We start from the raw sequence: 51,949 nt of genomic DNA on the forward strand, positions 1-51,949 counted from the left end.
TACAGTGTGTTATTTAGATTTTATTCAGTTATAACGCATCGCAATGATCATGTCAATAGTAGTGAACTTTGGAAACGAATGACGGATTCACCATTGAATTAATGAGAAAGCCTCATTTAGATGTTCAAGAATGTACTAGAAAATTGGTTACAATCCTCGATATATCAACTAATAAGTGATGTGTCGCTTAAGGAGGGGTTAAAAATATTTGACTTTGAGGTACTCTGTTTTAGTTGTAAAAAAACATTCAGAGCATGCGAAGGTTCACTAAAATATAAACAAGCTAAGGAAAGAAAGGTTAAGTTTTTTTGTTGCGAAGAATGCGCTGATAAAATACGCATTGAAGCTATATTGAATTTTATGAGCAAGATAAATCGTATCTAGTTTTTGATTTTCTCAACGATTATCGTCAAATATGCACAAAACGCCTGAAGTTATCTTTTACGTGCTATTTCAGATATGGTATTAAACATCTATCCTAAAGTATAAAACTTTTCCGAAATACACCAATCCAGTTTCATGGACGACCTGAATTAGTTGAGCTAATGACAGAAAAGTTAAGACAGTAACCTCATTTTCTCGGACGGGTACTGGAGGCGAGGGCGTATCGAAATCCCCCATAGCCATGATGCATAAAATAACTCCTTTGAGAGCAAAACCAAGAATACAATCGGGCCATCATTTAGATACTTCGATCGCGTATCCCTTACACATAGTGATTCATATACTGTTTTGAGGAATGACTCATAACAGAGGTGATGCTATTGAAATGGGGCGAAGCCAAAGGGAAATATAAGGCCTTCATTAGTCTGGGGTCCACCTGCCAAACCGCTCATCAGCTACAAAGACTGGGGCTACGCCAATTCGCCGGCCCGCTCGACTGGTTTATCTCTCCGTCCGTTCCGGACTTGGCCAAACTTTTGCAATCCCGTTTCAAGTCCTTTATGGAATGGTCTAATCTCCAGCTTATCAGTGTTATCGATAATCATTATGTCGTTAAAGATACGGTTTATCAAACAGAATCGTATCATGATCTTCCGCTTACGGCACCGTGGGGAGCGCCTTATCCCCAGTTTAAGGAAAAGTTATCCCGCAGGGTGAACCGTTTTTTGAAGGTAATCAACTACGGCCCCATTTGCTTTGTTCGTATTCAAACCTCAAAGGCTGAAGCGCGGCATCTAGAAGCTGCCTTACGCTCAGTGACAAACAAGCCGTTTAGATTATTGATCGTAAATCACCATAATCAGCCAACTAATGATGTGATCCATGAGGACTGGGGACTAAAGAATGTCTGCTCGGTCAAGGTGCCCGCAGGTATGGATTGGAGAGGCTCAGATCGAGCTTGGGATACTATTATGACTGGCTTTTCACTCTAAAATTAATAAGGGCATGTTTTAAGCCGCCGCCTAGGCGCTTCTTTATCGACCAATGGACTTGGTCGCCCAAAAAGCCCCCTTGTAGCTGTGTTTCAACCTCCGCGTAAAATCTTTAAATGAAAAAGAGCACCTCAACAGGTGCTCTCTCACATACCATATAGAGACGAGGGGAGTATCGAAATCCCTATTGAACTTGCTCAGATGTCTACTCGACGATAACAACCCTAGCGGTAGATTTCGATGCCGTGCTCCCTATGCTACGCTCCAGTCCGCGCGGACTGAACTCCTGTCCGAAGATAACGCCACATAGGCTTCTACGGGTGTAGTCACAGTTTTGATGTCACTCGAGCAACGCCCCGTATCCTGCTTTGCGTTCGGTCAGCCTGATTGTTTTCTTTCGTTCGACCCCAGGCGGAGACCGAAGCAGCGTTATCCCACTAAGGTTGACCCCCTATCCCAGCACTGGGAAATGCAATGTAGATCTTGAATCATCTTTCTTCAGAATGTTCATTCAGAATATAAGCGATAGTCTCCAACGAATGCAAACCTTTTGCAATATCTACTATAAACTCCACTGCATATTCCCGTTCCATTCGTAGATGATATCCGTTCAGTATCATGAAAGATTTCGTAACCAGATAGGCTGTCCGCTTATTACCATTATGAAAGCAATGATTTTTCACTAGAGATTCCAGCAAGGCTGCAGCCTTATCAAATAAAGTTGGATAAGCGTCTTCTCCAAAAACACTTTGCTGGGGCCTATGTACCGCAGATTCCAGCAGACCATGATCTTTCACGCCTGCTTGCTCTGCGTCATTCATTTTTTTCATCATAAAATAGTGTGCTGAAATAACCTCTTCTTTGGTCAGAAAGTTTATCATTTCTTTCATCTATCCCTTAAGTCCTCAAGAATACCTTTATCTTCTTCAAATACATCAAAGAAGGCTTCAAGAACTTCAGACCGAACATTATCAGGCAATTGGACTTGTCGGGCTTTTTTCATCACCACTTCACCACGATCATTTTCAATAAATTCGATTTCATCCCCTTGCGCAACATTCAACTTTGCAGCTAAGCTTTTAGGCAAGCTAACTCCCAAGCTATTGCCCATTCTTCCTATTTTGCGGGAATAACGAGTCACATTCTCTTTATCATTTATCACTTTTGACCACACACCATTCATGTTCATTCTCCCTTTCTATTGTATGACAGCACTCAATAAGTTATACCTTATAACAGTAATAACTTTTATAACATATGTACATTTTATCAAATTTCCCTGCAAATATAAAATAAAACATCATCCTCATGCGGATAGTACTCATAATGGCGGAAGCCGAGAGAGAATCGGGTCCCTGTCCGAAGGTAACGCCAATTAGAATTCTACGGGTGTAGTTACGGTTTTAGTTTTGATGCACACCTAGAAAAAGAAAAAGACACCGACATTAAGGGCAGTGCCTCTTTACATTTATGGAGACGAGGGGAGTATCGATATCCCTATTAAACTTACTTTGACGCCCACTCGACAATGACAACCTTAGCGGTAGATTTCGATGCCGTGCTCCCTCCGCTTCGCTCCCGTCCGCGTGGATTGTCAACAGTAAATCAGACAACTTTTTTAAGGGCTTCTTGTCGATACTGAACAGGCGTCATATAGTCTAGAGTTCCATGGATGCGATGCTTGTTGAACCAGTTGACGTAATCATATAATTCCAATTCCAGATGACGCAGACTCTGGAAGGTCATCTGGTTCACAAACTCTGTTTTCATGATCTTGTACGTGGCTTCAGCCACAGCGTTGTCGTAAGGACAGCCCTTCATACTTAGCGATCGACCGATTTCAAACGTCTCCAAGAGCTCGTTCATCTTTTGATTTTTGAACTCGCTGCCACGGTCGGTATGAAACCATTGAATCTGGCGTAGGTCACTCTTAACGGTCGCGAAAGCACGGGTAATCAGAGCAGCATCCTTGTTCGGACCTGCACTATGACCAATGATTTCTCGATTAAACAGATCGACCAGCACACAAATGTAATGCCATCGGTTCTTGACTTTCACATAAGTCAAATCACTGACGACGAAGCGTTTAGCTTCCGTTTGCGCAAACTCCCTCTTCAGCACATTTGTCGTTGTCGCTTCGTTACAGGACGATTTATGGGGCTTATATTGTGCCACCGTGTAAGTAGAAACGAGCCCTTGCTCCTTCATGATGCGGCCAATACGGCGTCTGGAGACAATAAACCCGCGCTCTTGGAGCTTCACTTTGATCTTGCGTGTGCCGTAGGCCCTTCGGTTTTTGAGAAAGATATCGACAATATCTTCAGTGACATCATCTTCAGTGGCTCGTTCTTGGGCGTTGTAATAAAATGTACTTCTTGCGATTTGCAGGACGTCGCACATTGCTGATACCGAGTATTTATCACGGTTGTTCTGGATGATAGCTACTTTCGTCCCATGATCAGCGCGGCTTGCTTTAAAATATCCACTTCCATTTTCAGACGCTGGTTCTCTTTTCGCAAAGCAATCAATTCCTCTTCTTCTGACGAGCGGTTGTCCTTCTCCTTGAAGGAGCCCGTTGTCTGAGCCTGGTTGATCCAGCGGTCTAAAGCAGAAGCTGTAAGGTCATATTCCTCTACAATCGCTGCTCTGGTTTTCCCATTTTCATGGAGCTGCACCATTTGCTTTTTGAATTCGGTTGTAAACGTACGTCGTTGTTTTTTAGGCATTGTAGAGAGCCGCTCCTTAGCATGATAGGTTTATTCTACAAGCCCTTATTTTTTCTGTCCAACTTAGTGTAGCCGATCCAGCGCGGGACTGAACCCCTTAGCGGGGATCTCCTCCCCTCAAGGTCTCCATAAAGCAAAAAGCACCGACCTCGGAAGGTCGATGATGTCACCCAAGCAACGGGCCATAATTCAGCCTACACTTGCCGCGGCAGCCTCTTCCATACCATGCAAACTTATCTTCATTCCAAGAGCAATTGCTAGTCGAAACACAGTATCCAAGCGAGGGATAGATCCACCATTCTCAATACGTGCAATAGACTCTTGATGAAGTCCTACTTTGTCCGCTAACTCCTTTTGGGTCCATCCTAGTTCAATACGCCTTTGATGAATGGCATTTACTAATTGAGCAACAGCTTCAAGCTCATTCATTCGCATTGGGTCTATGGATTTGAGCTCCTTCTTCTTTTCATCCCAGCTTTTCATATTCAACATCACTCCTTCCTCATTCTAGAGAGCCAGTTGCCCATGCGTCGTTCAGCAATTGCAATCTCCCGCGGCGGTGTTTTCTGCGTTGTTTTGGTAAAATGGTGCAATAAAATAGAGTGGTTACCGTTCCAACCAAAGAAAAGGATTCGATTATTGCCTGGCCGTAGTTCTCATATGTCATCAGAGATCCGTTGGATGAATTTCTCGCCTGCCCTTGTTCCCTTATCTTCTAACCGACTCAAGCAATAAATAATTTGCTCTAGTTAGACCCTTGCATTCTAAATGGTGTTGGCTGCAGCATCAAGGTCATCAATGAACTTCTCGACTGGCTTATTCCCATCTTCGTCTTCATAGAAAAATATATTGTACAAGGCTGCCTCCAACTGTTACAAGTATACTCCACCCTTATCCCAAATATAACATATAGGTCATAAAGCGGCATAAATACTTTTCGGCAACGCAGAAAGAGCACCGTTTCCGGTGCTCTCACTGGTACTAATGATGGAGACGAGGGGAGTATCGATATCCCTATTAAACTTACTTTGACGCCCACTCAATGATGACCACCCTAGCGGTAGATTTCGATGCCGTGCTCCCTTTGCTCCGCTCCGGTCCGCGCGGACTGAACCCCTGTCCGAAGATAACGCCACATAGGCTTCTACGGGTGTAGTCACAGTTTTGATGTCACCCTAGTACTCCGTAACCGCAAAAATTCATGGTAATCAACCAACCAGCCGATATATCCAATAAAAAGGATAAGAGGGACTGGCGATGGAAAAAAGATGGGTAGTCGAATTAAGCCAAGCAGAACGCGAACAATTGGAACAACTGATCAATAAAGGAAAAGTAGCTGGGTATAAAATCAAACACGCTCACATGTTACTGAAAGCCGATGAAGGAGAACACGGACCGTCATGGCCGGATACCCGGATTGCAGAAGCCTACAATGCCAATGAAAGTACGGTTCGAAATTTGCGAAAACGACTGGTCGAAAAAGGCTTCGATGCTGCATTAGAGCGTGAAAAGCAAACCAATCGCAGAACAAAACTGGATGGCGTGACTGAAGCGAAACTAATCGCCATCGCATGCAGCCAGCCGCCGGAAGGCTACAGCAAATGGTCGGTTCGGTTGCTCGCCAATCGCTTGGTCGAACTGGAAATCGTTGATGCTATTTCGAACATGACCGTGCAACGGGTGATGAAAAAAACAAACTCAAACCATGGTTGAAGAAACAATGGTGTATCCCGGAAGCATCCGGCGAGTTTGTTGCACGCATGGAAGACGTGTTAGATGTTTATCAGCGTCCGCACGATCCTAAACGCCCCCTCATTTGTCTGGACGAAACCAATCGGCAACTGACCCTGGAAACGCGGCCCTCTATCGCCGCCAAGCCGAATCAGCCGAAACGGATCGACTACGAGTACAAGCGCAATGGTGTCGTCAATCTGTTCATGATGTTTACGCCGCTGGAAGCCAAACGTCACGTACATGTCTCGGATCAGCGAGCACGGGTCGATTTCGCGGCCTGCGTCAAGGAACTGGTGGACGTTCACTATCCCAAGGCCGACCGGATTGTTCTGGTTATGGACAATTTGAATACGCACAGTGTCGGTTCGCTTTATGAAGCCTTTAAACCCACTGAAGCCAAACGATTGGCGGACAAACTGGAAATTCATCATACACCGAAGCACGGAAGCTGGCTCAACATGGCTGAAATCGAGATCGGTGTTCTCAGTCGCCAAGCCCTCTCCAGTTACGTCGCTACAAAAGAAGAAATGATCGCGCGTGTTGCGGCTTGGCAAGCCGATCGCAATGCCGAAGGCTCCACTGTCAATTGGCAATTTACGACACAAGACGCTCGAGTCAAGCTCAAAAGACTATACCCTGTAATTTAAGCGTTACGGAGTACTAGAGGCCCCCCCGTAAGTCCAAACAAGGGAGTTACAAACATACCAATAAGTGGTATAATGGTAATAGATTCGTTGAAAGGAACCCCTATGATAGAGTTGACCCTATATCACGGCAATACGGAAAGTGTAATTGATCAAATCGTCTTAGCCCAAACGCTGTTGCCTCATCTTAAGTCCACAGGCGATGAACACTATCTTGGTGATGGATATTACTTCTATCATGATGATAGTCAAGCAAAAGTTTGGTCGATTATGAAGGTTACTCGGAAAGAAAAATATAAAGAAGAGAATTGGGCCGTTCTTAGATGTACTGCCCGTATAAATGAAGATCAATATATGGATCTTGACCTTAGGGAGCATCAAGACTTCTTTTTCCAAGAAATGCTTCGATTAAATAATGAAATTAATGAAAAGAAGCTCGATGTCGATGAATACCACGATTCTTTTATGTGTAATCATTTGGCTAATATCTTAGATTTACATCTAATATCCAAAACCTTTCCCTACAAAGATAAGCAAGAAGCTTTTCCTCCATTATTTTCAAATCAAAGAAGTAAACCTTATGGCATTACTAGACACTTTAGAACTGAGAAACAATATTGCGTTATGAATACGGATATAATCCTGAGCTTTGAAAAGGTAATGCGGGGTAATAACCCTAAGAAAAGAGGTGTTATATCATGAAAGCCGCACAAAAATGGGCTCAGAAAATGAGTTCTTACTACAATAATATAGATGCAAAATCTCTTAAAGCAGATCTGCAGCTGGCTGGTTTCAGTGTCATCGACTCTGAAAATGCTGTGGACCACGATGTCGTCAAAAATCAGTTACTAATTTCTTTTAGAGAGGCTGCGGCAAGTAGCGAACTGGATGAAGACTTGCACACAACAAAGGTATTAGTTGATAAAAACGGCCAGCTTCTTGATATTGTATAGTAGTTAGTATAAAACCTTCAATGGAGTCAATACTAGAATTATAGTATTGGAGTCATGGAGGTTTTCTTATGAATAAAGGTAGAAATTCAATTGCAGTCTGGAAAGCAAAATCAGATGAATATTATAAGTCCTCATCTAAGGAAAAACTAAAATCGGATTTATTAAAAGCAGGCTTTACAGTTAAGGATGCGAAAAAAAGTCCCATAAAAGGTAAAGGCACCGACCACTAGGTCAGTGCCTCTTGTCTTTATGGAGACGAGGGGAGTAGCGATATCCCTATTAAACTTACTTTGACGCCCACTCGACGATGACAACCTTAGCGGTAGATTTCGATGCCGTGCTCCCTCCGCTTCGCTCCAGTCCGCGCGGGACTGAACCCCTTAGCGGGGATCTTCTCCCCTCAAGGTCTCCATAAAGTAAAAAGCACCGACCTCGGAAGGTCGATGCTTTTTGTACTTTTATGGAAACGAGGGGAGTATCGATATCCCTATTAAACTTACTTTGACGCCCACTCGACGATGACAACCTTAGCGGTAGATTTCGATGCCGTGCTCCCTCCACTTCGCTCCAGTCCGCGCGGACTGAACCCCTTAGCGGGGATCTTCTCCCCTCAAGGTCTCCATAAAGTAAAAAGCACCGACCTCGGAAGGTCGATGCTTTTTGTACTTTATGGAGACGAGGGGAGTCGAACCCCTGTCCGAAGATAACGCCACATAGGCTTCTACGGGTGTAGCCACGGTTTTGATGTCACCCGAGCAACGCCCCGTAACCGGCTTTGCGTTGGGTCAGCCTGATTGTCTTCTTCCGTTCGACCCCAGGCGGAGACCGAACGGCGTATCCCACTAAAGTTGAGCCCCTATCCTAGCACATGGGCGATGCTAAGCAGGAGCACGCTCACAGGTTATTAAGCTGCGAAAGCGTAGTTTTGTTGTTGTTTGCCATTTAATAGGCTTTAGCGTTGATGAAGTGGACGCGTCCCCACTACCCGCTACCCATGCTCGAACTATCCCCGTCGAATCCAAGAACGTCCCCGCATAGGTGGGCTTTCTGCCAGGAAAGCCGCAATAGATAAAACATGCATCCACTTGTGATGCTTACTTAGTATAACATATTTTCGGGCAAAATGAAGCATATCTTGCTGGAAGCCGATCCAGCCGGTTCCCGCCAGCGCGGATCGTTACCGCGCCACCTTCTGCTTCTCGCGCAGAGCGCGTTGAATGTCGCGCTGAGCGTCGCGTTTGGCCGCAGACTCGCGCTTGTCGTACTGCTTCTTGCCACGGCCGAGGCCGATCAATAGCTTCGCGTAGCCGTTGCGCACATAGATTTTGAGCGGCACCAGCGTGTAGCCCTCCTGCTTGGCTTGGCCCAGCAGCTTGCGAATCTCCGCTTTCTTCAGCAGCAGCTTGCGGGTCCGCGTCGGATCGGTCGGGTTATGGCGGTTGCCCTGCTCGAACGGACTGATGTGAACGTTATGGATGAAAGCCTCGCCGTTGCGGATCGTCGCGAAAGCATCCCCGATATTGGCTCGTCCAAGGCGCAGAGATTTGATCTCCGTGCCGGTCAGCACCATGCCGCATTCGTACGTATCTTCAATAAAGTAATCATGGGAAGCTTTCTTGTTCTGCGCAAGAAGCTTGCCGTCAGCTTTCTTCGTAGCCATGGAACCTCACTTCTCCTTCCCCACAGCGCTTCAAAAAAAGGGATTGGAGTTCATTTTACCAAACTCCAATCCCCGGAAGCAAGCGAAAAAGCTACTTTTTCGCCAGCTTTTTCTTGCGCTTGCGCGGCCCGGGGCGCCCGCCTTCGCCAGCAGGCCCCTTGCCTGCGCCCTGCGACTCCAGCGCGCGCGCCTTGGCGGCCTCGACGCCGGTGCCGCGCGAGAGCGAGCCCGCCGCCGCAGCTCCGGCGCTGGCGCTGCCCTTGCGCGCGCGGGCGCTCTTGCTGCCGCCGGAGGCGCCGGACTTGCCGCGCTTGCCGCTGCGTGCGGCTTCCGCTGCGCCGCGCTCGCGATCGCCGCCGCGGCCCTTCGCTCCGCGGCCGGCTCCGACAGCTTCGCCGCGGCGTCCGCCGCGCTGCTTGTCGCGCCGCACGTTCTTCAGCGCATCGACGAGGCTGACCTTCTGCTTACGCGGCTTCATATCCACCATCTCGAAGTCGATGGTATGCTCATCCATGTTGACGCGGGCGACGCGCACCTTCACTTCATCGCCGAGGCGATAAATCTTGGAGGTGCGCTCGCCGATCAGCGCATGCTGCGCCTCATGGTAATGATAATAGTCGTCATGCATGTCGCTGAGACGAATCAGGCCTTCGACCGTATTGTCCAGCTCGACGAAAATCCCGAAGCTCGTCACGCTGCTGATCAGCCCTTCGAACTCTTCGCCGACTTTATCCAGCATAAATTCGGCTTTCTTCAGCGCTTCGGTCTCCCGCTCGGCATCGACCGCCACGCGCTCGCGCTCGGAGGATTGCTTCGCGATATCTTCCATGCGCCCGGCCAAATACTCATGCCGTTTGTCGGACAACGTTCCGCTCTCCAGCACCTCGCGAATGACGCGGTGAATGATCAGGTCAGGATACCGCCGAATCGGCGAGGTGAAGTGCGAATAGAACTCGGCAGCCAACCCGAAGTGGCCCAGACTTTGCGCATCGTAACGCGCCTGCTTCATGGAGCGGAGCATGACGGTGCTGATAACCGTCTCCTCCTTCGTTCCCTTGATCTCCTCCAGCAGTGTCTGCAGTGCGCGAGGATGGACCGTATTGCCTTTGCCGCGGACGACATAACCGAAATTCGTGATGAATTCCATGAAATGCATCAGCTTCTCGGCATCCGGATCTTCGTGAATCCGATACAAGAACGGTACCTTCATCCAGTAGAAATGCTCCGCCACCGTCTCATTGGCCGCAAGCATAAATTCTTCGATGATCTGCTCGGCGATCGTCCGGTCCCTTTTCACAATATCCGTCGGTTTGCCGTTCTGGTCGACCAGTATCTTCGATTCCTGGAAGTCGAAGTCGATGGCTCCGCGATTCATCCGGCGCTGCCGCAGCTTCATGGCCAGCTCTTCCATCAGGCGGAAATCGTCCATCAGGTATGCATAACGCTCAACCAGCGCCTCATCGGCTTCCCCGGTCAGCAGCTTGCGGACATTGGTATAAGTCATACGTTCGCTTGTTTTAATCACGCTCGTAAAAATATCGTGACGAACGACGTTCAAGCTAGCGTCGAACTCCATCTCACAGGACATCGTCAGCCGATCCACCTGCGGATTAAGCGAGCAAATCCCGTTAGATAGCCGGTGCGGCAGCATCGGAATGACACGGTCTACCAAATACACGCTGCAGCCGCGGTTATATGCCTCTCTGTCGAGCGGAGAGCCTTCCCGGACATAGTAGCTTACGTCGGCGATATGAACGCCCAGAACGTAGTTTCCGTTCGGCAGACGCTCTACGTTAACGGCATCATCGAGGTCCTTGGCGTCTTCACCGTCGATCGTGACGATTCGCTTCTGCCTCAGATCGCGCCTTCCGGTCAAATCGCTCTCCGAAATCGTCTCGGGAACCGACTGAGCCTCTTCCATCACTTCATCGGGAAATGCCTCCGGCAGCATATGCTTGCGGATGATGGAGATTATATCGACTCCGGGATCGTTCTTATGACCCAGAATCTCGATGACTTCCCCTTCGGCGGCCGCCCTTCCTTCCGGATAGGACACAATGCGTACGACCACCTTATGGCCGTCCATCGCTCCGTTAAAGGCATGCTTGGGGATGAAAATATCTCGAATAACCCGCTTGTCATCCGGTACCACGAAGGCGTATCCCCCGTCGTTTGCCTGGAATAATCCTACCATTTGCGTGTTGGCGCGGGAAACGACACGTACAACTTCACCCTCAAGCTTCCCTCCATGGGCGCTTTTGGACGTAATCCGCACTAAAATAATATCCCCGTTCATCGCACCCGCCATATCGTTGGCATGTATGTACACATCCGGGTGGTCACGGTCATCAGGAATGAGAAAGCCGAAGCCTTTGGCATGGGCCTGCAGCTTGCCTCTAAGCAAATTCATTCGTTCCGGCACGCCGTAGCGTTCGGTTCTGGTCCGTAGAATAAGCCCTTCGTTCTCCAATTCGTTAAGCAGCTTCAAAAACTCTTTGAAATCATGTGCGCTCTCGATTTGAAAATGCCTCTCAAGCTCCTGATATGTCATCGGTTTATAAGCCGTTTCTTTCATAAAATCCAATACTTGTTCTTTTGTGATCAATATGTCACCTTCCTTCTTCTTTCATTAGTCTTACCCATTTTACCGTTATGATAACATCGCAGCCCTTTCCAAACGATCTTTAACCCACAATTTCGATGATCTTGGTATGGAAAGAACCGATTTGACGCTTCTTCCTTAGCTTACGCAGCTTCTCCGCACAAGGCTTGGGCGTTTGGGAGTAAGCCTTTTAATATATATGAAAAGCTTAGCTTGCAGTTCACTACAGCTGCCGGATCATCGAGTCGAGCGGCATATCGCTCGAATACAGAAAAAAAGCAGCGGGAGCATCTTCTCCCTGCTGCTTCGGTTTTATAGTTACCCTAATTTAACGAAGTAAGCAACGATGAGCGACATAGCGAAGAATACGACTGCCAACCCGATCGTCAAACGCGATAAAAACAGCTCCAAGCCGCGCGCCTTTTGCTTTCCAAAAAGATGCTCCGCACCTCCAGAGATGGCACCGGACAACCCTGAGCTCTTTCCTGGCTGAAGCAATACAACCGCGATCAGGCCAAGAGAGGCAATGACCAGTACGATTTTTAATGCAAGTTCCATATTTCCACCTCCTGCGAGCGTTCTTTCGTGGATAATTAAAGGCAACGGTACAGCCATCAATATGACCTAAAATAGACAGCATTTGTATTATATCACAAACTTGTCCTACTGGCAAATAACTTCCTCTCGTTTTGAAGCCGCCGGTTTCCGGGACAACTTCATAAACGAGGCTGCCACGATTGCCTAGCGCAAGGCCTCCTCTAACAAAACTATGGATAGTACGGCCCCTCTTGCTGCTGCCGGTTCGGTCTTGGCCGCGGCTTTTTCCGTTCGAGAAAAGCGACGATGGCGTTTTTGGCGCACCACAGCGCGAACAGGCTGAACCACAATGCCCAGCCGATAGCCGGTATCGGCGTTACCCGGCTTAAGTTGGCCGCGTCGCCGGCCGAAGCCGGATTATCCAGCGCATAGACGATGAGCGAGATCGGCCCGAGCACCGACTCCTCCAGCGTCAGAAACGCCAGCAGCAGGTAATAGAAGTCATGCAGCCAGCGCGGCGCAAGGGCAAGCATAATAATATTGAGCGCGATAAAGCCGATCAGCCACATGACGCCGAACTCGTTGCGGACAAGCAGGATGAGGGCCAGAATGGCAATGACGGTCATGATCTGAAGACCAAGCCGCTGCTTGCCTCCGGCGCGCAGCTTGAACAGCAGCACGGCGAACAAGGACGCCGTCATATAGCCGGCCAGCGATACCGGAATGGAGCTCCAATTGCTCGCAATTTGCGAGTACGTCACACCGCTGTGATTGGCGTACAGCTCGATGTACATGACCTTACCCGACAGAGCGAGCGTCACGACGGCATGCCCGAATTCGTGAATCATCGTATCCAGATTGCGAAAAAAAGAAGAAAAGGGGATCAACCGCGTGAGAAAGGCTGACCCTATCAAAAATAATACAGTCTTTAACCCGTTACCCATTCGGCTGAGATCCCCCCGGTGTTGTATGAATAACGAGGAAACCCATTGAAGACTGTGCTTTCGTCTGCGGATGCGCATCTGCCTACGGCGGCTGTTGAAACCGGGTTATCTGTTAACTTACCTTACGGTTACAACCCGCTTTCAAAGGCCGCACGTGAACTCTCCGGCAGATGCATCATCCTCCGCCTGCAATGTCTTATAGGGGAGTACGCTATTCATACAACATTTCTATAAAGCAAGCAAAAGGCGGATTTAACAACCCGCCTCCGCCTTTATGATGCATAAGATACTATTTATCTTATTTGAAGTTTTTCAAGTTGTAGAACGCTTTTTTACCGGCGTATTGAGCCGTGCCGCCCAATTGGTCTTCAATGCGAAGCAATTGGTTGTATTTAGCTACGCGGTCCGTACGGGAAGGAGCGCCCGTTTTGATTTGTCCTGCGTTCGTAGCTGCTGCGATGTCAGCGATCGTGCTGTCTTCGCTCTCGCCGGAACGGTGGGAGATAACCGCAGTGTAGCCTGCGCGTTTAGCCATTTCGATCGCGTCGAATGTTTCAGTCAGCGTACCGATTTGGTTAACTTTTACCAGGATGGAGTTAGCGATGTCTTGCTCGATGCCTTGGGACAGACGAGCTGTGTTCGTTACGAACAGGTCGTCGCCGACCAATTGCACTTTGCCGCCCAATTTTTGAGTCAGCAGCTTCCAGCCTTCCCAGTCGTCTTCAGAGCAGCCGTCTTCGATCGTGATGATCGGGTACTTCTCTACCCAGTTAGCGAGGAAGTCTACGAACTCAGCGGAAGTGAACGATTTACCTTCGCCCTCCAGATGATATTTGCCGTCTTTGTAGAACTCGGTGGAAGCAACGTCCATACCGAGGAATACGTCAACGCCCGGTTTGTAGCCAGCGCGCTCGATAGCGGTCAGGATGGAAGTGATAGCTTCTTCGTTAGATGCGAAGTTAGGAGCAAAGCCGCCTTCGTCGCCGACAGCGGTGTTCAGGCCTTTTTCCTTCAATACGGATTTCAGGCTGTGGAAAATTTCCGCGCCTGTGCGAAGCGCTTCTTTGAATGTAGGCGCGCCTACAGGAAGCACCATGAATTCTTGCACGTCAACGTTGTTGTCGGCATGCGCGCCGCCGTTAATGATGTTCATCATAGGAACAGGAAGCTGTTTCGCGTTGAATCCGCCCAAGTATACGTACAGAGGGATGTCCAATGCTTCCGCAGCTGCGCGAGCTACCGCCATGGAAACCGCCAGGATCGCGTTAGCGCCCAGTTTCGCTTTGTTAGGCGTGCCGTCCAGCTCGATCATTTTGTTGTCGATAGCGACTTGGTCCAGAGCGTCCCAACCGATCAATTCAGGAGCGATAATATCGTTTACGTTCTCAACGGCTTTCAGAACGCCTTTGCCGAGGTAACGGGATTTGTCGCCGTCGCGAAGCTCAACCGCTTCATATGCGCCTGTGGATGCGCCGGATGGCACGATAGCGCGGCCTTTTGCGCCGGATTCCAGATATACTTCTACTTCTACAGTCGGATTGCCGCGGGAATCCAATACTTCGCGAGCATAAACATTAGTGATCATTGTCATGACTTCGATACACTCCTTCATCTTAAGTAAAATTTTTATTGAATCAAAGCTTTGCCGGTCATTTCCTCAGGCTGCTGAACGTCTAACAGCTTCAGCATCGTCGGGGCGATATCCGCCAAAATGCCATCGTTTCTTAGTGTAACATGTTTGCTGGTCACAATAAAAGGGACCGGATTCGTCGTATGCGCCGTATTGCGGCTGCCGTCCGGATTCGTCACGACATCGGCGTTCCCGTGGTCCGCCGTGATCAAAGCAACGCCGCCTTGAGCCAGGATCGCTTCGACGACTTTGCCGAGGCATTCGTCGGTCGCTTCGATCGCCTTAATCGTCGGCTCGAGCAAGCCGGAATGGCCGACCATATCCGGGTTCGCGAAGTTCAGGATGATCACATCCTGGCGTCCGGACTCGATCTCCTTCACCGTCGACTCCGCCAGCTCATAAGCGCTCATCTCCGGCTGCAGATCGTAGGTTGCCACCTTCGGCGAATTGACCAAAATGCGGGTTTCACCCGGCAGCTCTACATCGCGTCCGCCGCTGAAGAAGAACGTCACATGCGGGTACTTCTCCGTCTCCGCCGTACGAAGCTGCTTCAGGTTGTTCTGCGCCAGCACTTCGCCGAGCGTGTTATCGAGATTTTTCGGCTTGTACGCTACGTAGCCGTCCACGCTCTCGCTGAACAGTGTCAGGCAGACATAGTACAGGTTCGAAGGGCATTTCGGCCCGCGGTCGAAGCCGCGGAAATCGCTGTTGGTGAACACTTGCGACAGCTGAATCGCCCGGTCCGGACGGAAGTTGAAGAAGATCACGGAATCGCCGGACTCGACGAGTCCTACCGGCGTTTCGTCCGCATTCACGATAACCGTCGGCATAACGAATTCATCGAACACCGATTTCTCGTACGATTCGATGATCGCTTGCATCGGGTCGGTATATTTCGGACCTTCCCCGTATACCATGGCGCGGTACGATTTCTCCGTACGCTCCCAGCGCTTGTCGCGGTCCATTGCATAGTAGCGGCCTTGCACGGTTGCGATTTTGCCTACGCCGACTTCGCCGATTTTGTTCAGCAGACGCTCCATATACCCTTTCGCGCTGTCCGGAGCCACGTCGCGGCCGTCCAGGAACGCGTGAATGTATACTTCCGTGAATTGTTCCTTTTTGCATACTTCAAGCAAAGCGAACAAATGATCGATATGACTGTGAACGCCGCCATCCGACAGCAAGCCGTACAGATGCAGCTTTTTGCCGTTCTGCTTAGCGTTACGGATCGCGCCCAGAATCGTTTCGTTATCGAAAAACTCCCCGTCGCGAATCGACTTGGAAATGCGCGTCAAATCCTGATACACGATACGGCCTGCGCCGATGTTCAAATGGCCGACTTCGGAGTTGCCCATTTGCCCCTCCGGCAAGCCTACCGCTTCCCCGCAAGCCGTCAATGTCGTATGCGGGTATTCCGCCCAATAACGGTCATAGTTCGGCTTTTTCGCTTGAGCGACCGCGTTGCCCGTCACTTCGCCGCGAAGGCCGAAGCCGTCGAGAATGATCAGTGCTACCGGTTTTGGTCTGGACATGTTACTTGGCCCCCTGAACGAGCGCAATGTAGGAAGCCGGCTCCAAGCTTGCTCCGCCTACGAGAGCGCCGTCGATGTCGGACTCCTGCATATATTCGCCGATATTGTTAGGCTTCACGCTGCCGCCGTATTGAATGCGCACCGCATCCGCCGTCGCTTGACCGTACAAGCCTGCAACCAGCTCGCGAATGTAGCCGATGACTTCGTTGGCGTCCGCCGCCGTGGAGGATTTGCCCGTTCCGATCGCCCAGATCGGCTCGTAAGCGATAACGACTTGCGCCGCTTGCGCCGCGCTAAGACCGGCGAAAGCCGCTTCCGTTTGCACTTTGCAAACGTCCTTCGTTTGTCCCGCTTCGCGCTCTTCCAGCTTCTCGCCCACGCAGACGATCGGCGTCAAGCCGTGCTTGAATGCGGCATGAACCTTTTTATTCACCGTCTCGTCCGTTTCCGCAAAATAAGCGCGGCGCTCGGAATGGCCGATGATGACATAATCAACGCCGAGATCCTTCAGCATCACGCCGCTGATTTCACCGGTGAATGCGCCGTTGTCTTCGAAGTGAAGATTTTGCGCTCCGACTTTCAGCGTCGTGCCTTTCACAGCCTCAACAAGCGCCGGAAGATTGGTAAAAGGCGCGCAGATGACGCTGTCCACGCCGTCTACTTCCGCTTGGCCTTTCACTTCGTTAACGAAAGCAACCGCTTCGCTAACGGTTTTGAACATTTTCCAGTTGCCCGCAATAATTGGTTTGCGCACCGCAAGTCACTCCTTTATTAATGTGAATGTATGTGCCGAAACAGCATCGTCTCTGCCGGCGTCCCGGGCAGCTGCGCCTCAGAGAACGCCAGAGAGATTAAAGAATGCCGATCTTATTTATCGTTAAGAGCCACAACGCCCGGCAAAGCTTTGCCTTCCATGAACTCCAGGGAAGCGCCGCCGCCTGTAGAGATGTGATCCATTTTGTCGCCGAGGTGGAATTTCTCTACCGCTGCAGCCGAGTCGCCGCCGCCGATTACGGTGTAGCCGGATGCGTTAGCGCAAGCTTCGGCAACGGCGCGGGTGCCGTGGGAGAACGGTTCGATTTCGAATACGCCCATCGGTCCGTTCCATACGATCAGTTTGGATTCGGCGATCGTTTTCGCGTATTTCTCGCGCGATTTCGGTCCGATGTCGATGCCTTCCCAGTCGGCAGGAATTTCGTTAACCGCTACGATGCGGGTATTGGCCGTCGGGCTGAAATCGTCCGTTACGACGATATCTTCAGGAAGCAGGAAGTTGACGCCTTTTTCTTTCGCTTTGTTGATGAAGCTAAGAGCCAATTCCAATTTCTCGTTGTCAACGAGCGATTTGCCGATTTCCATGCCTTGCGCCTTCAGGAACGTGTAGGACAAGCCGCCGCCGATGATGATGTTGTCTGCGATGTTCAGCAGGTTGTTGATCACGTCGATTTTGTCTTTTACCTTCGCGCCGCCTACGATCGCCGTGAACGGACGCTCCGGATTGTTGAGCGCTTTGCCCAGCACGTCCAGCTCCTTCTCCATCAACAGGCCGGATACGGCCGGCAAATGATGCGCGATGCCTTCCGTCGAAGCGTGAGCGCGGTGAGCGGCGCCGAACGCATCGTTTACGTACAAATCAGCCAATTCGGCAAAAGCTTTGGCCAGCTCAGCGTCGTTCTTCTCTTCTCCCGCATAGAAACGCACGTTTTCCAGCAGCAGTACGTCGCCTTCGTTCAAAGCGTTCACTTGCGCTTTCACCGCTTCGCCGATCGCTTCGTCGGCTTTCGCTACCGGTTTGCCGAGCAGCTCGGACAAACGCGCAGCAGCCGGAGTCAAGCGCAGCTCTTCGACGACTTGTCCCTTCGGACGGCCCAGATGGCTCGCCAGAATGACTTTGGCGCCTCTTTCCGTTAAGTACTGAATCGTCGGAACCGTTTCGCGAATCCGCGTATCGTCTGTGATTTGCCCGTTTTCCAACGGAACGTTGAAATCTACCCGTACGAATACTCTTTTGCCTTTTACTTCTACGTCACGAACGCTTTTTTTATTCATGGTTCTCCCCGCGCCTCCTCTTTGGTTAAAAAGCCGTGCTATATAGTCTTGCTTGCCTCGTACACCCGCACATAAAAAATGTGGTGATGTCTGATCATCGTTTCGCAACAACTTCGCGGGTGAAAAGCAAGAAGGGATGTACCGTAGAGCGTCAGTGAGGTTCCTTTGAGATTGTATTCATACCGGTATGAAATCTAATTCCCAAGAAGACAGACTCAAGCAGAACCCGAAAGTACATCCCTTTTGCATCAAGCGAAAAGCCATTTATGAAACTTTGTCAGTGCATAACCACAATTGTTCTAACTTACAGACCTTTTTTCGCGATGAAGGCAACCAAGTCTACAACGCGGTTGGAGTAGCCCCACTCGTTGTCGTACCAGGAAACGACTTTCACCAGGTTGTCGCCAACGACCATCGTCGACAAAGCGTCGATTGTGGAGGAAGCAGGATCGCCGTTGTAGTCGCTCGATACAAGCGGCTCGTCGGAGTAGTTCAATACGCCTTTCAAAGCGCCGTTAGCGGCTTCTTTCAACGCTGCGTTTACTTCGTCAACCGTTACGTTCACTTTCAGTTCGGCAACCAGGTCGGTTACGGATACGTTCGGAGTAGGAACGCGGAACGACATGCCGTTCAATTTGCCTTTCAATTCAGGCAGTACCAAGGATACGGCTTTAGCTGCACCCGTAGTGGACGGAATGATGTTCTCGGCTGCTGCGCGAGCACGGCGAAGGTCTTTGTGCGGCAGATCCAGCACGGATTGATCGTTCGTATAGGAGTGGATCGTTGTCATCATGCCTTTAACGATACCGAATTTTTCGTTCAATACTTTAGCGAATGGCGCCAAGCAGTTCGTTGTGCAAGAAGCGTTGGAGATGATCGTGTGATTAGCCGGATCGTATTTATCTTCGTTAACGCCAAGAACGATCGTGATATCTTCGTCCGTTGCAGGAGCGGAGATGATAACTTTCTTAGCGCCGCCTTTCAAGTGAAGGGAAGCTTTTTCTTTCGCTGTGAAAATACCTGTGGATTCAACAACGATTTCTACACCGTTAGCAGCCCAAGGCAGGTTTTCAGGATTGCGCTCAGCAAATACTTTTACCGTTTTGCCGTTAACGATCAAAGCGCCTTCCGTAGCTTCTACAGTGCCTTCGAATTTGCCGTGCGTAGTGTCGTATTTCAGCAAATGAGCCAGCGTTTTTACGTCTGTCAAATCGTTGATAGCTACAACTTCTACTTCAGGGTTGTTGAATGCTGCGCGGAATACGTTACGACCGATACGTCCAAAACCGTTAATACCTACTTTAGTTGCCATGTGGAATAGCCTCCTAGTAATGATTTTTTTTGGATTTATGTCAAGACAGGCAGAGCCTGTCAAGATGGCAATGTCTGTACAATCTCAAGCGCGGCCGCTTCATCGATGACGAGAATGTCTTCCCGCCCGAAGCGCAGCACCGCTGCAATCGCCTCGCCTTTGCTCTTGCCTCCGGCGACGCCGATTACGCAATCCATCTGTTGAATATCTTCGATGCGCAGCCCTACGGTCGGCATCTTGTGCAATATGGTGCCGTCGCGGTCAAAATAATACCCGAACGCCTCGGCAAGCGCTCCGTCATTCTGCAGGATCGCCGTCGTCGCTGCGTCTACTTTGCGCCTTCTGGCCATCACCATAGCTTCTCCTATGCCGTGGATGACGATGCGGGCTTTGCGGATAAACTGAATGATCTCCAGGATAGTGCCGTCCTGCATCAAAGTCTGGTAAGCTTCTTCGCTTAAGTGATCGGGCACATGAAGCAGCCGGTATTTGGCCCCCGTCTTCTTCGCCATCGTCGAGGCAATCGTATTCGCCTGCAGCTCCACGCTCTCGCCGAGTCCGCCCCGAGCCGGCACGAACCAGCTGCCTTTGAGCGAAGTGGAAGAGGACAAGTGGTAGGCGACCTCCGCCATCGTCGACCCGCCGGTTACCGCAATGACTTCGTCTTGGGACACGTATTTGCGCAATACCGCTGCGCCGGCACGGCCCAATTCTTTCTTCGTATGCGGCGACGCATCGGAATCTCCCGGCACGATAACGACCTGCTTCAAGCCGAAATGCGAACGGATGCGGTCTTCCAGCTCCGCCAATCCGAACAAATCCTTGACCATCGGTTCGATCTTGTCGAGCAGTTGACGGCCCGCTTCACTGATCTTCATACCGGAGGCGTCGACCTCCAGCAGCCCTTGCGCTTTTAAAAAATCGACCTCGGCCCTTAAGATGCGCTCCGTCGTGTTCAGCGATCCGGCCAGTGTTCGGCGACCGACGATTCCTGACACCATAATATGGTGCAATATCGTATATCTCTTTTTCAGCGTGTCCAGTAGGTCCGGCAGAAGCTGCTTTTGAATATCGAGCATATCTCTCATAAAACACTCTCCCGCTGTGACATGGACACCTTTCGTCCCAGTACTACATTTTTAGTCCCACATCTTCCAAAAAAACAACTAAGCTTTCACTTAGCTGTCCTCATTATATAAAATTTGAAAACCATTTTCAACTAACAAATCACAAATCGGACAAAAATTCCGCGGCATACGGGCAAAAGGGCTTGCTGCGCCCGCATGGTTAGGCCGGCCCCCCGGTTTCGAACGCTGTGCCCGCCCCCGGCTCAGCATCGCCGACCTCCGCCTTGCGCCGCCGCCCCCATGTTTAGGATATGCGTCTGACCGTCAGAAGTTCCTCCTGCGGCAGAGCTTGCGCCCGCTGGGACAAGGACCATTTGAGCTCGCGGAATTCCGAGACGAATCTATTGATGATATTGATAATCATTATCATATATAGTATACTTCGCTCTAAGCACATTATCTTTGCGGAGGCCGGAGGAATGAAAACTTTCGAGAGACTGGAGACCTTTCTTACGCTCGCGGAGTGCGGCTCTTTCACCGAAACGGCCAAGCGGCTGTACTGTTCGCAGCCTACGATCAGCGGCCATATTCAGCAGTTGGAGGAACTGCTGGACGCCAAGCTGCTTGTCCGCTCCGGGAGAACGGTGAAGCTGACGCCTCAAGGAGAAATTTTTTACGACTACGCGCGCAGAATCACGCAAATGTTCAAGGAAGCCGCCGATAAGATTGCCCAGTCCCAGCAAACCGAACCTGTTCTGTCCATTTACGCCAGCAATTATATCGGGGTCTACGTGCTGCCGGATCTATTGGGGCAATTCCGCCATTCCAATCCGAAGCAGCGCTTCGAGCTTCATACATACGGCTATGACGATCTGCATCGCATGCTGGCGCAGCATCAAATTCACCTGGCCTTTATGCCGTTATACGATGACGATTCCTATATCCAGTCGGAACTGGATCATTATGTTCTGTTCGAAGACCAATTCTTGTTGGTGTTCCCTCCCGATCATCCCTGGTCCGAACGAAAAACGCTGTATGCCCGCGATCTCGAACATACGACCCTGCTGCTGCCGCAAAGCCGCCTGCTGCAAAGCAGCATTCTCGCTCCGCTGGAGAAGCTGAGGATTCGGCTGTCGACCGTGCCGATGAGCAGCTTTGAGGTGATCAAGGAATCCGTTAAGAACGGACTGGGCATTGCCTTTCTGCCGGTTTACGCGGTTCGCGATCAGCTCGACAAGGGAGCTCTGCTGACGAAACCGGTCTGCGGACTGCGGATCGAACGGAAGAACGGCCTCGTCTATCGCCGCGATATTCAGCTAACCGACGCCGAGCAAGCCTTCTACGACTGCGTGAAAAACGTCTATACTGAGGAGAAGCTCCCCGCTTCATTATCCTGAACATTCGTTAGACAACCCTGCCGAAGCTTTTTCTTGCCAAATTCCTTTTCTGCAGGGTTGCTTTTTCCCGAATAGTATCATATAATAACTCTTGCTTCTCATTTTTTGAGACAAACTAATACGCGCCCGTGGTCCAATGGATATGACGTAGGCCTCCGGAGCCTGAGATTAAGGTTCGATTCCTTACGGGCGCGCCATCTTTACTCACATTAACGATAACCAAAGCCTCTGTTTCTTGCATCCTCGCAGGAAGAGAGGTTTTTTTGTCACCTCTGTTTGACCTTCCTTGACCTTTGTTTGTTTTTACGCTATGATGGTTATAGTGTTACCATATATGAAATTTAAGGAGGCTGCAGCTTATGAGTTTCATTCCAATGGTCGTAGAACCGGATGCACGAGGAGAACGCGCTTACGATATTTACTCCCGTTTGCTTAAGGATCGCATTATTTTTCTGGGAACTCCGGTCAATGACGTTGTGGCCAACGCCATCATCGCCCAATTGCTGTTCCTGGCCGCTCAGGACCCGGATAAGGATATCAGCCTATACATTAACAGCCCCGGCGGTTCGATTACCGCAGGAATGGCTATCTACGATACGATGCAGTTCATTAAGCCGGACGTATCGACCATCTGCGTCGGTATGGCCGCATCGATGGGCGCGTTCCTGCTTGCAGCCGGCGCCAAGGGCAAACGCTTTGCGCTGCCGAACAGCGAAGTGATGATTCACCAGCCGCTGGGCGGAGCCGAAGGTCAAGCCAGCGATATCGAAATCCGCGCCAAGCGCATTCTGAAAATGCGCGATAAGCTGAATCATATTTTGGCCGAGCGCACAGGACAACCGTTCGAGAAAATCGAGAGAGACACCGACCGCGACAACTTCATGTACGCGGAGGAAGCCGCCGCTTACGGCCTGATCGATAAAGTCATTGAACGCGTCTAATTTTTGCATATGCTTCAAAATAAAAGCCTGCGAGGCCGCCCGTTATCGGGAGGTTTCGCAGGCTTTTTTGACGTCGGGGCGCAGCCGGCCCGCGTTAAAGCCAAAGCAGCCGGCCCGCCTATCGGCTTCCGTGCAGCGCGGCACGCCAAGATCCGCGGCTTCCAGGCCGCCATCCATGACTTTCAATTGCCTCCGCTCCCGATCAGTTCCTTTCGCTCGCAGACCTTATCAGCTCCAGGTCGAACGGCGCCGGATTCGGGAGCCGCCGCAAGTACGCAAGCGCCTTCGCTTTATCGCCCCGGTCCCCTGGTTCAATCCCGTCCAGCGCCATAATCGCCAGCGCCCTTAACGCATAAGGATTATCGCCCTCGCTTTCATATGCCCGGATCGCCCCCTTGTAATCGCCCTGCAGCACCAGCTTGTCGCCGGGCAGCTGCCCCTTGTCGGAGACGGAGAAGAACGGCTCCGACCCGTTCAGCGACGTATAATAGCCTCTGGAGCTGCTTATTCTCTCGCCCCGGTCGTTGAAGGCGTCGACGGACCAAACGAAATGGCCCCCGGGGTATACGATCCCCAGAATGCCGGAGGAGCCGATCCATACTTCATTTTGGGAAAAGGATTTGCTGAGCCCCCTCCGATACGTCCGCAGCGTTTCCAGATCGTACTCCGCCCTAGGCTCGGTCCACGCCTCATCCAGCGGAATGGAAGAGACGCCCTGCGGCTTGCCGTCCTCGCCGAACTCCAGCGCCGCGATCGACAGCTTGTAGCTCGCGGCGCCGGGATACGGCTCCCAGCTAAACTCGAACCGGCCGGATGCGATCACTTCCTTGTTCGTCGGCTGAACGACCTTCACCTGAGGAACGAACCGCAGATCATAGTCCGCCGTCGCTCCGGATCGAATCGTTACCGTCTCGCTTCCCAGATCGCTGAGATAATATCCGCTCAGCTCCGCCGGATCGGCGCCGACGCCCGCTTCGTACTCGCCTTCAGGCACGTCGTAGAAGCGGAAGGAACCCGCGTCGTCCGTCATCGCCATCGGATAGCGACCGTACGGCGGATACATCCAGCTGGAGTCCGCCTTGCGATGCAGGGCGACCACCAGTCCGGCCGCAGGCCGGTCGCCTATCACGACCTTCCCCTGCAAGGAAGGCGTTGTCGCAGCCCCTCGCTCCTCCGCCCCTCGGCGCGAAGCGAGCAGCTGCGCGTAGGCCGCCGCTTCCTTGCTGCGCCCATCCTGCTTGCCGTTATCCGCCATGCTGCGAAAGAGCGGCTCGGCCCGATCGTACTCCTTCGCGGCAAAATAGATCAAGGCCAGCTTCCATCGCGCTTGCTCGGCGAGAACATACCCCGGGTACTCCGCAATCAGTCTCTCCAGCTTCTCCCGGGCGTACGCCATTCCTTGAGAGGAGACGGTCCCGGCCAAGGAATAAGAGGACGAGTTGTGAAAAATGAACATCCGACCGTCCCCCGGGTTCGGAGCCTCCGATTCAGCCGCCCAATACAGCGCATCCGGGGCCTGGCTGCTCCGGGGAAAATACTTCAGAACGGCATCGTACCGTTTCCATTCCAGCAGCTTAGAGGGAAGCTCAACGTATACGGCGAGCAGGAAGACCAGCAGCAGCAACAGCCCTACTGCCAATGTCTTGTACTTGATCCGAATCACGGCCGCCACCCCCGATTCAGCTCTTCGCTGCGAAATACATTCCCGGCCAGCGATACATACGCCGGCTGTTCGGCCTGCCCTTCATAAGCCTGTTCCGGATGCCTCGCCGCATCCGTCAATCCGCTCTTCCCGGAGGGAGCCGACAACGGAAGCGCGAACAAGAGCCATATCGCCATCGCGCACAGCAGCCCCCATCCTGCGGCGGCCGGGAACGGGATAGCGAGTTCCCGCTCCCAGAACGGCGTCTTCGCCGGGTCCAGCCGCATCATCACCTGGCGCTGCATCTCCTCGCTGAACCGCACGCCGGCCAGCTCGGCCTTCAACTGTTCGCGCACCGGATTATTCCCATGCCTTGCTTTCATCCTTCCACCCTCCCGCCTCCAGCAGTTTCTTAAGCAGCCTCTTGGCGCGCGACAGCTTGCTCTTGACCGTTCCTTCCGATTCGCCGAGCAGCTCCGCCATCTCCCTTATATACATATCCCGATAATAATACAACACGATCACTTCCCTGTATTTATAAGGCAGCTGCCGAATGCAGCCCATTAAAGAATCGCTCTCTGCGTACCGTTCAAGCCCTCGGTCGGAGCTGACAAGTCCGGGATGCTCCAGTCCGAAGAACACCAGCCGCCTCCATGAAGCCCGGCGCATCCGGCTCCTGCACAAATTGATCGTAATTTGCAGCAGCCAGCCCCGCAGCGATCCTTCTCCTTGGAACTGCCCGATCTTTTGATAAACGATCAGAAACACCTCCTGACTGATATCTTCCGCGGAGTGCCGGTCTCTGATCAGCAGCGCGGCTGTACGGTACACCTCATGACCGTACCGGTCCATCAGCGGCGGCAATCCGGAGCCGTCCCCCCGGCGCAGCCGCTCAATCCATCCCAGCTCGGGGTTCATCGCTCCCCCTCCTCTTCACCCTTATAGATGCGGTTTCCCCGCTCAAAGGTTGCATAAGAGATCAATTTTCTCGCGCAAGCAAAATTATCTATAACAGCAAAAAAATCGGCCCCCCTGCGCACCAGGAGAGCCGACGGTAATCACCGTTTCGACAATTAGTTCGTTTCTTTATCGTCCAAAGGATAGAAGATGAGATCGATCGGGAAAGCCGAGCCCGCCGGAGGCGTAAATTCGATATCCAGCGAATCCTCCTTGCCTGTCGTCTTCGTCAAAATCTGCATGCCGTCGAACGCCGTCAGCACGCCGGATTGCGGTACGAGGTGCATCTCCCCGTTAATTTTGAACGGGCCTTTGAAGATGCCTCCGTAAGCCAGCACCATGACTGCCATTTTGCGCGGCTTATCCGCATGGATCTTGTAGACGACGCCGTAGTTGCCGTCGTTCGTCACATTTTGCTTGCGCATCGGATCGTAACCCGGCTGGAACGTATCGGTCGTGCCGTCCCCGATAATCAGCCTCGACGGCTTCGTGAACGAGCTGGCGTCCACATTCCAATTCACCTGAGATACCGGGAACGACCCGCGGACATGTCCGGTGAACGGCAGCAGCGGCAGGCGGTTCAGCGTGTTCTGCGACACCTGGTCGGTGGCGACGAAGGAGAACTGAATCTCGCCGTCCGTTTCCACATCGTAGAACAAATTCACGCCTTGACCGGGATAAAACTCCGGCATTTGCGAATAAATGAACGTTTGATTCGCCGGAACGACCATTTCTTCATTGTGCGGATCGTTCATCAGAAAATCGACGGACGCTTCGTTGCCGATCAGGTTCGCATACACAGAAGGCCATACTTCGCCTTTATTGGTCGTTTTGATCGTCACCGGCTTATTGGTCATGTTCTTGGCCAAGATCGCCATAGTAACCTTTTCCTGCGTTCCATTGATGTGATCTGCGTACAATCTGCCTTTTCCGTTGACCGTATCCTGATACAGAATGCCTTTTTCCGTAAATTCCTCCGGACTGTCGCTGACCAGAAGCTTTCTCGTATTATCGGTCGTTACCTGCTTCGGCAGCTGCGGCAAATTCCAGAAGTTGCCCCATAGCGTGCTCCAATCCGTCTTGATAAAGCTTCCTTCAGGCTTCATATAGATCGGATATTCTATCGCGTTCAAGTACGTCTCGCTGCTTACGATAATATTGCGTGTGTACGGCTCGCTCTTGTTGCCGTGGCCGTCCCATACCGTCAGCGTCACCTGATGGGAGCCGGGTGTGAAGAACGCTTCGTCGTTGCCTGTCCAGTCGTACTGAACGATGCCCTCGGCATCCGGATCATAGCTCAGGTCGACGTATTTCACCGGTTCGCCGATCTTGTAAGTATTTTTGTTTGTCGAAAATTTGGCCACCGGGTTGGAATTGTTCGAATTCGGAATATAAATGCCGTTCGGTGTCTTCGTATACAAAATGTCTACCCGTCTCAGTTCATCGTTGTACGTATAACGGGCCCCCATGTAATCCGCCAGCCAAGTCAGCTTAATGAGCAGCTTGCCTTCCGGACTGATGGCCGCCGCGGAATCGAAAGGCTCGAGAATCCCGTTAATCCATACCGATTTCCGGTCGCTGTCCAGCACGATATCGTACCCTGGCGTCTCCATCGTGATCTGGCGCGTCTTCTCGTTCCACTCCACCTTCATGCCCAGAGCGTCTCCCAGAAACTTGGCGGGTACAAACATCTTGTCTTTGATGATCGTAGCCGGGGAGTCTAGCGTCACTTGTTTGCCGTTCAAGAAAGCCTCGCTTTTGTCGACATAGAGCAGTATGTAAGTCGAAGCCGACGATACGCCCTGCGCTGATGCCAACGGTGCGAAGAGAACGGCGCATAACAAGGTCATGATCATGATCAAAGACATTTCTCTTTTCATCTGTTTCATCTCTCTACTCCTTTAAAATGGTAAAAAAAGATAAGCAAAAAAACCTTTCCTAAAGAAGACACGTCATTATAGACGCTCCGCTCAAGAAAAGGTTGCGCTTTTCCTTGCACCCAAATCCAGCCATCATCTTCCACTTCATACAATAGACATAAATGCCGAAATATGACGCATTTACACACCTGCTATTTCCACAAATGGAAAAAAGCTTCCTTTCGGAAGCCTGTGGCGGTTGTTATTGGTTCTCCAGTTCCTCTTTGCTGACCAAAGCGACTAAAGCGTTTACAGCCTGCTCGGCGTCCGAACCTTCTGCACTAATGTATACTTCCGTACCTGTGCTGATGGCCAAGCTCATAATTCCCATAATACTCTTGGCATTAACTTTCTTCTCGTCTTTCTCCACGAAAATTTCGGAAGAGAACTTGTTAGCTTCCTGCACAAAAAGTGCCGCTGGTCTGGCATGAAGGCCTGTTTTCAACTTCACGACTACTGGGCGTTTCGACATTCCAACCCATACCCCCTACTATCTTAATATTACGAATGACCATTTTGCATAAATGACCATGAAAAAGCGATTTTTCATCCATTATACCATTTTTCCGCCGGATGCACTAGAAGCGGGCGGCAATTTACACAAAAAATCTATATTTTCGTCCGAATTATGAATTGCGGATCTTTTCCGCCAGCTCGTCGATCTTTCGAAGCCGGTGATTGACACCGGATTTGCTGACGCTGCCCTTAAGCAGGTCTCCGACCTCTTTCAAATTCATGTCCGGATGCATCAGCCTGATTTCAGCAACCTCGCGCAGCTTTTCGGGCAAGTTTTCCAAGCCGAGCTCCTTTTGCAGCAATCGAATATTATCGATTTGCCGGACGGCTGCGCCGATCGTTTTGTTCAAGTTCGCCGTTTCACAATTAACAAGACGGTTGACCGAGTTGCGCATATCTTTCATGATCCGCACGTCCTCGAAACGCAGCAGCGCCTGATGGGCGCCGATCAGGTTCAAGAACTCGATAATTTTCTCGCCTTCCTTGATGTAGAAAACGAACCCCTTCTTTCGCTCGATACAGCGCGCGTTCAGGTCGAACCGGTTGGCCAGCTCGCACAGAGCTTGGCAATGCTCCTCGTACATCGAAGAAATTTCGAGATGATAGGAAGAGCCCTCGGGATTGTTCACCGATCCGCCCGCCAAGAACGCCCCGCGCAAATAGGCGCGTTTACAGCAATCTTCTCGAATAATCTCGTCTTCAATGCCCGGAGTGAACATAAAGCCCTCGGAGACAATATGCAGCCGGGACAAAATTTCCTGCACTTGGTTCGGTACCCGTACAATGTAGACGTTATTTTTCTTCAGTCGCATTTTCTTGCGGACGAGCAGCTCGGTATGAACGCGAAACTGCTTTTTCAATAATGAATACATCCGGCGGGCAATCGCCGCGTTCTCGGTCGACACATCCAGTACGATCCGCTGGCTAGTCAGCTGCACGGAACCGTTCATGCGAATGAGCGCCGACAGCTCCGCCGTTTCGCAGCATGCTGCCTCGGATTGGATCATCGTTAATTCTTTTTTCGTTTGTGCGGCGAAGGACATGGGCAATCACCTCTTCTTAATCATCCAGCTCTCCACCTGCTGATAGATGTGATGACTTAACTTTTCCGCGTCATGACGCAAATAAGTGCGGAATAAAACCAGTTGGTCGCCTATTACCTTGTAGCCTCGCTTGGTCACCTCGTCCAGATCAAGCGGGACGACCTTGGCGCCCTTCTCTGCATACCTGCTCTGCACCTGAGGAGGAATTTCTCCATTATTGACAATCACGTAATCGAACAAATGATGCCCGACATGATGGTATACGGCTTGCAAATGATCGCTGACCGTATAATTATCCGTTTCCCCCGGCTGCGTCATCACGTTGCAAATAAACATTTTGAGCGCTTTCGATTCAAGAATCGTCCGCGCGATTTCCGGTACGAGCAAGTTCGGCATAATGCTTGTGTACAGGCTTCCCGGGCCAACCAATATAGCATCGGCCTGCTTCAGCGCATCGACGGCCTCCTCCAAGGGAGCCACATCGGCGGGTTCGATGAACACGCGCTTGATCACTTTGCCTGCCTTCGGAATCTTCGATTCCCCTTCGACGATCGTGCCGTCCGACATTTCCGCCTTCAATACGATCGCATGGTTCGCTGCCGGCAGCACTCTGCCCCGAACGGCAAATACGCGGCTCAGCTCGCGAACCCCGGTCACAAAATCGCCGGTAATATCGCTCATCGCTGCCAAAATTAGATTGCCCAAACTGTGACCGGCTAATCCCTGGCCTTTCTCGAACCGGTACTCCAGCATTTTGCCGAGCAGCGGCTCTACATCGGCCAACGCGGTGAGGACGTTGCGAATGTCCCCCGGCGGGGGCATCTCCAGCTCGGAACGCAAAATGCCCGAACTGCCGCCGTCGTCCGCCACCGTTACTATGGCGGTAATATCCATCGGTTTTTCTTTTAATCCGCGGAGCATGACCGATAATCCGGTGCCTCCGCCGATCACGACAATACGAGGGCGGGCGCTCTCTTTGCGGTTTTTGGTCATTTCTTCACCTCAACCCGGTCGCGTTCCGAGTCGCGGTGGCTTACACGAACCGTCTCCGTCTCACTATTGCCCATCACTTTACCCAAATATTCAGCTATTGCTACGGAACGATGCTTGCCGCCAGTACATCCAATGCCTACGACAACTTGACTCTTGCCTTCCTTCTTGTACTGAGGAACCAGGAAATTCAGCAAATCGAGCAGCTTGGCGAGAAATTCCTGCGTTTCGCTCCACTTCATCACATAATCGTACACTTCCGGATCTTGCCCCGTATTCGGACGCAGCGTCTCCACATAATGCGGGTTCGGCAGGAACCGCACGTCGAAGATAAGATCCGCATCGATCGGCACTCCGTACTTGAAACCGAACGAGATCACATTGATAGAGATACCGTCCGACTCCAGATTCGTAAATCTGGACACGATGCGCTCTTTGAGCGCGGTCGGCTTCAGGCTGCTCGTATCGATCACCTGCGTAGCCATCCCCTTGAGCTCCTCCAGCAGCTTGCGCTCCTGAATGATTCCTTCCAGAGGCGCTCCCGTAGGAGCCAGCGGATGCTTGCGGCGGCTTTCCTTATAGCGTTGAACCAGCACCGCATCGGTCGCGTCCAGAAATAAAATTTCATAGGTCAGCGTATGATTCTCTTGAATGTATCGAAGAGATTCGGATAACGATGTAAAAAATTCCCTTCCGCGCAAGTCGATCACCAAAGCCACTTTGCCGATGCGGCCTTTGGACTGCTCAATCAGCTCCGCGAATTTCGGGATGAGTACGGGAGGAAGGTTATCCACGCAGAAAAATCCCAAGTCCTCCAAGCTTTGCACGGCAATCGTCTTGCCTGCGCCCGACATGCCTGTGATAATAACCAGCTTGCCTAAGGTATGCATATCTTCCATGGGAATCCACCTCCGGGTCGCTCTCGGATTCATCAGCCAATTAAGAACGCAGATTGAGGCCTGCGGCGCCTACGATGCCGGCGTCGTTGCCGAGGCTTGCAGGCACGATATCTACGCCTTCTTTAGCCGCATCCTGAGCAAAATCATTGTAATATTTGCGCAACGCATCGAACAGAATATCTCCGGCCTTCGATACGCCGCCGCCTATAATAAAACGTTGAGGGTTCAGCACGACCGATACGGATGCCATCGACTTGCCCAAATAAAACGCAGCGCGGTTGATGATGCGAATGGCCACCTCGTCCCCCGACTTGGCCGCATCGAATACGTCCTTGGCCATAATGTTCTCTACCAAAGCTAGCGATGTCGATTCTCCGCGTTCGACCGCTTCCTTGGCCATGCGAATAATGCCGGTAGCCGAGGACACCGTCTCCAGACATCCTTTCATTCCGCAGCCGCAGTTGATAGCTTCCAAATCCGGCACGACCGCCATATGACCGAGCTCTCCAGCCATTCCTTTAAAACCTTGGAATATTTTACCATTAATAATAATGCCGCCGCCTACTCCCGTTCCGAGCGTATAGCATACTAGATTCGGAATACCCGCGCCCGCACCGCTCCATGCTTCTCCAAGCGCAGCCACATTGGCGTCATTGTCGATTTTAACCGTCTTGCCGAGCTTCTCTTCGAGAATTTTTTTGATAGGTACGTTGCGCCAACCCAGATTAGGCGACAGCTTGATAAAGCCCTCGGGAATGTCCATAAATCCGGCGATGCCGGCACCAATACCGTCCACCTGCTCCCACTCATAAGGGGACTCCGCCACCAGCTTGCGAACATACTGAGCGATATTCTCCAACACTACATCGGCGCCGTGCTCCGTTCCCGTCGGTCCTTCGAAGGTCTGCAGCAGCTTGCCATTCTCATCGCACAGCCCTACCTTAATTGCCGTGCCTCCCAGATCGACTCCAACGTACACTTTCTCTCCCATTTCTCAGGTCACCTCATAAACTATAATCACGTAAAGCTCATGTTCCAACTATAAGCCAACCCTAACCTGAGGTCAAGATAACGTCCAATATATTCATGCAGGCCCGCTAAGACCGAAAAAACGTGGAACCTTGCGTCCCACGTTCTCGCTTATCTTCTACAGTGTCTGGCTCCATTCGTGAACCGCATGTCCTTCAAGAAACTTCTCGCATTCGAGCGCAGCCATACATCCGCTGCCCGCCGCCGTAATGGCTTGACGGTATTTGCTGTCCTGCACGTCTCCACAGGCGAATACGCCTTCGACGTTCGTCTGTGTCGTACCCGGCTTCACTACGATATATCCGTGCTCGTCGGTCGTAATTTGACCGCCCAGGAAACCCGTGTTCGGCGTATGGCCGATGGCGACGAAGATGCCGTCCGTCTCCAGAATTTCTTCGGCTCCCGTCTCGTTGTTTTTCACTTTAAGCCCGGTTACGCCTTTATCCCCGCTCACTACGCCAAGAGGCGTCTTGTTCAGGCTCCAGGCGATTTTGGAGTTTTCGCGGGCGCGGTCCTGCATAATTTTGGAGGCGCGCAATTCGCTGCGGCGATGCACCAGACGCACTTCCGTAGCAAAGCGGGTAAGGAAGTTCGCTTCCTCCATGGCGGAGTCGCCGCCGCCCACTACGATGATTTTTTTGCCGCGGAAGAAGAAGCCGTCGCAAGTCGCGCATGTGCTCACGCCGCGTCCCATGCTTTCCTTCTCGTTCTCGATGCCGAGCAGCTTGGCGGATGCGCCTGTGGAGATAATTAAGCTCTCCGCTTGGATGTCGTCCATCCCCTCAACCGACAGCGTGAACGGACGTTTGGATAAATCCACCTTATTGACCCAGCCGGTTTTGAATTCGGCGCCGAAACGCTCCGCTTGCTTGCGCATATTGTCCATCAGCTCAGGACCCATAATTCCTTGAGGAAAGCCCGGGAAGTTCTCCACTTCCGTCGTCGTCGTCAATTGGCCGCCCGGCTCCGGTCCTTCGATAACGAGCGGGTTCAAGTTGGCGCGTGCCAAATAAATAGCTGCAGTCAGTCCCGAAGGACCCGTACCGATTACTACTGCTTTGTACATAATTTCCATTCCTCCTAAAAAAGTTTTCGTGAAGAAAACGTTCATCGCAAAGTCTGTTTCCCCAAGAAAACCGCGACCTACTTTATTTTATGATCAAAGCTTGAGAATGTCGGGAAGATGGCCTCCATCTTCTCTCTGATGCCGCAAGCTTCATCGATAAGTTTCACGTTTTTGCTGATTGTCGCTACCGACACATTGTAACGATGCGCCAGCTCATGCAGCGAGATCGCGCGGCGGTGCATTTTGGCGGTCAAATATTCCAGCGCGGCGGCCCAGCCCTCAGCCTTGGCAATTTTGGGCACATTCGGATACGCCCTCGATAAATATTCTACCCATAGCGTCTGCAGATCGTACTGCTGCACCATATCGTACCTGCGCTTCATCTCATGCATCGCCATATCCATAATATCCTGCCATTTGCGTTCCCAGACCGGTAAGTTCGGCGAAAACGGCGATGCCGGAATCATCTGCTCCAAGCCGTCCAGCACCGCGGATACCGGTTCGTGCATCCCGATATGACGCAGCACGAAGATGGCGACTTTTTTCAAATAATCGTCCTCGCCCGGTTCTTTTATAAATTCGAGCAGCGCTTCCTTCACTTCGCTGTCGGCGATGAGGCCGAATGCCTGTATGACCTGCAGCTTGGTTTCGGTATCTCCGTGGCGCAGAGCCCAGAAGAAGGAAGAGCGGACCAGCGGATCTCTCTTCAAATGGTCGGGCAGCCCTTCCGTTGACTTCTCCAATCCGCGGAACTGCTCCTCGAAGGGAAGATGATAATGATAGCTGACTTGCGGCTTCACCTGCTCGCTGCGGGATTGATGCAGCTGATTCAAATAAAACTTCGGAATTTCCGAGCCGGGGTCGAACTTCTCCGCTTGGCGCCACTGCCGTTCGGCTTCGTCATATCGCTTCGTATTGTATGCCGCAACAGCCGTATAATGAAACAGGCATGGATCAAGTCCGGCCTCGCCCGTCTTAAGCAGCCGTTTGAACAAACGGTACGCCGTCTCGTGTTCACTTAAGATGCCCATTGTGGTAGCCAGCTTAAACACATGATCCTGATGGAAAGGATAGGTTTTCCGCAAGATGCCAAGCAGTTCGGCCAAATTATCCTTATCCCCGAAATGCTGGTAAAAAATCGCCAGATTGCACAGCGCGTGCAAATTGCCGTGATCCAGCTCCAATACTTCGCGAATCATCTCGACGGACTTATCGAAATATCCCATATAGTAATACGCCAGCGCCAAATTGTTGCGCGCAGCCATAAAATCCGGATGCTTCTTGATGATCTTCTCTAAGATACGCACCGCTTCGGCGAATTTGCCTTCCTCCAGCATACTGCGCGCCCGGTCGTGCTCGAAGATCCCTTCCTGGCTCTTGATGGACGTCAGCTTGGTCGGGCGGTCCAGCTCGTAGCTGAGCAGCTCGATCATCTCCTCGGACTCCTCCAGAAACTGTCCGGTCGGGTCGTTCTCCAAGTAATGAATGATCGCCTTCTCCGCCGACTCGTAATTTTCCATATTGGCGAAATTATTCGCCATATAGAAGTAGCATTCGGTCATTGTAGGGTCGATTCGATCCAGCACATGCTGCAGAATGCGGTTGGATTCCTCGTAATTCCCCATCTCCGAGAGCAGTCCCGCTAAATTACAATGGTTCACCGGGTTCTCCGGCTCGTAATCGGCAGCGCGACGAAAATACTTTAATGCCTTATCGTAATGATATCGGTCCAAAGATTGAACGGCTCGTTCGAAAAAGAACGTGGCATCCATTTTCATCGGGATCACTTTATTATGTTTTGTTGGGTTAGCACGCTTTTTCTTTTCCATTATAATAAGGCACCTCCGGTTCCGTCTGGAATTCACAATAGGAAACCAGCGTTATTCTTACGAAAAGTATAGCATAATCTGCTAAAAATACATAAGTATGTCTGAAAAAACCTTTTGCGCCGCCGTCTTTCGGACAGGCGCTCAAGGCTTATGAGCATGGAAGAAGCGGCGCATCAGCGCCGCGGTGTAGTGCGGGTCCAATCTATCGGATTAAACGCCGCCGTATTTGAACAAGGAGCTGATAGAACCGCCGTCTTTAATAATGCGGATCGCATTCGACAAGAGGCCGGCTACCGACAATACCTGAAAGCGCGAGGAATGATCGTCCGGAATCGCGATGGAGTCCGTTATGACGACTTCTTTAATGTTCGGATGATCCAGCCGCTGCAACGCAGGTCCCGAGAACACGGGATGCGTAGCACAGATGTAAACATCATTCGCTCCGCGTTCTTTCAGCCCTTCCACAACGTTGACGATCGTCGTTCCCGTATCGATCAAATCTTCGAAAATAACCGGCGTTTTGCCTTTAACGTCGCCGATTACGTGAGTGACGACCGCTTCGTTATGCGCATAGCGCTTTTTGAACATCATCGCGATCGGAGCTTCCAGCACGTTGGCCAGGTTCTCCGCTCTGGTCACGCCGCCTGCGTCCGGAGAGACGACGATCAAATCGTCGATAGCTTTTTTCTTGATATGCGCGCTGAGCAGGTCAAGCGCCGTCAGATGATCGACCGGGATGTTGAAGAAGCCTTGAATCGCCGGCGCGTGCAGGTCGATCGTAATCACACGATCAGCTCCGGCCGCATTCAGCAAATCAGCGACCAATTTGGCCGAGATCGGCTCGCGGGGAGCAGCTTTACGTTCTTGACGGGAATATCCATAGTAAGGCACGACAAGGTTGATTGTTCTGGCCGATGCGCGTTTGGCCGCATCCATCATGACCAAGAGTTCCATGAAGTTCTCGTTGATCGGATGGGAGAACGTTTGCACCAAAAACACATCACAGTTCCGAATGGTCTCTTCGTAGCAGCAGTAAATCTCTCCGCATTTGAATCTGGAAAGCTTGACTTGGCCAAGGCTGACACCCAACTCCTCACAGATTCGTTCGGCAAGCTTGGGGTTGGATGATCCGGAAAAAATCTTCAGTTTGTCGCTAAACATGGTTAAAGGTTACCTCCGCTATGGATTGTTTACGTAAGTTTCAGTGGGCTGTAGCTTCCGATGCATCTATATAACATCAAGAGTCATTATACAATAAAAAATGTCCACAACCCCATTATACATGAAAATAAAGATTTAAGAAAAAGGCATTTCCGTGAAAGATGGGCAGAAGCTGCATAATAGCGCCCTTTTTGCCAGCATTAGGTGCAATATCCGCGGACCCAGCGTTTCTGCAATCGGCAATTCATAAAGACACAGAGCAAGGGCATAAGCGTTGAACCATCCTCTTAAGAAGAATCTGCTTCGCGCCGTATGCCCTTTGCTCGATGTTGCTCCCGCTGCGACGTCAGCGGGCGTTCCGGTTTTTTGCCCGAATACTTATACGCGGCCGACCATGCAATCGTTTCAAGTTATTTTTTGGAATTGTGGCGGCGGTCCAGCTCGCGCATCACGTCATCCAGCGGCAGCTTCGCTTCGCGCAGCAGCACCATCAGATGGAAGATCAAATCGCTGGATTCGTAGCGCAGCTCGTCGTTGTCGCGGTTTTTCGCCGCAATAATGACTTCGGCCGTCTCTTCGCCGACTTTCTTCAGAATCTTGTCGATCCCTTTCTCGAACAAATACGTCGTATACGCTCCTTCCGGACGCTCGGCGTCGCGCTGGGCGATGACCGACTCCAGACGCGACAGCATCGCGAAGCGGTCGTTCGGAGAAGCGTCCGCAGCAGCTGCGGCGGATTGCCCTTGCAGAGGCACGTTGTTGTAGAAGCAGCTGTACTGGCCCGTATGACATGCGGGACCGGTTTGATCTACCTGGATCAGCAGCGTGTCTCCGTCGCAATCGTATTTCAGCGCGCGGACCTTCTGCTTGTGGCCGGACGTAGCGCCCTTATGCCATAATTCGCTGCGGGAGCGGCTCCAGAACCATGTTTCGCCGGATTCCAGCGTTAGCCTGAGCGACTCCTCGTTCATGTAAGCGAGCATGAGCACGTCTTTGCTTGCCGCATCCTGCACGATCGCAGGCACTAAGCCCTGCGCATCCCATTTGATAGCTGCGGTCAGCTCTTCCCAAGACAGCGCAGCGGTTTGTTCGGTTTGTTCGTTGCTCATCGGACTTCGACCCCTTTTTGCCGGAGATTGGTTTTGACCTCGTCAATCGTAAGCTCTTTGTAGTGAAAAATCGTTGCGGCCAGTCCCGCATCCGCTTTGCCTTCGGTGAAAACATCGTAAAAATGGTCTTTCGTTCCGGCCCCGCCGGAAGCGATGACCGGTATGCTTACAAGCTCCGATACCGCTTTGGTCAGCGGCAGATCGAAGCCGTCCTTCGTGCCGTCGGCGTCCATGCTGGTGAGCAGCAGTTCTCCCGCCCCCAGCTCCTCGGCCCGCTTGGCCCATTCCAGCGCCTTGATGCCGGTGCCGTTGCGTCCGCCGTGAGTGAACACTTCCCATTCTCCCCACTCGGCGTTGAAGCGCGCGTCGATGGCGACGACGATGCACTGCGAGCCGAACCGGCGCGCCCCGTCGGAAATCAGCTGCGGATTTTTGACCGCGGCCGTATTAATGCCGATTTTGTCCGCTCCTGCGCGGAGCAGCCGCTTCATATCGTCCACGCTGGAGATGCCCCCGCCTACCGTAAAGGGGATCGTAATTTCGCCGGCCGTCTGCTTGACGACCTCCACCATCGTAGCGCGCCCTTCGACCGAGGCCGAAATATCGAGAAAAACGAGTTCGTCGGCACCCTCCCGGTCGTAGATGGCGGCCAGCTCCACCGGGTCGCCCGCATCGCGCAAATTGACGAAATTGACGCCTTTGACAACCCGTCCGTCCTTGACGTCGAGGCAAGGAATAATCCGTTTGGCAAGCATGCGCTCACTCCCCGTTCCCATAAAAATGAATGATGCCCTGATCGTGACTCCGCCGCTTTCGAATGAAGCTAATACATGTGGTGAAAAAGTCCGCTGCGGTGCCCATTTGATCTTCCAAGCGCTGTTGAAATCGGATTCTTTGAATTATTTTTTCCTTATTGCTATGGAGAGACTCCGTTTTTCTTAGGCGACCGCTTACGCTGTTCCAGCTTTCTATCGACTCATCGGCCGCTTGTTCACCACGCTTTTAGGAGTCTGGTGCTTCTATAGGCCCTGCTGCTTTCATTTGCATAGAGCCGTAAAATTGCTTAGCAGCTTCATGCCGATGCTGCCGCTCTTCTCGGGATGAAACTGCATCCCATAGATGTTGTCCCGGCCTACGATGGCCGTCACCTGCTGATAGTAATCCGTCGTAGCGAGCAGATCCGACGGCTGCTCCGGCTTCACATGGTACGAATGCACGAAGTACACATGTCCTTCTTCCACGCCGTCAAGCAGCGGGCTCGGCTGGCGAAACTGCAGCCGGTTCCAGCCCATATGCGGCACCTTATAGCCGCCGCTAAAGCGTATGACCTCTCCGGGCAGCAGGTTCAGCCCTTCGTGGGAGCCGTGCTCCTCGCTGCGGGTGAAGAGCAGCTGCATCCCGAGGCAGATGCCGAGCAGCGGCTTGCCGGTCTCGGCATACCTCACGACCGCTCCGTCCAGCTTCGATTCGCGCAGGTGCTCCATCGCATCGCCGAAGGCGCCGACGCCCGGGAGAATCGCTCCGGATGCGGCCATGATCCGCTCCTCGTCGGAGGTAACGACCGCCTCGACGCCGAGCCGCTCGACCGCCTTGCTGACGCTGTGCAGATTGCCCATGCCGTAGTCGATGATCGCGATCATGCTACAGCACTCCCTTCGTCGACGGCACGCCTTTCACGCGCGGATCGATGGTCGTCGCTTCGTCCAGCGCGCGGCCGAGCGCTTTGAAGATCGCCTCGATCATATGATGCGTGTTTTGCCCGTAGTGGACGATGACGTGGAGCGTAATGCGGGCTTCAAGCGCAAACTTCCACAAGAACTCTTGCACCATCTCCGTCGAGAAGCTGCCCACCTGCGTGGAAGGGTATTGGGCCCGATATTCGAAGTGCGGGCGGTTGCTGACATCGATCACGACTTGAGCGAGCGCCTCGTCCATCGGGATGAAGACGTTCGCGTAACGCTTGATCCCTTTCTTGTCTCCGAGCGCTTCGCGCAAGGTCGCCCCAAGGCAAATTCCGATATCCTCCACTGTATGATGATCGTCGATATCGATATCTCCGACCGCCTTCACCTTCAGGTCGAATTGGCCGTGCTTGGTGAACAGGTCCAGCATATGATTCAGGAACGGTACGTCCGTTTCGAGTTCCGATATGCCGGTGCCGTCGACCTGGAAGGCGAGCTCGATATCGGTTTCGTTCGTTTTGCGTGCGATGCTCGCCTGGCGAGCGGCTTGTTGTTGATCAGCCACGGGTATTCCCTTCTTTCTCCAATCGTATTTGAATGGCCCTTGCGTGAGCTTCAAGCCCCTCATGCCGAGCCAGCGCAATAATTTTATCTCCGTTAGCGAGCAGCGCTTCCTTACTGTAATAAATGACGCTTGACTTCTTCATGAAGTCGTCCACATTCAACGGCGACGAGAAGCGCGCCGTCCCGTTGGTCGGCAGCACGTGGTTCGGGCCGGCGAAATAGTCGCCCACCGGCTCCGAGCTGTACGGCCCGAGGAAAATCGCCCCGGCGTTCTCAATGGCGCTCAAGTATTGGAACGGCTCGCTCACGAGAATTTCCAGATGCTCCGGCGCCAGCCGGTTGACCGCATTAATGCCTTCCGCGAGGCTCGCCACGGTGAGAATCGCTCCGTAGTCGCGGATCGACTGCTCCGCGATCGCTTTCTTCGGCAGCGTGGCGAGCTGGCGGCTCACTTCCGCCTGCACCGCTTCGGCGAGCGATTGCGACGGCGTGATGAGAATCGCCGACGCCATCTCGTCATGCTCCGCCTGCGACAGCAGGTCGGCCGCGATGTAAGAGGCGTCCGCCGTCTCGTCGGCGAGCACGACGATTTCGCTCGGGCCGGCGATGCTGTCGATGTCCACGGCGCCGAACACATAGCGCTTCGCCAAGGCGACATAAATGTTGCCCGGCCCTACGATCTTGTCCGCGGCGGGAATCGATTCCGTGCCGTAAGCGAGCGCGGCTACGGCCTGAGCACCGCCGACGCGGTAAATCTCGCTCACGCCCGCTTCCGCGGCGGCTACGAGAATATGCGGGTCGATGCCCTCCACTCCGGCGGTAGCCGGCGGCGTAACCATCACGATCTCCGGCACTCCGGCCACTTGAGCCGGAATCGCGTTCATCAGCACGGACGACGGGTACGCCGCCTTCCCGCCCGGAACGTACAATCCGACCCGCTGCAGCGGCCGGATCACTTGGCCGAGGATGCTGCCGTCGGGCTGCAGATCCATCCATGACGAACGCTTCTGCTTCTCGTGGAAGCGGCGAACGTTGTCCGCAGCCTCCCGGATCGCTACGAGGAAGCTCTCGTCCACCTTCGCGTAGGCGGCCTCGATCTCCGCCGCGCTCACTCGCAGCTCCTCGATGCTCACGCCGTCGAACTGCTGAGCATAGCGCTTCAGCGCCGCATCGCCTTCGCGGCGCACGCTCTCAATAATGCTTTTGACCCGCTCGTTCTGCTCCTCCGAGCCGTATTCGACCTCCCGCTTCAGCGCAAATTCGCTGGCCGGCATAATCTTCATCACGTTTCCCCCTCTTTCCGTTACACTGCCTGCTTCCTAAGCTTTACCCGCCGACGCCATCTTCTGCTGCAGCTTGTCGCACAGCGACTGGATCGATTCGTTCTTCATCCGGTAGCTGACCCGGTTGGCGATAAGTCGGCTCGTAATGGAAAAAATTTGCTCCTGCTCCACCAGACCGTTTTCACGCAGAGTCTGCCCCGTCTCCACCATGTCGACGATCCGGTCGGCCAGCCCGATCAGCGGCGCCAGCTCGATTGAGCCGTTCAGCTTGATGACCTCGACCTGCTGCCCCTGTTCGCGGAAGTACTGCGACGCGACATTCGGGTATTTGGTCGCCACCCGCGGATTTAAAACCGGCTGCCAATCCGGCAGGCCGATGACCGACATCCGGCAGCGGGCGATACCAAGATCGAGCAGTTCATAGACGTCGCGATTCTCCTCCATCAGCACGTCCTTGCCGACGACGCCGATGTCCGCTACGCCGTACTCCACATAAGTCGCCACATCGACCGGCTTCGCCATAATGAACTCCAGCCCGGCCTCCGGGACCGGGATAATCAGCTTGCGCGAGTCGTCCATATCTTCCGGAATCGGAAAGCCCGCTTCGCGGAACAGCTTAGAGGCTTGCTTATATATACGCCCTTTGGGCATCGCTACTTTCAATACATCCTGCATGTCCCTGCTCCTTTACACAAACTCGATTACGTCGTTGTACGCCGCGCCGTTTACGGTAAACGCGCCCTGCGCCGTGCGAGCCGCTTCAACCCGCTGCGCTTCGCCGGCCAGAAGCCGCGTCTCCACCATGAAGTCTCCTTGCAGCCGCAGCGCCTGCGCCTTCTTGAACGCCTCGCCTCTGCGTGCGGCGGTATAAACGATCAGAACGGCGCCTGGCCGCTCGACCCGCTGATGGCTGACCGCCTCCAAAATCCGATTCGTCTTCAATGCGAATCCCGTTGCCGGAGCCGGACGCCCGAATTGAGTCAGCAGGTTGTCGTACCGTCCTCCGCTGCATACCGGGAAGCCGAGATCGGCCGCGTAGCCCTCAAAGGTCATCCCTGTATAATAAGAGAAATCGCCGATCATCGTCAGATCGATCAGCACATGCTCGCTGACGCCGTAAGCTTCCAGCACATCCCATACTTCGCACAGATGCGCAATCGACTGCTGCGCCAGCGGATCGCGGGCCACCTCCCGCGCCTGGGCGCAAATTTCTTGTCCGCCGCGCAGCCGCAAGATGCCGCTCAGCTCCCGCTCGACCTCTTCGGAGAGACCGAGCGATTTGATCGTATCCCGGTAACCTACATGATCGCGGTTCAGCAAGCATTCTTTTAGCGCCTGCTGCGCTTCGGCGCGCTCCTGCAGCGTTTCATTGAACAGTCCGGTCAGGAAGCCGACGTGGCCCAGAGCGATCTTGAACTTTTCCACCCCCGCCGCCTGCAAGCTGGCGATGGCCAGTGCGATAACCTCCGCATCCGATTCGGACGATGCGTCTCCGACAAGCTCCAGACCGGTCTGGAAAAACTCCGCATCCCGCCCCGCTTCCGCTTCAAAAGCGCGGAAAACGTTAGCGCGATAGGAGAGCCGAATAGGGAATGGCTGTTCCTTAAGCAGCGAAGATACAACCCTGGCGATCGGTGCCGTAACGTCCGACCGCATGACCAGCGTCGTGCCGTTGCGATCCAGCAGCTTGAACAGCTTGCGGTCCTCCGTAGAACTCGCCACCCCTACCGTATCGTAAAATTCCAGGGTCGGGGTTATAATTTCACGGTAACCCCAGCCTTCCATGCACTGCAGCACCTTCGTCTCGATCGCCCGCAGCTTGGCCGCCGCTTCAGGCAAATAATCCTTGACTCCGGTCGGCTTTTCAAATACTTTCGGTTTCGACACCGATCCTCACCCGCCTATATAAACAATAATAATTTCATCGCATTCGCTTTAGTTCGCTAATATGCTACCATACTACCAAAATAAAGAGTGTAATCGTAAGTTTACCATCTAACCTCGTCTTTCGTCAATGAGAAAACCATCGGACAACGTCCTTTCATGGAGGTTTACCTGCGCTCAGCAGCAGCTTTTACCGCCCCCGAACAAGGCGGCAGCTTATGCCTGGTTGACGCCGGCAGCGCCGGCGCCGTATAAAGACGCTTTTTATACGGCCCCCGATCAAGCCCAAACCGTTAAGCGTGTTCGGCAGCTCGATCGCTTACTCTTGAAGCCCGCCGCAATAAGCCACGACATCGCGGTACGGCAGCTTGCCGCCGAAAATATCGAGGGCGCTTCCGATCGTAATATCCAGCCTGCCGCCGCACAAGTCGCGGAACAACGTCAGATCGTCCATCGAGCGGGCCCCTCCCGCATAAGTCGTAGGAATGGAAACATGCTGCGACAGATGACGCACCAGACTTTCCTGGATGCCCGACTGCTTCCCTTCCACATCGACCGCATGGACCAGAAACTCATCGCAAAACCGTTCCAGATAACGGATATTGTCCGGGCTGACTTCAAAGCTGCTGAACGTTTTCCATTGATTCGTCACGACGAACCATTTGCCGTCTTTTTCCTTGCAGCTCAGATCGATAACCAGACGTTCTTTGCCGACTTTGTCAACCATCCGGTTTAAATTGTCGATATTCAGCTCGCCGTCCCGGAATATATACGAAGTGACTATCACGTGGGACGCTCCCTGCTCCAAATAGAAATCCGCGTTATCCGCCGTAATGCCGCCGCCGATCTGCAGTCCTCCCTCATACGCGCTTAACGCGCGGACGGCCGCTTCTTCATTGCCCCCGCCCAGCATAATGACATGGCCGCCGCGCAGCCCGTCCCGCCGAAACATCGCTGCATAATGGGATGAATCATGCTCCGACACGAAATTTTCAACGACGCCCAGGTTTCCCGTATTCAGCGTCTCCCCTACGATCTGCTTGACCTTCCCTTGATGAAGATCGATACAAGGCCTAAATTGCACCGCCGTTTCCCCGCTTTCTTCGTTCTCTCCTAATTACCCGCGTTCCAGTGCTTCCTCGGCCTCGTCAACCGGAACCCTTACGTCCGCACGGATCACCCGCAGCGGATTGCCCGCCACGAAGCTGTAGGGCGCGACATCCTTATGGACGACCGAGCCCGCTCCGATAACGGCATGATCCCCTATCGTCACGCCCGGCAATACGGTCGTATTGGCGCCTATCATCACGTTCGAGCCGATGCGCACCGCTCCGATCCGGTATTCCTTAATCAAATATTCATGCGTCAATATCGTCGAATTGTATCCGATGATGCAGTTGTCGCCGACTTCGATTTTTTCCGGGAAAAAGACATCGACCATAACCATTAACGCAAAGGAGGCATGCTCCCCTACCTTCATCCCGAGCACATGACGGTAAATCCAGCGCTTAAAAGACAAAAAGGGTGCATACCGCGTCAGTTGAATAAATGCAAAATTGCGAACCGCCTTCCAGAAGCTGACCGTGCGGTACATTTGCCACAATGAATTCGGTCCTTCGACCGGAAATCTATCGGTTCGTCTCAATCGAATTCCCCTCGGCTCCTGCGATAGGGAGCAGCTCCCTGATATCGTCGATAATATACGTCGGACGATAGTTGCGTAAGTATTCGACGCCTTTCATCGACCAAGCTACGCCCACCGACGGAATCCCCGCGTTATGGGCCGCCTCGATATCGTAATGGCTGTCTCCTACCATCAGCGCGCCCGCAGGATCGGAACCGAGCGCCCTGAGCGCTTTACGGATGCCTTCCGGATCGGGCTTGGGACGTTCCACATCGTCCACCGTCACAATCGCGCTGAAATAATCGTACATTCCGGTAAGCTTAAGGCCCATTTCCGTCGTCACCCCGACTTTGCTGGTGACAACTCCCAGCTTGATGCCCGCTTTGTGAAGCACGCCCAACGTTTCCTTGACATGCGGAAACTCCTTAACGAGCCGGTCGTGGTTCTCGATATTGTATTTGCGGTATTTTTGCACCAGATCGTCGACCGCATCTCTGCCGGAGAAAAAGCGCATTTGTTCTACCAGCGGTCTGCCCATGTTCGGGATAATATGATCGCGGGTTACCGGCTCCTTCGTCACCCCTTCGAACGTATGGAGAAACGACTGGATAATCAGCTCGTTCGTATCGACAATCGTTCCATCCAAATCAAACAAAATCGTATGAATCATCGCTCTAGCTCCTTTTTCTCATGCTGAAAGTTATTGCAGACTGCCCGGCTCGCCGATTTTGCCCGACTTATCCTTGTCTCCCTCCTGCTCCTGCTCCGAAGGCGGCGATCCTTCCGCCGTTTTCTCCGCAGCCGGTGCAGCCGGCTCCGCTTGGACCGCCTCTTCGCGTCCGGAACGGCTCTCGCCCGCACTGCCGCCTACAGGCTCGATTGCATCGGCATACTTGACGGAGGCGGCGCCCGTTTTTCTCCGGACCGCCATCAGAATAAAGGCGGCGATGACGATGAGAACCGCCAGCAGCTGCGATATTCTTACATTGCCTCCGTAGGTCATAAAGCCCGATTCGAAGCCCATCCATCTCATAGGGGACCACAGCCCGTTCATCAAGGAGGCCAGCCACTGCGGACCGGTAAAGTCCAAGCTGTCGGTTCTTAGCCCCTCGACAAAGAAGCGGCCGATCGAATACCAGATGAAATAGCTCATGAACAGTTCGCCCGCTCTCAAGAACGGTCTGCGGCGCAGCCAGAACAGCAATAAGAGACCTACTACGTTCCACAAAGATTCATATAAGAACGTCGGATGGTAGTACTGTCCGTCGATATACATCTGGTTTACGATAAAGTCCGGCAAATGCAGCGAGCTGCGCAGAAACGATTCGCTAACCGGTCCGCCGTGCGCTTCCTGGTTCATGAAATTGCCCCAGCGCCCGATCGCTTGTCCGACGATGAGTCCCGGCGCGCATATATCCGCGATTCTCCAGAACGAATAGCCTTTACGCCGAACATAGATCAAAGCTGCGATAATCGCGCCGATCAACGCTCCGTAAATGGCGATGCCGCCATGCCATACTTTAATAATTTCGGACAAATTGTCTTTATAATCTTCCCATTTGAACGCAACATAATAGATTCGCGCTCCGACAATGGCCGAAGGAACCCCAAGCAAAACCAAATCCATGAAAAAATCGGGGTTCATGCCGAATCGTTTTCCTTCCCGGATCGCCAGCATCAAACCTACCAACGCCGCCGTTCCGAGGATAATGCCGTACCAATGCACCTGCAGGGGCCCAATGGCAAATGCGATTGGGTTAATAGCCAGAAACATGTTGCTCCTCCTTTGAATGGAGTGCCGGGCACTCTATTATTCCATATCGTCCATTTCTTCGGACAACGATTCGGTCAGCTTGTTCGTAAACTGCAGCGCGGCATTGTAGCCCATCCGCTTCAGCCTGAAATTCATCGCCGCCACCTCGATAATAACCGCAAGGTTTCGTCCGGGACGGACGGGAATCGTGACCAGCGGCACCGCGGTATCGATAATTTGCGTCGTTTCCTCATCGAGCCCCAGCCGGTCGTACTGCTTGTCCTGCTGCCAGGTTTCCAGGCGGATGACTACCGATATTTTCTTCACATTGCGCACGGCTCCCGCACCGAACAAGGTCATCACGTTGATGATGCCGACGCCGCGGATTTCCAGCAGGTGACGGATCAATTCCGGCGCGTTCCCGTTCAATATATGGTCGGCCGTCTGACGAATCTCGACCGCGTCGTCGGCGATCAGGCGATGGCCCCGCTTGACGAGCTCCAGCGCCGTTTCGCTCTTCCCGATGCCGCTGCTGCCGGTAATCAGCATCCCGATGCCGTAGACGTCGACCAGAACGCCGTGAATCGTAGTAGACGGAGCCAGCTTGTTTTCCAGAAAACCTGTGATGCGGCTAGCCAGGATGGTCGTTGACGTTTTAGTACGCAGCACCGGTATGTTGTAATCGTTGGCCGCGGCCAGCAGCTCGATCGGAACATCCAATCCCCGGCTGATCAAGATGCAAGGCGTATCTTCAGGCGCGCACAATCGTTTCATCCGGTCCATCCGCTCTTCCGACGAGAGACCGTCGAAGAAGGTCAGCTCGGTTTTCCCGAGAATCTGCACCCGCTCCGTAGGATGGAATTCGTAATAGCCTGCCATTGCGAGTCCGGGGCGGTATAAATCCGCTACCGTAATAGGCCGCTTGAGACCGGCGTCGCCGCAAATCACTTCCAGGTGGAACTCTTGAACCAAGTCAGATACTTTCACTTTTCTAGCCATCTCTGCTCCGTCTCCTTCGTTTTCCCAATAAACCCATCGTATAAAAAATAACCGGATAAATCAACCAACCATTAGGATTTGTCCCGGGGATTTGCCTAATTTGTGCAGCTACAGACGAAATTGCCTCACCTTTTGAATAAACATTTTGACCGCCATCGTCTCCGAGGCCGTTTTCCGGTCCTGAAGCATAATAAAGCTCCGCTTGTTTTTGGTCCCCTTGACCTGAATCCCGCACAACTCTCCCGCTTCAAGCTCTTTGCGCACAACCAGCTTCGACAGCATGGCAACACCGAGACCTGCTGCGGCGGCCTCCTTCACCCCTTGATTGCTGTTAAACACATAGGAGCGTTTGACTGTTACGCCGATTTCCGCAATAAAATGGTCGCTGAAGGCTCTGGTGCCCGATCCGCTTTCGCGGAATACCCAGACCAGATCCTGCAGAACCTCCGGCTCCACCGTCTTGCGTGAGCACAGCGAATGCCCCGGATGGGCTACCAGCACCATTTCATCCTCCATAAAAGGGGGCGGCACCTGGATTTCCGCATAATCCACTTTTCCCTCCACCAAACCGATATCGAGCTCGTTGGCCCTTACGGCCTGAACGATCTCTTCCGTATTGGCTATAGTGACTTCTATATCGATCTGCGGATATTGGGAGGCGAATTCTGACAGCAGATGAGGCAGAATATATTCGCCGATCGTAAAGCTTGCGCCGACTTTGATCGCGCCGGTCACTTCGTCCCGCAGTAAATGGATTTCCTCCCTGGCCGTATCGTAGAGCGCCAGCATTTGTTTCGCATGTTTATATAAAATAGCGCCCGCTTCCGTCATCTTCACATGCTTGGGCGAGCGGTGAATGAGTTTAACGCCGAATTCATTTTCCAAGTTGCGAATGTGCAAACTGACCCCTGGCTGAGACAGATTAAGCAGCTCGGCCGCTCGGGAAAAGTTGCTTTGCTCCACTACCGTTACAAAAATTTTCATCGTATCGACCATCATTTTGGACATCCTCCATACTTCCATCCCTTGTAACCCATTGTATCCGTTTACCCGCGGTTGAACAATCCCGCCGGGCGGCGGCTCCAATCATAACAAATCCCAATAGTACGAATAGCATATCGGTATTTCCCTTTTTTTATGGAGCATCTTATAGTAAGAGGCGTAAAGAGCATGCATGTTTCTTTGATTCGATATATCCAAACTGCACGACAAGGAGCGGATGCAAGCATGAGTCAATCACAAGCTATATCTCTGCCCAATAAAAGCAAGCAAAACTTAGGCTTCGCGCTCGGAATCGGTCTCACCCTGCTCATTTCTTTAGCGGCCAAATTTTTATCCGGCTTCCCGTTTCTCAGCATTATGGGGCAGCTCGTCATCGCTATATTGATCGGAATCGTATGGCGCGCCGCCCTAGGCGTGCCTAGCCAGGTGATCGCGGGGACCAATTTCTCCAGCAAAAAGCTGCTTCGCCTGGGCATTATTTTGCTCGGCATGCGGCTGAATCTGATGGACATCGTCCATGCGGGCCCCAAAGTATTCCTTATAGCGGCGCTCGTTATCGCCTTTACGCTGTCCGTCGTCTACGGCCTGGCGCGGCTGTTCAAAGTCGAAAAAAGGCTGAGCATCCTGACCGCCTGTGGCACGGCGATTTGCGGGGCTGCCGCCGTTGTGGCCATAGCGCCGCAGATTAAGGCCAAGGACGACGAGACCGCTATCGGCGCCGCCATGGTAGCTATATTAGGAACCTTATTTACGCTGCTGTATACGTTCCTGTACCCTGTCATGGGCTTATCCGCTTTGGGCTACGGCATTTTCTCGGGGGCGACCCTCCATGAAATCGCTCATGTGATTGCGGCGGCCGCTCCCGGCGGCAACGACGCCGTAGACATGGCCGTAATCGTCAAGCTGACCAGAGTCGCGCTGCTGGTTCCTGTCGCCATCCTGATCGGGATTTGGGCGAACCGTTCGGAACGGAAGGAACAAGGAGGAGGCAAAGCTTCCTGGAAATCGATACCGATTCCCTGGTTTATCTTCGGCTTCCTTATCGTTAGCGGAATCAATTCGTTCGGCATCATCCCCGCGGCGGCAGCAAGCAATATCGTCATTATCGCCTATCTGCTTATTGCTATGGCTATGGCCGGTCTCGGTTTGAATGTCGATTTGGTTACGTTCCGCAAGCTCGGCATGAAGTCGTTCGCCGCGGGACTCATCGGATCGGTTTTATTGTCCGGACTCGGCTTTATGCTCATTCACTTGCTTCATCTTACCTAGTCATGAATTACAAAATAGCCCCACTAAGTGGGGCCTTGATTTTGAATATACTTCAGTACTTTGCGGGGAGCCCGAAGTATATTCAGCTCTATATCGCCAAAAAAGGCCAGTCGAGACGACTGGCCTTCATTATTTGCAATTAGCTGTTAATAAGAATCGACAATGTCGTTTGTTGATCGAAGAAGTGAACTTTATTCATGTCGATCGCCAATTTTACGTTCGTACCTTCTTTGAAGCCTGCGCGTCCGTCTACGCGAGCGACTATGCTGTTTTTGCCGATGCCGTTCAGGTACAAGAACATTTCGTGACCCAAGTTCTCGGCAACCTCAACGTGAGAATTCACGATGGAGTTAGGCGATGCTTCCAAGAATACAGGCTCTTCGTGGAAATCCTCAGGACGAACGCCCATAACGATTTCTTTGCCTACATAGCCTTTTTCGCGAAGAATTTTAGCTTTGCCTTCAGGCACTTCCACGTTCACTCCGCTTGTTTTGAAGTACAAGCCGCCGCCTTGCTCAGCCAAGGAGCCGGTAACGAAGTTCATGGACGGGGAGCCGATGAAGCCCGCAACGAACATGTTCGTAGGGAAGTTGTAGATCTCTTCCGGCGTAGCCGCTTGTTGAATAATCCCTTTATCCATAACGACGATACGGTCGCCCATCGTCATCGCTTCTGTTTGGTCATGCGTTACGTAGATGATTGTCGTTTCAAGACGTTTGTGCAGTTTGCTGATTTCGGCGCGCATTTGTACGCGCAATTTGGCGTCCAAGTTGGACAAAGGTTCGTCCATCAAGAATACTTGAGGTTCGCGGACGATCGCGCGGCCCAAGGCAACGCGCTGACGCTGACCACCGGAAAGTGCTTTTGGCTTACGATCCAGCAAATGCTCGATGTCGAGAATTTTCGCAGCTTCGCGTACGCGAGCGTCGATGTCGGCTTTTTTGAACTTACGAAGCTTCAAACCGAAAGCCATGTTTTGATACACGTTCATGTGCGGATACAAAGCGTAAGATTGGAAAACCATCGCGATGTCGCGGTCTTTAGGTGCAACGTCGTTTACCAAACGGTCGCCAATGTAAAGTTCGCCTTCAGTGATTTCTTCCAAACCTGCAATCATACGAAGAGTTGTGGACTTACCGCAACCGGATGCGCCGACAAGAACCAAAAACTCTTTATCTTTGATTTCAAGATGAAAATCTTTCACCGTCGCTTCTTCAGCACCTGCGTATCTTTTAACGATGTGGTTTAAACGTACACCTGCCATGGTTTTATTCCCCCTACGGATTTAGTATCAAGTTATACTGTTATCTTACCGTAGGAACGGTTTTGTGACTATGCACAATCTTCACAAAAAAATCACTTTCTTTTCGTTACTTTGTACAATAGTAATGCAATCTTCACAAGCACCGCGTCATTGAAGGTCCGAACATCCAATCCCGTCTCCTGCTTGAACTTGTCAAGCCGGTACAACAGCGTATTGCGGTGGATGTACAGTTTCTTGGCCGTTTCGCTGACGTTGCAGTCCAATTGGAAAAACTGCTCCAGCGTCGTCATCGTCTCCGCATCCAGCGCCGAATCCAGCCTCTTCAGCACGCGTTCGAGAAAACCCGCTTTCTCCGCTTCGGGAATCAGATGAATCAGCTTCTCCAGCTGCAGCATCCACGGAAGATGCATATTGCTTCCCATATGATAGGTTCTTCCCAGCATCATCGTTTCCCTCAGCTGAAGCACGGTCGCATATAACGATTTGGCGGGAGTCATCGGATAATGGATCGCCAGATGGCATTCCCCGACCCACTCGTTCTCCAGCATTTCGTGAAGTCCGTAGCCGACGGCGGCCAGCGTATCCTCCAGCGTGTCCTCCTCGCCGTACTCGCGTTCATCCGTCGTATCCATGGACAGCATTTTCTCGGAACCCAGGATGAGCCACTCCTTGTCCATTAACGGAATTAAGATCATCTCCGCGTCAAAGAACGATTCCAGCAGCTTCTTTAATTCCTGGTAGCTGACTCTCCTGGATTGCGAATAATCCCCGTACAGCAAAATCGGGATTTTCGTCGAATAGAGCGACAGCTGCGCTACCAGCGCATCCGGCATTTCCGCATTGGTTAGCCCGAGATCCTGCTGCTGCTTGAACCAATCCCTTACCATACCGGCCTTTCGTTCTTCCTCGCTGGCGGCCGGCACCGCTTTCTTATCCTGGGCGCGTCTAGTATCCAGCATCATCTCTACGAGCTTACGCTCCGCCTGATTCAATCTGGCGGCATCGATAGACAGAACAAGCGCATCCTGCTGCTCCTTGTGAACGAGAAACACGATCTGCCCCTCGTACTGCAAGCTTTTGGGCGGCGCTCCCTTGCCCTTGGCCTCCGTATCGGCTTCACGCAGCCACTGCTCAAAGGTCCACCTCGATAGTCTTACGGGTCCTTCAAAAATCTGTTCCAGCTGTTGTCTGAGCGGTTCCCAGTCCATACCCGAACTCCCAACGTAAGTGTATTTAGGGCTTGCTGAACAAATCAAAAATTCAACAGTAACAAGGGTTTGGCGCCTCTTTTGTCGAATTTAGGTGCAAGGAAAACGAAGGCTAACCCGTGAAAAACCTTGCACTTGGAGGCGTCCGAATTG

50 protein-coding genes, 1 tRNA gene, 1 other RNA gene and 1 pseudogene are annotated in these 51,949 nt (G+C 52.4%); 9 read left to right on the top strand and 44 right to left on the bottom strand.

Features of this window, described 5'->3' with window-relative positions; all coding sequences use genetic code 11:
• Nucleotides 1-764: 764 nt before the first annotated feature.
• Nucleotides 765-1,376, top strand: a complete 612-nt coding sequence (locus N0M98_RS03520) for a DUF1796 family putative cysteine peptidase (protein ID WP_259616971.1) — start codon at nucleotides 765-767, stop codon at nucleotides 1,374-1,376.
• Nucleotides 1,377-1,864: 488 nt separating this feature from the next.
• Here the strand turns inward: N0M98_RS03520 and N0M98_RS03525 are convergent, their stop codons facing one another.
• From N0M98_RS03525 to N0M98_RS33830, 5 genes and pseudogenes are all read right to left on the bottom strand, one after another.
• Nucleotides 1,865-2,257, bottom strand: coding sequence for a type II toxin-antitoxin system death-on-curing family toxin (locus N0M98_RS03525; protein WP_249866341.1), 393 nt, complete (start codon nucleotides 2,255-2,257; stop codon nucleotides 1,865-1,867).
• A 5-nt stretch (nucleotides 2,258-2,262) separates the two neighbouring features.
• Complete coding sequence (locus N0M98_RS03530) at nucleotides 2,263-2,559, bottom strand: AbrB/MazE/SpoVT family DNA-binding domain-containing protein (RefSeq protein WP_249860041.1); 297 nt, start codon at nucleotides 2,557-2,559, stop codon at nucleotides 2,263-2,265.
• 422 nt (nucleotides 2,560-2,981) lie between these two features.
• Nucleotides 2,982-4,102 (bottom strand): IS3 family transposase gene (locus N0M98_RS03535; protein ID WP_259616972.1). Its coding sequence is split into 2 segments (ribosomal slippage): nucleotides 2,982-3,853 and nucleotides 3,853-4,102, totalling 1,122 coding nucleotides; the frame shifts between segments, so codons are not numbered across the junction.
• A 189-nt stretch (nucleotides 4,103-4,291) separates the two neighbouring features.
• A complete protein-coding gene (locus N0M98_RS03540; protein WP_249860042.1) occupies nucleotides 4,292-4,585 on the bottom strand; it encodes a helix-turn-helix transcriptional regulator in 294 nt (97 codons plus the stop codon).
• Nucleotides 4,586-4,593: 8 nt separating this feature from the next.
• Nucleotides 4,594-4,746 (bottom strand): annotated as a pseudogene (locus N0M98_RS33830) (type II toxin-antitoxin system RelE/ParE family toxin); the annotation flags it as partial.
• A 613-nt stretch (nucleotides 4,747-5,359) separates the two neighbouring features.
• Here N0M98_RS33830 and N0M98_RS03545 point away from each other — a divergent pair.
• From N0M98_RS03545 to N0M98_RS03560, 4 genes are all read left to right on the top strand, one after another.
• A protein-coding gene (locus N0M98_RS03545; protein ID WP_259616973.1) for an IS630 family transposase occupies nucleotides 5,360-6,483 on the top strand; the annotation gives its coding sequence in 2 pieces (ribosomal slippage) (nucleotides 5,360-5,789 and nucleotides 5,789-6,483; 1,125 coding nt in all).
• A gap of 102 nt (nucleotides 6,484-6,585) precedes the next feature.
• Entirely contained in the window at nucleotides 6,586-7,182 is a 597-nt protein-coding gene (locus N0M98_RS03550; RefSeq protein WP_259616974.1) for a hypothetical protein, read from the top strand.
• A complete protein-coding gene (locus N0M98_RS03555) occupies nucleotides 7,179-7,433 on the top strand; it encodes a hypothetical protein (protein ID WP_259616975.1) in 255 nt (84 codons plus the stop codon). Before N0M98_RS03550 ends, N0M98_RS03555 begins: the two co-directional genes overlap by 4 nt.
• Before the next feature lie 68 nt (nucleotides 7,434-7,501).
• Complete coding sequence (locus tag N0M98_RS03560) at nucleotides 7,502-7,663, top strand: hypothetical protein (RefSeq protein WP_259616976.1); 162 nt, start codon at nucleotides 7,502-7,504, stop codon at nucleotides 7,661-7,663.
• Between the two features lie 437 nt (nucleotides 7,664-8,100).
• Here N0M98_RS03560 and ssrA read toward each other — a convergent pair.
• From ssrA to N0M98_RS03615, 11 genes are all read right to left on the bottom strand, one after another.
• Nucleotides 8,101-8,465, bottom strand: a transfer-messenger RNA (tmRNA) gene (gene ssrA / locus N0M98_RS03565).
• Nucleotides 8,466-8,610: 145 nt separating this feature from the next.
• A complete protein-coding gene (smpB, locus tag N0M98_RS03570) occupies nucleotides 8,611-9,093 on the bottom strand; it encodes an SsrA-binding protein SmpB (protein WP_249860046.1) in 483 nt (160 codons plus the stop codon).
• Nucleotides 9,094-9,184: 91 nt separating this feature from the next.
• Nucleotides 9,185-11,698 carry a ribonuclease R gene (rnr, locus tag N0M98_RS03575; protein ID WP_259616977.1) on the bottom strand — a complete coding sequence of 838 codons (2,514 nt, stop codon included), beginning with the start codon at nucleotides 11,696-11,698 and terminating at the stop codon, nucleotides 9,185-9,187.
• A gap of 315 nt (nucleotides 11,699-12,013) precedes the next feature.
• Nucleotides 12,014-12,253, bottom strand: coding sequence for a preprotein translocase subunit SecG (gene secG / locus N0M98_RS03580; protein ID WP_249860048.1), 240 nt, complete (start codon nucleotides 12,251-12,253; stop codon nucleotides 12,014-12,016).
• Nucleotides 12,254-12,462: 209 nt separating this feature from the next.
• Nucleotides 12,463-13,176 carry a M50 family metallopeptidase gene (locus N0M98_RS03585; RefSeq protein ID WP_259616978.1) on the bottom strand — a complete coding sequence of 238 codons (714 nt, stop codon included), beginning with the start codon at nucleotides 13,174-13,176 and terminating at the stop codon, nucleotides 12,463-12,465.
• A gap of 298 nt (nucleotides 13,177-13,474) precedes the next feature.
• Entirely contained in the window at nucleotides 13,475-14,767 is a 1,293-nt protein-coding gene (gene eno / locus N0M98_RS03590) for a phosphopyruvate hydratase (RefSeq protein WP_249860050.1), read from the bottom strand.
• 35 nt (nucleotides 14,768-14,802) lie between these two features.
• Complete coding sequence (gene gpmI, locus N0M98_RS03595; RefSeq protein WP_259616979.1) at nucleotides 14,803-16,338, bottom strand: 2,3-bisphosphoglycerate-independent phosphoglycerate mutase; 1,536 nt, start codon at nucleotides 16,336-16,338, stop codon at nucleotides 14,803-14,805.
• Between the two features lies 1 nt (nucleotide 16,339).
• Nucleotides 16,340-17,092 carry a triose-phosphate isomerase gene (gene tpiA / locus N0M98_RS03600; protein ID WP_259616980.1) on the bottom strand — a complete coding sequence of 251 codons (753 nt, stop codon included), beginning with the start codon at nucleotides 17,090-17,092 and terminating at the stop codon, nucleotides 16,340-16,342.
• 113 nt (nucleotides 17,093-17,205) lie between these two features.
• A complete protein-coding gene (locus tag N0M98_RS03605; RefSeq protein ID WP_259616981.1) occupies nucleotides 17,206-18,387 on the bottom strand; it encodes a phosphoglycerate kinase in 1,182 nt (393 codons plus the stop codon).
• A 304-nt stretch (nucleotides 18,388-18,691) separates the two neighbouring features.
• Nucleotides 18,692-19,699: a type I glyceraldehyde-3-phosphate dehydrogenase gene (gene gap / locus N0M98_RS03610; protein ID WP_249860054.1), complete on the bottom strand. Its 1,008-nt coding sequence runs from the start codon at nucleotides 19,697-19,699 to the stop codon at nucleotides 18,692-18,694.
• A 59-nt stretch (nucleotides 19,700-19,758) separates the two neighbouring features.
• On the bottom strand, nucleotides 19,759-20,787 hold the full coding sequence (locus tag N0M98_RS03615; RefSeq protein ID WP_249860055.1) for a sugar-binding transcriptional regulator: 1,029 nt from the start codon (nucleotides 20,785-20,787) through the stop codon (nucleotides 19,759-19,761).
• Between the two features lie 458 nt (nucleotides 20,788-21,245).
• Here N0M98_RS03615 and N0M98_RS03620 point away from each other — a divergent pair, with 458 nt between their 5' ends.
• The 3 genes from N0M98_RS03620 (at nucleotide 21,246) to clpP (ending at nucleotide 23,104) form a co-directional block, all read left to right on the top strand.
• Nucleotides 21,246-22,163 carry a LysR family transcriptional regulator gene (locus N0M98_RS03620; protein WP_249860056.1) on the top strand — a complete coding sequence of 306 codons (918 nt, stop codon included), beginning with the start codon at nucleotides 21,246-21,248 and terminating at the stop codon, nucleotides 22,161-22,163.
• A 122-nt stretch (nucleotides 22,164-22,285) separates the two neighbouring features.
• Nucleotides 22,286-22,360: transfer RNA gene (locus N0M98_RS03625), tRNA-Arg, on the top strand.
• Nucleotides 22,361-22,522: 162 nt separating this feature from the next.
• A complete protein-coding gene (gene clpP, locus N0M98_RS03630) occupies nucleotides 22,523-23,104 on the top strand; it encodes an ATP-dependent Clp endopeptidase proteolytic subunit ClpP (RefSeq protein ID WP_249860057.1) in 582 nt (193 codons plus the stop codon).
• 42 nt (nucleotides 23,105-23,146) lie between these two features.
• Here the strand turns inward: clpP and N0M98_RS03635 are convergent, their stop codons facing one another.
• The 26 genes from N0M98_RS03635 to N0M98_RS03760 all read right to left on the bottom strand — a co-directional run bounded on the left by N0M98_RS03635 (nucleotide 23,147) and on the right by N0M98_RS03760 (nucleotide 48,052).
• On the bottom strand, nucleotides 23,147-23,290 hold the full coding sequence (locus N0M98_RS03635) for a hypothetical protein (RefSeq protein ID WP_249860058.1): 144 nt from the start codon (nucleotides 23,288-23,290) through the stop codon (nucleotides 23,147-23,149).
• Between the two features lie 16 nt (nucleotides 23,291-23,306).
• The gene (locus N0M98_RS03640) at nucleotides 23,307-24,767 is read right to left on the bottom strand and encodes a tetratricopeptide repeat protein (protein ID WP_249860059.1); all 1,461 of its coding nucleotides are present in this window, start codon (nucleotides 24,765-24,767) and stop codon (nucleotides 23,307-23,309) included.
• On the bottom strand, nucleotides 24,764-25,129 hold the full coding sequence (locus tag N0M98_RS03645; RefSeq protein ID WP_249860060.1) for a hypothetical protein: 366 nt from the start codon (nucleotides 25,127-25,129) through the stop codon (nucleotides 24,764-24,766). Before N0M98_RS03645 ends, N0M98_RS03640 begins: the two co-directional genes overlap by 4 nt.
• Nucleotides 25,107-25,664 carry an RNA polymerase sigma factor gene (locus tag N0M98_RS03650; protein WP_259616982.1) on the bottom strand — a complete coding sequence of 186 codons (558 nt, stop codon included), beginning with the start codon at nucleotides 25,662-25,664 and terminating at the stop codon, nucleotides 25,107-25,109. Before N0M98_RS03650 ends, N0M98_RS03645 begins: the two co-directional genes overlap by 23 nt.
• A 155-nt stretch (nucleotides 25,665-25,819) precedes the next feature.
• Nucleotides 25,820-27,592 (bottom strand): stalk domain-containing protein, encoded by a 1,773-nt coding sequence (locus N0M98_RS03655; RefSeq protein WP_249860062.1) that lies wholly within the window; start codon nucleotides 27,590-27,592, stop codon nucleotides 25,820-25,822.
• A gap of 232 nt (nucleotides 27,593-27,824) precedes the next feature.
• On the bottom strand, nucleotides 27,825-28,094 hold the full coding sequence (locus N0M98_RS03660) for an HPr family phosphocarrier protein (protein ID WP_028548982.1): 270 nt from the start codon (nucleotides 28,092-28,094) through the stop codon (nucleotides 27,825-27,827).
• Between the two features lie 154 nt (nucleotides 28,095-28,248).
• Nucleotides 28,249-29,181 (bottom strand): DNA-binding protein WhiA, encoded by a 933-nt coding sequence (gene whiA / locus N0M98_RS03665; RefSeq protein WP_259616983.1) that lies wholly within the window; start codon nucleotides 29,179-29,181, stop codon nucleotides 28,249-28,251.
• Nucleotides 29,182-29,187: 6 nt separating this feature from the next.
• Nucleotides 29,188-30,174, bottom strand: a complete 987-nt coding sequence (gene mgfK, locus N0M98_RS03670; protein WP_249860064.1) for a gluconeogenesis morphogenetic factor MgfK — start codon at nucleotides 30,172-30,174, stop codon at nucleotides 29,188-29,190.
• Entirely contained in the window at nucleotides 30,171-31,070 is a 900-nt protein-coding gene (gene rapZ / locus N0M98_RS03675; protein WP_249860065.1) for an RNase adapter RapZ, read from the bottom strand. Before rapZ ends, mgfK begins: the two co-directional genes overlap by 4 nt.
• Nucleotides 31,071-31,110: 40 nt before the next feature.
• The gene (locus N0M98_RS03680; protein WP_249860066.1) at nucleotides 31,111-32,061 is read right to left on the bottom strand and encodes an ROK family glucokinase; all 951 of its coding nucleotides are present in this window, start codon (nucleotides 32,059-32,061) and stop codon (nucleotides 31,111-31,113) included.
• Nucleotides 32,062-32,217: 156 nt separating this feature from the next.
• Nucleotides 32,218-33,165 (bottom strand): thioredoxin-disulfide reductase, encoded by a 948-nt coding sequence (trxB, locus tag N0M98_RS03685; protein ID WP_259616984.1) that lies wholly within the window; start codon nucleotides 33,163-33,165, stop codon nucleotides 32,218-32,220.
• A gap of 77 nt (nucleotides 33,166-33,242) precedes the next feature.
• On the bottom strand, nucleotides 33,243-34,994 hold the full coding sequence (locus N0M98_RS03690) for a tetratricopeptide repeat protein (protein WP_259616985.1): 1,752 nt from the start codon (nucleotides 34,992-34,994) through the stop codon (nucleotides 33,243-33,245).
• A 210-nt stretch (nucleotides 34,995-35,204) separates the two neighbouring features.
• The gene (locus N0M98_RS03695; RefSeq protein WP_259616986.1) at nucleotides 35,205-36,155 is read right to left on the bottom strand and encodes a ribose-phosphate diphosphokinase; all 951 of its coding nucleotides are present in this window, start codon (nucleotides 36,153-36,155) and stop codon (nucleotides 35,205-35,207) included.
• 410 nt (nucleotides 36,156-36,565) lie between these two features.
• Nucleotides 36,566-37,264 (bottom strand): bifunctional phosphoribosyl-AMP cyclohydrolase/phosphoribosyl-ATP diphosphatase HisIE, encoded by a 699-nt coding sequence (hisIE, locus tag N0M98_RS03700; RefSeq protein WP_259616987.1) that lies wholly within the window; start codon nucleotides 37,262-37,264, stop codon nucleotides 36,566-36,568.
• Complete coding sequence (gene hisF, locus N0M98_RS03705; protein WP_259616988.1) at nucleotides 37,261-38,019, bottom strand: imidazole glycerol phosphate synthase subunit HisF; 759 nt, start codon at nucleotides 38,017-38,019, stop codon at nucleotides 37,261-37,263. Before hisF ends, hisIE begins: the two co-directional genes overlap by 4 nt.
• A gap of 282 nt (nucleotides 38,020-38,301) precedes the next feature.
• Nucleotides 38,302-38,904, bottom strand: coding sequence for an imidazole glycerol phosphate synthase subunit HisH (hisH, locus tag N0M98_RS03710; protein WP_259616989.1), 603 nt, complete (start codon nucleotides 38,902-38,904; stop codon nucleotides 38,302-38,304).
• Nucleotide 38,905: 1 nt separating this feature from the next.
• Nucleotides 38,906-39,511: an imidazoleglycerol-phosphate dehydratase HisB gene (gene hisB, locus N0M98_RS03715; RefSeq protein WP_249860073.1), complete on the bottom strand. Its 606-nt coding sequence runs from the start codon at nucleotides 39,509-39,511 to the stop codon at nucleotides 38,906-38,908.
• Entirely contained in the window at nucleotides 39,504-40,793 is a 1,290-nt protein-coding gene (hisD, locus tag N0M98_RS03720; RefSeq protein ID WP_259617004.1) for a histidinol dehydrogenase, read from the bottom strand. Before hisD ends, hisB begins: the two co-directional genes overlap by 8 nt.
• 36 nt (nucleotides 40,794-40,829) lie before the next feature.
• Nucleotides 40,830-41,468: an ATP phosphoribosyltransferase gene (gene hisG, locus N0M98_RS03725; RefSeq protein WP_249860075.1), complete on the bottom strand. Its 639-nt coding sequence runs from the start codon at nucleotides 41,466-41,468 to the stop codon at nucleotides 40,830-40,832.
• 12 nt (nucleotides 41,469-41,480) lie between these two features.
• Nucleotides 41,481-42,680: an ATP phosphoribosyltransferase regulatory subunit gene (locus tag N0M98_RS03730; RefSeq protein WP_249860076.1), complete on the bottom strand. Its 1,200-nt coding sequence runs from the start codon at nucleotides 42,678-42,680 to the stop codon at nucleotides 41,481-41,483.
• Between the two features lie 316 nt (nucleotides 42,681-42,996).
• Entirely contained in the window at nucleotides 42,997-43,761 is a 765-nt protein-coding gene (gene hisA, locus N0M98_RS03735; protein WP_259616990.1) for a phosphoribosylformimino-5-aminoimidazole carboxamide ribotide isomerase, read from the bottom strand.
• A gap of 33 nt (nucleotides 43,762-43,794) precedes the next feature.
• Nucleotides 43,795-44,322: an acyltransferase gene (locus N0M98_RS03740; protein WP_259616991.1), complete on the bottom strand. Its 528-nt coding sequence runs from the start codon at nucleotides 44,320-44,322 to the stop codon at nucleotides 43,795-43,797.
• On the bottom strand, nucleotides 44,306-44,971 hold the full coding sequence (ppaX, locus tag N0M98_RS03745; RefSeq protein ID WP_259616992.1) for a pyrophosphatase PpaX: 666 nt from the start codon (nucleotides 44,969-44,971) through the stop codon (nucleotides 44,306-44,308). Before ppaX ends, N0M98_RS03740 begins: the two co-directional genes overlap by 17 nt.
• Nucleotides 44,972-45,001: 30 nt before the next feature.
• Nucleotides 45,002-46,075: a prolipoprotein diacylglyceryl transferase gene (gene lgt / locus N0M98_RS03750; protein WP_249860080.1), complete on the bottom strand. Its 1,074-nt coding sequence runs from the start codon at nucleotides 46,073-46,075 to the stop codon at nucleotides 45,002-45,004.
• 36 nt (nucleotides 46,076-46,111) lie between these two features.
• Entirely contained in the window at nucleotides 46,112-47,053 is a 942-nt protein-coding gene (gene hprK, locus N0M98_RS03755; RefSeq protein WP_249860081.1) for an HPr(Ser) kinase/phosphatase, read from the bottom strand.
• 108 nt (nucleotides 47,054-47,161) lie between these two features.
• Nucleotides 47,162-48,052, bottom strand: coding sequence for a LysR family transcriptional regulator (locus N0M98_RS03760; protein ID WP_249866342.1), 891 nt, complete (start codon nucleotides 48,050-48,052; stop codon nucleotides 47,162-47,164).
• A gap of 228 nt (nucleotides 48,053-48,280) precedes the next feature.
• Here N0M98_RS03760 and N0M98_RS03765 point away from each other — a divergent pair, with 228 nt between their 5' ends.
• The gene (locus tag N0M98_RS03765; RefSeq protein ID WP_259616993.1) at nucleotides 48,281-49,324 is read left to right on the top strand and encodes a YeiH family protein; all 1,044 of its coding nucleotides are present in this window, start codon (nucleotides 48,281-48,283) and stop codon (nucleotides 49,322-49,324) included.
• Nucleotides 49,325-49,463: 139 nt separating this feature from the next.
• Here N0M98_RS03765 and N0M98_RS03770 read toward each other — a convergent pair whose 3' ends face one another.
• Nucleotides 49,464-50,588, bottom strand: coding sequence for an ABC transporter ATP-binding protein (locus tag N0M98_RS03770; RefSeq protein WP_249860083.1), 1,125 nt, complete (start codon nucleotides 50,586-50,588; stop codon nucleotides 49,464-49,466).
• Nucleotides 50,589-50,680: 92 nt separating this feature from the next.
• Complete coding sequence (locus tag N0M98_RS03775) at nucleotides 50,681-51,796, bottom strand: PucR family transcriptional regulator (RefSeq protein WP_249860084.1); 1,116 nt, start codon at nucleotides 51,794-51,796, stop codon at nucleotides 50,681-50,683.
• Nucleotides 51,797-51,949: the final 153 nt, after the last annotated feature.

The organism is Paenibacillus doosanensis (genome assembly GCF_025060755.1).
GTDB classification, from domain to species: domain Bacteria; phylum Bacillota; class Bacilli; order Paenibacillales; family NBRC-103111; genus Paenibacillus_S; species Paenibacillus_S doosanensis.

Excerpts from the sequence above, each read along its gene's own strand:
- N0M98_RS03525 (WP_249866341.1), bottom strand. The coding sequence starts at position 2,257 with ATGATAAACTTTCTGACCAAAGAAGAGGTTATTTCAGCACACTATTTT.
- N0M98_RS03530 (WP_249860041.1), bottom strand. The coding sequence starts at position 2,559 with ATGAATGGTGTGTGGTCAAAAGTGATAAATGATAAAGAGAATGTGACT.
- N0M98_RS03540 (WP_249860042.1), bottom strand. The coding sequence starts at position 4,585 with ATGAAAAGCTGGGATGAAAAGAAGAAGGAGCTCAAATCCATAGACCCA.
- N0M98_RS03550 (WP_259616974.1), top strand. The coding sequence starts at position 6,586 with ATGATAGAGTTGACCCTATATCACGGCAATACGGAAAGTGTAATTGAT.
- N0M98_RS03555 (WP_259616975.1), top strand. The coding sequence starts at position 7,179 with ATGAAAGCCGCACAAAAATGGGCTCAGAAAATGAGTTCTTACTACAAT.
- N0M98_RS03560 (WP_259616976.1), top strand. The coding sequence starts at position 7,502 with ATGAATAAAGGTAGAAATTCAATTGCAGTCTGGAAAGCAAAATCAGAT.
- smpB (WP_249860046.1), bottom strand. The coding sequence starts at position 9,093 with ATGGCTACGAAGAAAGCTGACGGCAAGCTTCTTGCGCAGAACAAGAAA.
- secG (WP_249860048.1), bottom strand. The coding sequence starts at position 12,253 with ATGGAACTTGCATTAAAAATCGTACTGGTCATTGCCTCTCTTGGCCTG.
- N0M98_RS03585 (WP_259616978.1), bottom strand. The coding sequence starts at position 13,176 with ATGGGTAACGGGTTAAAGACTGTATTATTTTTGATAGGGTCAGCCTTT.
- eno (WP_249860050.1), bottom strand. The coding sequence starts at position 14,767 with ATGACAATGATCACTAATGTTTATGCTCGCGAAGTATTGGATTCCCGC.
- gpmI (WP_259616979.1), bottom strand. The coding sequence starts at position 16,338 with ATGTCCAGACCAAAACCGGTAGCACTGATCATTCTCGACGGCTTCGGC.
- N0M98_RS03605 (WP_259616981.1), bottom strand. The coding sequence starts at position 18,387 with ATGAATAAAAAAAGCGTTCGTGACGTAGAAGTAAAAGGCAAAAGAGTA.
- gap (WP_249860054.1), bottom strand. The coding sequence starts at position 19,699 with ATGGCAACTAAAGTAGGTATTAACGGTTTTGGACGTATCGGTCGTAAC.
- N0M98_RS03615 (WP_249860055.1), bottom strand. The coding sequence starts at position 20,787 with ATGAGAGATATGCTCGATATTCAAAAGCAGCTTCTGCCGGACCTACTG.
- N0M98_RS03620 (WP_249860056.1), top strand. The coding sequence starts at position 21,246 with ATGAAAACTTTCGAGAGACTGGAGACCTTTCTTACGCTCGCGGAGTGC.
- clpP (WP_249860057.1), top strand. The coding sequence starts at position 22,523 with ATGAGTTTCATTCCAATGGTCGTAGAACCGGATGCACGAGGAGAACGC.
- N0M98_RS03645 (WP_249860060.1), bottom strand. The coding sequence starts at position 25,129 with ATGAAAGCAAGGCATGGGAATAATCCGGTGCGCGAACAGTTGAAGGCC.
- N0M98_RS03650 (WP_259616982.1), bottom strand. The coding sequence starts at position 25,664 with ATGAACCCCGAGCTGGGATGGATTGAGCGGCTGCGCCGGGGGGACGGC.
- N0M98_RS03655 (WP_249860062.1), bottom strand. The coding sequence starts at position 27,592 with ATGAAACAGATGAAAAGAGAAATGTCTTTGATCATGATCATGACCTTG.
- N0M98_RS03660 (WP_028548982.1), bottom strand. The coding sequence starts at position 28,094 with ATGTCGAAACGCCCAGTAGTCGTGAAGTTGAAAACAGGCCTTCATGCC.
- whiA (WP_259616983.1), bottom strand. The coding sequence starts at position 29,181 with ATGTCCTTCGCCGCACAAACGAAAAAAGAATTAACGATGATCCAATCC.
- mgfK (WP_249860064.1), bottom strand. The coding sequence starts at position 30,174 with ATGACCAAAAACCGCAAAGAGAGCGCCCGCCCTCGTATTGTCGTGATC.
- rapZ (WP_249860065.1), bottom strand. The coding sequence starts at position 31,070 with ATGGAAGATATGCATACCTTAGGCAAGCTGGTTATTATCACAGGCATG.
- N0M98_RS03680 (WP_249860066.1), bottom strand. The coding sequence starts at position 32,061 with ATGGGAGAGAAAGTGTACGTTGGAGTCGATCTGGGAGGCACGGCAATT.
- trxB (WP_259616984.1), bottom strand. The coding sequence starts at position 33,165 with ATGTACAAAGCAGTAGTAATCGGTACGGGTCCTTCGGGACTGACTGCA.
- N0M98_RS03690 (WP_259616985.1), bottom strand. The coding sequence starts at position 34,994 with ATGGAAAAGAAAAAGCGTGCTAACCCAACAAAACATAATAAAGTGATC.
- N0M98_RS03695 (WP_259616986.1), bottom strand. The coding sequence starts at position 36,155 with ATGTTTAGCGACAAACTGAAGATTTTTTCCGGATCATCCAACCCCAAG.
- hisIE (WP_259616987.1), bottom strand. The coding sequence starts at position 37,264 with ATGAGCAACGAACAAACCGAACAAACCGCTGCGCTGTCTTGGGAAGAG.
- hisF (WP_259616988.1), bottom strand. The coding sequence starts at position 38,019 with ATGCTTGCCAAACGGATTATTCCTTGCCTCGACGTCAAGGACGGACGG.
- hisH (WP_259616989.1), bottom strand. The coding sequence starts at position 38,904 with ATGATCGCGATCATCGACTACGGCATGGGCAATCTGCACAGCGTCAGC.
- hisD (WP_259617004.1), bottom strand. The coding sequence starts at position 40,793 with ATGAAGATTATGCCGGCCAGCGAATTTGCGCTGAAGCGGGAGGTCGAA.
- hisG (WP_249860075.1), bottom strand. The coding sequence starts at position 41,468 with ATGCAGGATGTATTGAAAGTAGCGATGCCCAAAGGGCGTATATATAAG.
- ppaX (WP_259616992.1), bottom strand. The coding sequence starts at position 44,971 with ATGATTCATACGATTTTGTTTGATTTGGATGGAACGATTGTCGATACG.
- lgt (WP_249860080.1), bottom strand. The coding sequence starts at position 46,075 with ATGTTTCTGGCTATTAACCCAATCGCATTTGCCATTGGGCCCCTGCAG.
- hprK (WP_249860081.1), bottom strand. The coding sequence starts at position 47,053 with ATGGCTAGAAAAGTGAAAGTATCTGACTTGGTTCAAGAGTTCCACCTG.
- N0M98_RS03760 (WP_249866342.1), bottom strand. The coding sequence starts at position 48,052 with ATGATGGTCGATACGATGAAAATTTTTGTAACGGTAGTGGAGCAAAGC.
- N0M98_RS03765 (WP_259616993.1), top strand. The coding sequence starts at position 48,281 with ATGAGTCAATCACAAGCTATATCTCTGCCCAATAAAAGCAAGCAAAAC.
- N0M98_RS03770 (WP_249860083.1), bottom strand. The coding sequence starts at position 50,588 with ATGGCAGGTGTACGTTTAAACCACATCGTTAAAAGATACGCAGGTGCT.
- N0M98_RS03775 (WP_249860084.1), bottom strand. The coding sequence starts at position 51,796 with ATGGACTGGGAACCGCTCAGACAACAGCTGGAACAGATTTTTGAAGGA.